We start from the raw sequence: 52,543 nt of genomic DNA on the forward strand, positions 1-52,543 counted from the left end.
GGATCGGGCACCTTGACCGACAGCACCGCCGTCAGGCCCTCGCGCATGTCCTCGCCCGCCAGCGCGTGGGAATCCTTCTTCGACGCATTCGCCTCGGCATAGCGGCCGACGATGCGCGTCAGGGCCTGGCGGAACCCGGCAAGGTGGGAGCCGCCGTCACGCTGGGGGATGTTGTTGGTGAAGCACAGCATCGTTTCATGGAAACTGTCGTTCCATGTCAGGGCGAATTCGACCTTGATGCCGTTTTCCTCGTTCTGCAGGCTGCCGGTGATCGGCGGCTCCACGATCGGGGTCTTGCCATGGTCGAGCCATTCGACAAAGGCGGACAGGCCCCCTTCGTAATGGAACGATTCCTCCCGCGCGGGGGTATGGCGCTCGTCACGCAGGATGATGGCCAGGCCGGAATTGAGGAACGCCAGTTCGCGCAGCCGCCGCTCCAGCACGGAAAACTGGAATTCGACGATGGCGAAGGTCTCGGCGCTCGGCTTGAAGGTGACCTGCGTGCCGCGTGGCTCGTCGCTGTCGCCCACGACACTCAACGGTGCCTCGCGCTCGCCGGCGCGGAAGCGGATCATGTGCTCCTTGCCGTTGCGCCAGATCCGCACCTCCATCCATTCGGACAGGGCGTTGACGACCGCAGCGCCCACGCCATGCAGGCCGCCGGAGACCTTGTAGGAATTCTGGTTGAACTTGCCGCCCGCATGCAGCTTCGTCAGCACGACCTCGGCGGCGCTGATCCCTTCCTCATGATGCATGTCGGTCGGGATGCCGCGTCCGTTGTCGCGCACGGTGACGCTGCCGTCACCATTGAGCGTCACGATGCAGGTGGTCGCATAACCGGCCTGTGCCTCGTCCACCGCGTTGTCGATGATCTCGAACGCCATGTGGTGCAGGCCGGAACCATCGTCGGTGTCGCCGATATACATGCCCGGGCGCTTGCGCACCGCGTCCAGCCCCTTGAGAACCGAGATGGAGGCCGCATCATAATCCGCAGCCGTGACGGGAATATCCCCCGCTTCGGCATCGTGTTTCTGATCGGGATTGGATGGGTCAGACATGCCGGACAGATGCTCCACAACAGGGTCACGCGTTGAAGGAGTGTTATACATCGAACCCGCCCCCGTGACCAAGCTTTCCCCTTCATAAATCGGGGGAATCAGGGAATTGGGAGCAGAGCGCCATCACGGGGCATGACAAAGGCCGCCTGATCGCGCAAGGGCCCGAACTGTGCCGCGTCCGTGCCGCTGAGCATCACAGTCGTCTCCAGCCGCCCGATGGCGCGGAACAGCGCATTGCGCCGCGCCTCGTCCAGATGCACCAATGGTTCGTCCAGCAGGATCAGTGGCGCCTGCCCCCGCGCCTGCGCGATCAGGCGCGCATGCGACAGCACCACGCCGACCAGCATCGCCTTCTGCTGTCCCGTGCTCGACTGCGCGGCGCTGCGCCCCGTGGCGCGGTCATGCATGTGCAGGTCGGTGCGGTGCGCGCCGACGGACGCGCTGCCCCGCGCACGATCCCGCCCCCGTGACGCCGCAAGCTGCGCGCGCAGCCAGTCCTCCACCGCAAGGGCGGGTGTCTGGCGCAGGCGCTGCGCGATGTCGCTTTCCAGTGCCATTACCGTTGCGGGAAACCCGTCGCACAGCGCCACGTCATCCCCATTGAGCAGCGTAACAAGCCCCGCCCGCGCCGCCGTGGCCGCAACGCCATGCCGCGCCATCGCATCCTCCAGCGCGGACAGCCATGCGGGATCGGCCCCGCCCGCGGCCAGCAGCCGGTTGCGCTGCATCATCGCATGGTCATGGGCGGCAAGTTCACGCGCATGGCCCGGCTCCATCGCAAGGACAAGCCGGTCCAGGAAACGACGCCGCCCCGCCGCCCCTTCCTGGAACAGGCGATCCATCTGCGGTTTCAGCCATACGGCCGAAAGGAAATCGGAAACCCGTCCCCGGTTGCGCAGTGCCTCCCCATCAAGGCGGACGACACGGCGTTCGGGACGGGCGGGGTCGGACCCCACCGCGAGTTCGCGCACTCCCGCCTCGACCCCGTCGGGCACGTCGATGCGCGCCGCAACACCCCAGCGCGTGCCGCCATGACGCGGCAGGTCCGCCACGCGCGCCCCGCGCAGGCCACGGCCGGGCAGCAGGAGGGAGACGGATTCAAGGAGATTGGTCTTGCCACTGCCATTTTCGCCCACAACCACCGTGACCGGCGTTTCAGGCGTCCATGACAGATGGCGGTAATTGCGGAAATCCGTCAGGACCAGCCGCGAAAGATGGGCCATACGTGCCCGAAAACCCGACGCGCGATCAGACGCGCATCGGCATCAGCACATACAATGCCGAAGGACGGTCCACATCACGCACGATGGTGGGGGCGGAACTGTCGGAAAACGCGAATTCGACGTTCTTGTCGATCTGGTCGGTGATGTCGTTGAGGTAGCGCGCCTGGAACCCGATCTCGATCGGGCTTGCGTCATAGACGACGTGGCTGTCGTCAAGCTCCTCCGTCGCGGTGCCCTGGTCCTGGCTGGCGGCGGACAGGGTCAGCAGGTTCTGCGTCACCGTCAGCTTGACCGGGCGGGAGCGTTCCTGGCTGATCGCGGCCACGCGGGAGACCGCGTCGGAAAAGATCTTCTTGCCCACATGCAGGATCTTGTCGTTGCCGGTGGGGATCACACGCTCATATTCCGGGAAGGTGCCGTCAATCAGCTTCGACGTCAGGATCACGTTGCCCACGGTAAACTGGATGCGCGTATCCGACAGGGCGACACCGATATGTTCCGGCCCTTCCTCCAGCAACTTGCGCAGTTCATTGACCGTCTTGCGCGGGATGATGACGCCCGGCATGCCCGCGGCACCTTCCGGCAGGTCGGTTTCCACGCGCGCAAGGCGGTGCCCGTCGGTTGCGACCGCGCGCAGCATCGGCCCCTGCGGCGTTTCGGCCACGTGGAAATAGATGCCGTTGAGGTAGTAGCGCGTCTCCTCCGTGGAGATGGCGAAGCGACTGCGGTCGATCAGGCCACGCAGCGCCTGCGACGCGATGGTGAATTCATGCGGCAGCGCCCCCGCCATCATGGAGGGGAAGTCGTCCACGTCCAGCACGTTGAGGCTGGTGGTGAAACGCCCCGCCCGCAGGGCAAGCGGCGCATCGCCCCCGGCCTGGTCAAGTTCGACCACGGCACCATCGGGCAGGCGGCGCACGATGTCGCACAGCACGGCGGCCGGCGCGGTCACCGCCCCGTCACGCAGGGTTTCCGCCGAAATACCCTCCACCACCGCGATTTCCATGTCGGTCGCCGTCATGGTCATCAGGCCGTCCGTGACATTGATCAGGACATTGGCAAGGATGGGGATGGTGTTACGCTTCTCTGCCACGCCCTGAATATGCAGCAGCGCCTTGAGCAGGGTCGCGCGATCAGCCTTCAGCTTCATGTGTAACAAATCCTCCTTGCCCGGTGGCACGGCCCGTTACAGGACGGCGCAATGGGGGCAATAGGTCTAGCAGCCTGATGAAGATGCGAAAAGAGGGCGCAGCCGGAAAAAGTCAGCTTTCGAGCATCCGCCGCAGGAGTTCGACATCCTCCGCAAAAGCGGGATCCTGCTCCATGAGTTCCATGACCCGCCGCACGGCATAGATCACGGTCGTATGGTCGCGGTTGCCGAACTTGCGCCCGATTTCGGGAAGCGAGCGCGAGGTCAACTGTTTCGACAAGTACATCGCCACCTGCCGGGGACGCGCCACCACGGTCGAACGCCGCGCCGAGGACATGTCCGTCAGGCGGATGTTCCAGTGTTCGGCGACCTTGCGCTGTATTTCCTCGATCGTGACGCGGCGGTTGTTGGCCTTGAGGATGTCGTGCAGCACATCCTGCGTCGCCTCCAGCGTCACGGGACGGCCGAACAGGTTGGCGTGCGCGATCAGGCGATTGAGCGCGCCCTCAAGCTCACGCACGTTGGACGTGATCTTGTGCGCAAGGAATTCCAGCACCTTGGCCGGCACATCGACACCCGACGCCGTGGCCTTCGCCTCAAGGATGGAGATGCGCAGTTCGAACGTGGTCGCATGGATGTCGGCCACCATGCCGCAGCCAAGGCGCGTGCGAAGCCGGTCCTCCAGCCCCGACAGGTCGGAAGGCGACTTGTCCGCCGAAACCACGATCTGCCGCCCGGCATCGACCAGCGCGTTGAAGGTGTGGAAGAATTCTTCCTGCGTGTTGTCCTTGCCGATCAGGAACTGCAGGTCGTCGATCATCAGCACATCGACCGAACGCAACTGCTCCTTGAATTCCATGGTCGATTGCGAACGGATGGCGGCGATGAAGCGGTACATGAACTTCTCGGCCGACATGTAGGCGACCGAGACCCGCCCCTCGCGCACCAGTTCGGAACCGATCGCATGCATCAGGTGCGTCTTGCCAAGGCCGACGCCACCATACAGGAACAGGGGGTTGAAGCCCGGGCTTGACGGGCGTTCGGCCACGCGCCGCGCGCAGGCATAGGCGAATTCGTTGGGCTTGCCGACCACGAAGGTCTCGAACGTGAAGCGCGGGTCAAGCGGGGCGGCAAGGTCGCTGCGCACCTCCGCCGTGCGGGGTTCCTCGACCACGGCGGCTTCCACGACGGGGGCGGCGACCGGCGCGGCGGGATGGGACTCGGCCGTCGCGGCCTCCCCTTCCGCTGAAGAGGACGGGCCACGCGCCACCTGGAGTTCGACGCGACGGATGGCCGGGATTTCCGCATGCCACAGCGCGCCAAGGCGATCCCCGTACTGCCACCGCACCCAGTCGCGCAGGAAGCGCGTGGGCAGGTACAGGGTGATCTCGTCCTCCTCGACGGGGCCGACGCCCATCTGCCTCAGCCAGGTGTTGTATTCCACCTCCCCGACCTCGGCCTTGAGGCGGGCGCAGATACGCGACCAATGGATGTCGAGAATGCTTTTCTGCGCATTCGCCTCGGCAACCTCGTCATATCCTTCCAGTCCGCCCGTCATCTTCACTCCCGGCCATTCAGGGACATGACAGTCCGCGTCCGCGAAATGCCTGTTCAACGTTAAACACACCATCCCCAACGCATGCGGACACGTTCGCGTTTTCCGCGCCATGAAGGCACGAAAACCCATGCGCCGACACATCGACGCCCCAGCAGCATACCGATGAGGATGCCCAGAAGTTAGTGCAGGGAATCGGAGGAAGCAACGGGAATCTGGCCGGGCGGCGATCAAAACCGACTCCGCGACAGAAAAACATACGAAAAAGAAACAGCCCGAAAATAAAAAGGACCACACCATGCCGAAATGACACGATGCAGTCCCAATCATTACACGGAAAATACTTTATCCGTATAAGCAGCCATCAACCCAATTCAATGGATCAGGCAGCCGCCAGCGCCTTGATACGTGCGGACAGGCGCGAAATGCGGCGGGCCACGGTGTTGGCGTGCATGACGCCCTTGCCGACCGCGCGCTGCAGTTCAGGCTGCGCCGCGCGCAGGGCGACGGAGGCGTCTTCCTTCTTGCCGGCCTCGATCGCGGTCTCGACCTTCTTGACGAAGGTGCGCACGCGGGAGATGCGGGCGGTGTTGCGCGCGTTGCGGCGCTCGGTCTGACGGATGCGCTTACGCGCTGATGCAGTATTGGCCATCGTTCTCAGTTCAGCAAAAAATCAGGTTACGGCGGTCCGCCACCCGATAGTTGCGGACATCCAGATATCAGGATCGCGGTCTAGTCCACCCTTTCCCCATCCGTCAAGACAAGTCTTGCGCCACCGTCGCGGTTTCCTGCCGCCGGGGACAGAAAAATGACGACCGCCCGCCCTGCACGATCCGCTCCACGCCACCGCAGGCGGGTGGGCCGGGACAGTCGGGACAGCCCTGCCCCGCACGGCCATAGACACGCCACGCATGCTGGAAATACCCAAGCTCCCCGTCGGGTTTCACGTAATCACGCAGACTCGACCCGCCAGCGGCGATCGCCTCGGTCAGGACATCGCGGATGCTGGCCACGAGGGCGGTGCATTCCGCGTCATTCAGGCTGCCTGCCATGCGTTCGGGATGCACGCCCGCGCGGAACAGGGCTTCGGACACGTAGATGTTGCCAAGGCCCGCCACCACGCGCTGGTCCAGCAGCAGCGCCTTGACCGAGGTCCTGCGCGCCCGTGCCGCGCGGGCCAGTCCTTCGGCATCGAACCCGTTGCCCAGCGGTTCCGGCCCCATGCGCGCCAGCAGGGGATGTGACGTGGCCGTATCGGCCGCCAGCAGGTCCACGATGCCAAAGCGCCGTGGGTCCACAAGGCCGCAGCGCGCGCCCTGTTCCGTCACGATCAGCAGGTGCTCATGCCGCGCGGCGGGCACACTGACGTCATGGCCCAGCACGACACGTCCCGACATGCCCAGATGCATCAGCAGCGCCTGCCCGTCATCAAGGTGGATGAGGATGTATTTGCCCCGCCGCTCGAACCGCGTGATCACGCGCCCGCGCAGCGAGTCGGCCAGTCCCGGCGGGAAGGGCCAGCGCAGCCCCTCACGCAGGGGGGGTGGCAGTTGCAATCTTGTGACCTTCGAGATGCAATCGCATCCCGCGCATCACAGTTTCTACTTCAGGGAGTTCCGGCATGACTGATTATAAGGTTATATCTCCGGATCATGAGCGACAATAGCCACCATCCCCACTCCGCCCCTTCCCCGTCCGCTGGCGCAGCGCCAGGCGGCGGCCCCTCCGGCACGACCGATTTCGGTTTCCGCGACGTCCCGGTCACGGAAAAGAAATCCATGGTCCGCCAGGTCTTCGACAGTGTCGCGGGCAAATACGACGTCATGAACGACGTCATGTCCCTGGGTATCCACCGGGCATGGAAAAAGATCTTCGTCACCGAACTCGGCCCGCACCCGGACCTGCGCCTGCTCGACCTTGCCGGGGGGACGGGCGACATCTCGTTCGGCTGGCTGCGTGGCGGCGGCGGCCCCGCGATCCTGTCGGACATCAATGTCAGCATGCTGGCGGTCGGACGTGACCGTGCGCTGTCGCGCGGCCTTGTCTCCGGCCTGAACTTCGTCGCCGTCGATGCGGAGGCCATTCCCATCGCCGACTGTTCCGTCGATCGCGTTTCCATCGCGTTCGGCCTGCGCAACTGCACGGACAAGCTGCAGGTCCTGCGCGAGGCGCGGCGCGTGCTGCGTCCGGGCGGGCGGTTCCTGTGCCTTGAGTTCTCCCGCGTGCAGGTCGCGGCCCTTGCCCCCGTTTATGACGCATGGTCGTTCCAGGTCCTGCCGCGCATGGGTGCGGCCATCGCAGGCGACCGCGAAAGCTACCAGTACCTTGCCGAAAGCATCCGCATGTTCCCCGATCAGGAGACGCTGGCGGAGATGATGCGCGAAGCCGGCCTGGAACGCGTGACCTACCAGAACCTGTCGGGCTGGATCGCGGCGATCCATTCGGGCTGGCGCATCTGACGGGGCCAGGGTGATGAATGACGCGCGCCCGTCCGTCCTGCTGGTTGTATGTGGCGGGATCGCCGCGTTCAAGGCGCTGGAACTCGTCCGCCGCCTGACGGCGCGTGGCGTGCGGGTGCGTGCGGTCCTGACCCGCGCGGGCGCGCAATTCATCACCCCGCTCAGCCTGCAGGCGCTGACGGGGGAGCGTGTTTACGAAGACCTGTTTTCCCTGACGGACGAACAGGAAATGGGCCATATCGCCCTGTCGCGCGGCAGCGACCTGATCGTCGTCTGCCCCGCCACGGCGGACATGCTGGCGCGCATGGCGGCGGGACTGGCCGATGACCTGGCAAGCACGGTGCTGCTGGCGACCGACACGCCGGTCATGGCCGTGCCTGCGATGAACGTGCGCATGTGGCTGCATCCCGCAACCCGCGCCAATGTGGCGACACTGGCGGCGCGCGGCGTCACCTTCGTCGGGCCGGAAGACGGCCTGATGGCCTGCAATGAAACCGGGCCGGGCCGGATGAGCGAACCCGGCACCATCGCCGATGCCATCATGGAGGCCCTGCGCCCTGCCCCGCAACCACTGCGTGGCCTGCGCGCGCTGGTCACGGCGGGGCCGACGCATGAACCGATCGACCCGGTGCGCTACATCGCCAACCGCTCCTCGGGGCGGCAGGGATATGCGATCGCCGATGCGCTGGCGCGCGCGGGGGCCGAAGTGACGCTGGTCAGTGGACCGACCACCCTGCCGCCACCTGCGGGCGTTACGCTGCGGCGGGTGGAGACGGCGGTGCAGATGCTCGCTGCGTGCGAGGCCGCGCTGCCGTGCGACATCGCCATCTGCACCGCCGCCGTGGCCGACTGGCGCGTGGCGCAGGCAGGCACGCGCAAGATCAAGAAGACACCCGGCGCGCCCCCGCCGACGCTGGCGCTGGTGCCCAATCCCGATATCCTTGCCCACCTGTCACGCCCCGGCCCGCTGCGTCCGCGCCTTGTGATCGGTTTTGCCGCCGAAACCGACGATGTGCGCGACAATGCGACGGCCAAGCGCCAGCGCAAGGGCTGTGACTGGATCATCGCCAATGATGTGCGCGCGGAAACCGGCATCATGGGCGGGGATGAAAACGAGATCACACTGATCACCGCCACAGGTTCCGAACACTGGCCCCGCATGTCCAAGGACGCGGTGGCGGCAGGACTTGTGCGCAGGATCGCGGCGACATTCGCCACCACACCTGACATCGTCCCAGATGACATTCCCCCAGACGGAGTCCCTGCATGAGCATTCCCCCCCTGCCCGTTCGCATCCGCCGCCTTGCCCATGCCGAGGGACTGCCGCTTCCTGCCTATGCCACCGCCGGGGCGGCGGGCATGGACCTTGTGGCGGCGGTGCGTGAACCCATGACGATCTGGGCCGGCGGGCGCGCACTGGTGCCCACGGGCCTGTGCGTTGCGCTGCCGGCGGGATACGAACTGCAGATCCGGCCGCGTTCGGGCCTTGCGCTGAAACATGGCATCACGCTGCCCAACGCCCCCGGCACGATTGACGAGGATTATCGCGGGGAGATTGGCATCATCATGCTCAATACCGGGGAGGAGGCCTTCGTGATCGAACGCGGCATGCGCATCGCGCAGGCGGTGCTGGCCCCCGTCGTGCGCGGCGTGTGGGAGGAATGCGAAACCCTTGACGATACCGCGCGCGGCACCGGCGGCTTCGGCAGCACCGGGACACAGGCGGCACCGGGGACGACAGGGTGAACGAACCACCGCTTCCCGCGCACAGCCACAGGGTCCGCCCGAACCTGTTCGACCTTGTGGGACTTGTCATCCTGATGGGACTTGCCGTGGCGCTGGCCACGGTGGGACGGCGCATGCTGGTGCCGCTGCCGCCCGCCACGGCGCAGGTCATCCACCTCGATCCGATATGGCTGCCGGGCTATGCCCTACGCACGACGTTCCGCATGTTCGCCGCCCTGCTGGCGTCGGTGGCCTTCACCTTCACCTATGCCGTGTGGGCCGCGAAAAGCCGCCGCGCCGGGCAGATCCTGATCCCGGTGCTCGATATCCTGCAATCGGTGCCGATCCTTGGGTTCCTGACCTTTACGGTGGTCTTCTTCCTCGGGCTTTTCCCCGGGCAGATGATGGGCGCGGAACTTGCGGCGATCTTCACCATCTTCACCAGCCAGGCGTGGAACATGGCCTTCAGCATGTACCAGTCGCTGCGCACCGTGCCTGCCGACCTGGAGGAAGCGGCCCGCTGCTTCGGGCTGACGGCGTGGCAGCGGTTCTGGAGGCTGGAGGTGCCGTTCGCCATCCCGTCGCTGGTGTGGAACGCCATGATCTCCATGTCCGGGGGATGGTTCATGGTCGTCTATTCCGAGACGATCACCGTGGGTAACACGGACATCGCCCTGCCGGGTATCGGGTCGTATGTCGGCACCGCCATCGCGCATCGCGACCTGCCGGCGATCTTCTATGCCATCGTGACGATGCTGGTGGTCATCCTTGCCTATGACCAGTTGCTGTTCCGCCCGCTGGTCGCATGGTCGGCGCGTTTCAGTGTCGAGGACACGCAGGGCGAGGCCGCACCCGACCCGTGGGTGCTCGCACTCCTGCGCCGGACGTCGCTGCTGCGCCGCACCAGCGATGCGCTGGGCCGGGCGCTGACCTTCATCGGCTGGCTGCGGATCGGGCGCGCCCCCTCCGACGTCACGCCATCACATGTCTCGGGCCGCGTGCTCGACCTTGTCTGGTGGGCGTGCCTTGGCGTGTGCACGCTTGTGGTGGGGGAACGGGTGGTGGCCTATGCCGCCGGGCATTTCACCGCGTCGCAGGTGCTGCATGTCATGGGGCTGGGCGGACTGACGCTGCTGCGCGTGCTGGCGACGCTGCTGGTGGCGTCGCTGATATGGGTGCCGGTGGGCATCTGGCTGGGGCTTGATGCCCGCCGCGCACGCCGGGCGCAGTTCGTGGCACAGTTCATGGCCGCCTTTCCCGCCAACCTGTTCTTCCCGCTGTTCGTGCTGTTCATCGTGCGCTTCAACCTCAACAGCAACATCTGGCTGACGCCGCTGATGCTGCTGGGCACGCAGTGGTATATCCTGTTCAACATCGTCGCAGGCGCCGCGTCCTATCCCACCGACCTGCTCGAAGCGGCGCGCAATTTCCAGGTGCGTGGCCGGTTGTGGTGGATGCGCGTGATGCTGCCGGGTATCGTGCCGTTCTTCATCACCGGGGCGATCACCGCATCGGGCGGGGCGTGGAACGCCGCCATCGCCACGGAAATGGCAAGCTGGGGCTCCACCACGCTGCGCGCGCAGGGGCTTGGCGCCTATATCGCGCAGGCCACGATCGACGGCGCGACCGACCGCGTGGGGCTGGGGATGGTGGTGATGTCCATGTTCGTCCTGCTGTTCAACCGTGCGGTATGGCGTCCGCTGGCCAATTACGCCGCGCGCCACTTCACCTTCAACTGAAAGCCCGAGATGCCTTCCGCACCGCCCTCACCGCATACGCCCCCCGAAAGCGAGACCCTGGTCCGGATCATCGACTGCAAGCAGGCGTACCACAAGGAAAGCGCGACCGACCTTGTCGTGCTGGACAATGTGAACCTGACCCTGCATTCGGGGGAGATCGTGGGACTGCTGGGCCGTTCCGGGTCGGGCAAGTCCACGCTGCTGCGCATCATCGCCGGACTGCTGACGCCCACATCGGGCGAGGTGATCTGGAAGGGGAAGAAACTGACCGGCCCGGCCGCGGGCATCGCCATGGTGTTCCAGTCCTTTGCGCTGTTCCCGTGGCTGACGGTGCAGAAGAATGTCGAACTGGGGCTGGAGGCCAAGGGCGTTCCCGCGGCCGAGCGCGAGGACCTTGCCGAACGCGCGATCGACCTGATCGGGCTGGGCGGATATGAAAATGCCTATCCCAAGGAACTGTCAGGCGGCATGCGCCAGCGCGTGGGCCTGGCGCGCGCGCTGGTGGTGCATCCCGACCTGCTGCTGATGGATGAACCATTTTCGGCGCTTGATGTGCTGACGGCGGAAAACCTGCGCACCGACCTTGTGGAACTGTGGTCGGAGCGCAAGCTGCCGATCAAGTCGATCCTGCTGGTGACGCACAATATCGAGGAAGCGGTCCTGATGTGCGACCGCATCCTGATCTTTTCCTCCAACCCCGGGCGGGTGGCGCATGAACTCAGCGTGCCGTTCGACCATCCCCGCAACCGCGAGGACGCGGCCTTCCGGCAGTTCGTGGACCGTATCTATGCCCTGATGACCCGTCGCGCGCCGGTCATTTCCGAAGCCGACCTGACCGAGGCCGGGATGGCCACGGCCACCCCGCCGGTGGAAGCCATCGCGCTGCCCCGCCTGGCGATCAACACCATGGTCGGCATGATGGAGACACTGGCCGCCGACCCGCTGGACGGACGCGCCGACCTGCCGTTGCTCGCCAGTCGCCTGCAGCTTGAACTCGACGACCTGTTCCAGCTTGGCGAATCGTTGCAGTTGCTCGGCTTTGCGGAGCTTGAGGACGGGGACATCCTGCTGACGCCCGAGGGCATGCGCTTCGTCCAGAGCGAACATGACGAGCGCAAGCAGATCCTGTCGCACAGCCTGCTGCGCAACATCCCGATGGTCCGTTCCATCCGTTCGGTCCTGGACGAACGCCCCAACCACCGCGCCAGCGCCGAGCGGTTCCGCGACGAACTCGAAGACAGCATGTCACCCGATTATGCGAAACAGACGCTGCAGACCCTGATCGGGTGGGCGCGTTATGCCGAACTGTTCGACTTTGACGAGGAAGCGGACCAGCTTTTCCTTGATGATCGTGACCGGAGCAACGGTGCGGTCTGATTCGCGGCGATATGCCTTCTGTAAATCAGGATGTCGAAAATCTTAATTTTGACATTCCGGGCAGGCATGCCAGTCATCACGGAAAAATACCAATGAACGCATAAAATAACTGCATGCAGGGCGGATATGGACATCAGAAACACCATCCAGAAACTTGTTGATGCCTGCAAAGACCATGAAAAGAACAGCCGGATCACAAAAGGGGTCAGCCGGTACCTGAGCCGCGCCTGTGAACATAAGATACAGGCGATGCTGCGGCTGGTGGACCCGCAGTCCCGGCCGAACATGACGGTACTGAATGAAAGACTGCGGGATATCGACCTGATATCCCTCAATATAAAGGCGAACGGATACAGGCTGGCCCGCCTTCTGGCCGAAACGCTGCCCCCCGCCACCCATGACGGGCCGCAGGACATCCAGCCCGGATCGAAGCTGTGCACGCAGGAAGATATCGCCAGCGACTGGTCCAGATACTGGTCCAGCGAACTGAAGCTGCCGGTCGTGTTCCATCGGAAACTCTGGGAATATACCTATCTCCTGCAGGCGCTGCATGCTTCCGGCAACATCGCCCCCGGCCGGGTCGGGCTGGGTTTTGGCTGCGGGCTGGAACCCATCGCAAGCTACCTTGCCTCAAGGGAGGTGAAGGCGACCATCACGGACCTGCCCCCCGAACACCAGCGTGTCGCAGGCTGGGCCAGCAGCAACGAATATGTCGAGACGCTGGAAAAGGCGCATGTCGCGGACCTGGTGGACCGCGAACAGTTCATCCGCATGGTCAGCCACCGGCATGTGGACATGAATGCAATACCCGATGACCTGTCAGGGTTTGATTTCTGCTGGTCCGTCTGCGCGCTGGAGCATCTTGGCTCCATCCAGCAGGGGCTGGATTTCATCGAGGCCTCGCTGCGCACATTGCTGCCGGGCGGCACGGCGGTGCATACGACGGAGTTCAACATCAATCCCGAAGGCCCGACGATCGACAACTGGATGACGGTACTGTTCCAGAGGAAACATATCGAAGGGCTGGTGCAGAAACTCGAAAGCCAGGGCCACACGGTCGCCCCCCTCGATTTCAGTGCAGGCAGCCAGCCAATGGACCAGTTCATCGACATCCCGCCATGGAATGACGACCTGCTTGGCCCGGTGATGGGGCAACTGGACATGCGCCGCAACGCCAACCACCTGAAACTGTCGGTCGATGGCTTTGTCGTGACATGTTTCGCAATCACCATCACCAAGGGCGGTGGCTGACGTCGCAACATCATGTGGCGGCATGGATGACTGCATATGCCGTCACACGTTATTCAGCGCGATGAAGAATAGAGAAGTTTTCAGGCGCTGAATTCTTGGTTCTTTTGCCACCAGAATCGATGCGCGACCTGCCCCGGTCGTCAACCATCGGGCATGGGCGAAAGGTGCAAACCGCCCGAATCCGGTATTTTGTGCAGGTTTTATCGGAGCCTGGCATGCAGGATGGCGGCATCCGTCAGCATCATTCCCAAGCAGTCTTGCCATGGGACGTTTCCACGCGCCTTCACATGCCAGAAGCCATGCGCCGGAAACGATAGATTTCTTGGATTTCTGTCAGTCACCGTTCTTCCCTGTCATGGAAGGATTGGAGGCGGGCGTCTATCAATCTTTTAATATAAAAGACTGTTTTTAAAAGTTTTTTATAAAGTTTTTAAAAACGATACCCCCGGAGATACCCCCAGATATTTTTGATTGTCAGGCTGCTATATTCAACTCACGGCGTAGGTCGATCCACTGCTGCACTTCGGTTTCATTCCATCTGACACAGTTAGGACCCAAGCGGATCGGCAAGGGGAACCCCGAGTCCTCGATCCGGCGGTAAAGGGTCCGGATCGTGACCCGCAAGCGCGATGCGACCTCTTTTGCTGTCAGCAGCTGATCCAAGTTTGGTCCTCCTATCGATTCTTCAGCCATTTGCCTCACTCCCCCTGCCCTTCCTGTTTCACCCAAGCGACTGATCCGCGCGCCAGCCCGACCCTGCGCCCGTCACGCACCACAGCGCTGCCCCGGAATGCGATCCGGCATGGACCGCCGTCCTCTTTCACGAGGCCGATGAACTGGCCATTTCCGGTGCCGTGGATCTCGACGTCGTAGACCTCACGACCGAACTGCAGGTCGCGAAATAGAGTCGATTCAGCCATTGCCGTTCTCCGCGTTCATGGCAGCATCAATAGCGGCGCGCGCTGTAGGATGACCGCTTGATCGACACACCTGATCCGTGGCCACAAGAAATCCGTCGTCGAACTTACGCAACTCAGGGAAACGCCGACTTTCCAGCCAATCCAACCGTGCGGTATCATGCGCCGCGCAGTAGCCATCGTGGGCATCAATCGCAGAACGTACGATGCCGGTCAGTTCCTTGGTCGTAACCTGCATCATTTCCGGATCCCCATCCGGTGATGTGCGGTCAGGTAATTCGGCAACAGCCCTCACGACATCGAATGGCACGGTATAAAGAGCCACGCGTTCCAATTTGCGCCCGCACTGGATGGGAGTGCCCGCTACGCGCACCAGCGTCTTAGCGAACCGACGCACATCCGGGTCGTGCAGGTTCCATTCCGCGCGGAACCGCTCCACCTGTTCGTCGGTCAGATGCGTAGGGATGATGTAATGATTAGGTTTCTCCGTCATTTTCACGCCGCTTTCGTCAATATGCCGGCAGGACGATTACCTTGGACCGCTTCCCGCAACTGCTGCCGCATCATCCCTATCGGGCCGTTTATTTCCGTGATCTCTGCGCCAGCCGCGATGTATCCGGCGCTCTGAAACTCCCGCACGTACCACCGCATCACCGTCAGGTAGGTCCGGCCGCCGCATAGGATCACGCGTCCGAACTGGCGGTCCTGTGCCAGCGTCGCCATCTCGCAGATTGCGCGGTTACCGAAGGAAGTCGGGCATGCCCCGGCCGGTGCCTTGGGCCAGAGTGCATGCACGCCCTGCGCCACCAGTTCGTCCGCAATGCGGGGTGTCAGGATCTTGTTGTAGGGCAACATCATTGTGGTCGCGGCGATAAAGCCGTGATGGGCGGACACAACAGCCACAGACACGTCAGGCCCGCAGTCGCAGGTTTTCAGCGTCTGCCACAGCGGCCCTGTGTAGCGGTCACGCGCCGGCATCCACCTTTCGCCGGGGTCCTTGGTGGCCGAGCAGCCCATGACCAGCAGGGTCAGGCTCATGCCGCGCACTCCCCGGCATCCACTAGGCCGGCCTCGATGATCTTGCGGCAGGCGAACTGGACGGCCCCGATCTGTCGGCGCTGCGAATAGGTGTAGTCGTAGGTTGCCTCCACGCTACCCTCGTACAGGCAGGTCAGATCGGCGCTGCCGAGGTCAGTGAGACGTCGCTCCAGTTCATCCTTGATTTCCCAACGGCCCATATGCGTGGTGACCATGGACGGCGGGTCATATTGCGGCAGCCCGCTCCAGTCGCGACCGAACGTATTCCGCCACAGACTCAGCCAGCGCTCCCAGCACGGCTCGTAACTGTAGAACCGGCCGACATCAGGTTTGTCGAACCACATGGACATGACCGCGTCTTCGGGAACCTGCAGGACAAACCTGCGCGGATCCGTCTCCTCCAGACCGATGCGGCAATCGTCCCGCGTGCCTGCCACGACCGCGCGGCGGTAGTCCTGACAGGCGTGGCGATAGCCGTCACGCAGTTTCGTGCAGATGACCTCGTACTGTTTGCGGCCGTCTTCTTTTTCGACCAGGACGTGGCGCCGTCTCTCGGTGCCGTTCAGTTCCTCGATGACGGGCGCGTTCGCCCAGGCGATGATGTCCTCCAGCGTGCGCGCCTCGTCATAGGACCGGCGTTCCCCTGTTTTTTCCATCAGGTATTCGAACTCGGCGTCGACCGCCCATGTGATGGCACCCGCGAACGTCGCGCATGCGGGAAAACAGGTCAGCGTGATATCGCCGAAATCACCGGACAGGATCAGTTTCCCGCGTATCCACGTCAGGTTGAACCAGTAGGACGATCCGCCGCTCGGTTTCCGGAAATGGAATGTCCGGGCCTCGGCTTCCGTCATCAGGTGATCGGCGATTTCAGGTGGTGTCTGCAGGCGGGTCATACCGGCTCCCCCATCATGTCTTGTAACAGCATGCGCGTATCAGTCCGATCGATCTGATCGGTGGTGGCGAATGTCAGCAGCGGCCAGCGTTCGTTCATGGCAATGGCATCAGGCAGCGACATCAACACCAGGCGGTAACGACGCCCGTATCCGCCCTGATACCGGGTTACGGTCCCGTCACGGCACAGCATGTCGGAACCGGTCGGGTGCCGGATCACGTCAACCACCACGCCGGTCCAGATAGGCGTGGCATACGCATAGGTTTCGTCCATCGGGATATCACTGACCAGCCGACGCCAGTGCGCGGGGCGCGGCGGCAGCAGCTGACGCACGTGGTCCGGCACCACTGCGGGCGGGACCGGGCGCAGCGACGCGATATATTCGACCAGGTCGAGTTGCTGTGCCGTGATCATGGCAGGCACCCCACGAACAGCAGCACCAGCCCGCCCCAGATCAGGGAAAACAACAGGGCGTAGGCTGCGACCTCTTCAGCCGTTGGCAGGCGGTCGCGCAGGCGTTCGACCTGCCGGTCGGACAGCGGAGTCATTGCGTGGCCTCCTGCTTCGGATGCCTGATGGCGATGATATACGGGGACAGGTGCGGACTGATGTCCGCAGTCATGTCGATCCCAAGATCGGTCAGTTCGACCACGATTTCTGCAGCCTGCCTGCCCAGAATGGGCAGGACATCAGACCCGCGCAATGCAGCGATGACGCCACCGGAACTGAAGTGCGTCCAAAGAGGAAAACGGCAATGAGGAAACTCGGCCGCCTCTTCGAACGCCTTCATGGCGCATTTTAACATGTCACGCAGGGACTGAACCTTTTCCAGATCATCAAGCTTCATGACCGCACCTTCCCCTCATTGCGGCGCGCCCAGTTCTGGGCCTCGATCTCCGGGCCTTCCGCATGGAATGCGCCCATGATCAGGTCCTCCAGATCCCGCAGGCGGGCGTCGGCCTGGCGGGCGTGGGAGCGCGCGGTACTGCGTGCCCCTGCCGCGCGGTAGTCCTTGACCGTCAGGAAATACATGCGGAACTGGGAGTGCAGGTTGATCGTGGCGGCTTGGCCAGCCTGTGGCAGTCGGGCGATCAGGTCGCCGGCGGGCACGGGCGTGAAATCGTGGGTCATGCCGCACCTCCCATACGCACGCCCTGTGCGGAACGGCGCAGCCGCGCCTGTTCCGGCGTTTCGCCGGGGCGAGGGCGGCCCCCGAGCGTTTTAATCGGGGAACGGGAATCGCCCTCCCTCGCAACTTCAGCGGCAAGTACCAAGGCCTGAAGATTGGTCCATTTCTGGTGGGCATCGATCATGGCCGATGGCGTTACGTTATCGGCCATCAGGCCCCTCGACAGCAGGCGCATCATCTGGAGCGCGGCCGTTTGCCGCATGTTGACCAGATGTGGCACCGGACATGACGGTGCGACCTTTCCTGCCTCGGCAATGAATACGAGAGCCCGGGCCTCGATATCTTCGGAAAAATCTACTCCCTCTTCGAAAGCCGCGCGCCAGCGCATGGTCCAGGTGATGAGTGACTGGCGCGGCGGATCGAGGCGCGAAAGCGCGGGGGTATCGGTTGGTGACGGAGTCACATTGGAATCGGCAGACACGAAAAAACCTCCATCGCGGGTGGCGATGAAGGAACGTTAGCGCTGCTAATGAAACCGTGGCAAGAAAAAAGTTAGCGCCGCTAACTATGGGCCTATTTTTTCTGTAACGACGCCGCCATCCCTTTTAGGGCAGCAAGCAAAATAGCGTGCTGGTCCATAGGCACTTCGCGTAGCAAGGTAAGGAGTTCAAGTTCATTTTTTGTTTGTGCACGGGCGAGTTCATCGGGCTCATTTCCTGTCAGCAACCACGTAGTGGTCGTACCTAAAGCCATTGCAAGAGCCTCAAATCTCTTGGGTTTTGCTGTTGCCCGCCCAGTCTCGTATTGGGTTACGGCATTGCCTGTTACACCAATCATGCCCCCAAGTTCTTCAGCCGTGAACCCCAAAAGTTCCCTTTTCGTTCGTATTCGTGTCCCAATAGCTAGAGCGCGAGGGTCCGGCTGCCTAGGTTTGGATTTGGGTTTTTCATTCATGCTCAACGCTTAACCAGCCATCTTAGCGCTGCATCCTTAATTTGCTTGCGCCGTATCGTTAGCATTGCTAACCATTCACTCATGCGAGACCGTATCCTCGAAGAAATTTTTCAGCGTAGGGGCGCTGTCACCAAAATTGCTGCCGCATGCGGCATCAGTACCGCTGCTGTCTCAAAGTGGCGGCGCGTGCCCAAGCGTCGTGTGCAAATTGTTTCGAGTTTGGTCGGTAGGCCGCCCGCTGATCTACGTCCGGATATGTTCGGATCAACGCCAGAGACCGAACGGCAGGGGGCGGCATGAACGTCACAGTCATTCAAGGCCAGACCGGCCATATCGGCTGGTCCGGCCCTGCCAAAATCAGAGAGTGCGTTTCAGCACATCGATCAGCCACTGACTCATCTCGTTTGGCGAAAGGTCAGGGAATGCCTTATTGGGGGAATTTACCTGCACCTGCACGTTCACGAACCCCAGCGACTCCCCCTCCTTATCGCCATCGGGCGTCACGAGAAGGTTCATTTCCAAACGCTGCGGGGAAATCTGCTGGGAAGAATACTGCGGCTCGCTCCTGGTCAATGTTACTGCGTGCTGCACATTCAAATTTACAAGAATTGAAGCCATTTGGCCTGTTCTCCATGGTGGTTGTGATGGTCGTCATGGGGTTCCACGCGGGCCGGTCGGTTGCACGACCGGCCCGTAACGGGATTATGGCAGCATCGGCTCCCCAGCGCGAACAGCGGGGGGCGGCCTGAAGATGCCCACATCAATCCCAAATCCGCTGCTGCCACAGGTATCTGCCGATATTGGGAATGTCCTCTCCCGTCTCGGCATCGGCTGCACCCTGAATACGGCTGTATTTGAACTGGCGCGGTGCCCTGCGCAGCTCGCAGTACGCATGGATGTCGGTGATGATCACCACGTTGTCCTTGTTGACGTAAAAATCGAGCTTCTGCGGCACGATCGTGCGCTGCGTGGCCTCCCCTGCCCCATCCTCGTAGTCGATGATGATCCGCGTCCTGTGGATCTCGACCGTGGTGATTTCCTGCTTGGCGCGAGGCTGGCGCGGATTGGGCGGCGCGACCTCGATCGTGTTCCAGTCGTGGACGATCTTCTGCGTACCCGTTCTGGCAAACAGGACGTGGATCATGGCTACTGGGAACAGAAGCCAGCCGTAGATCAGCCACAGGAAAAACGAGCGTCCCTTCACGGCAGCGATAATGCCAGGCAGAGACAGCATCAGAAGGATGAGAATCAGGCCCATCGGCCACGCCGTCCTTCATCCGCATGCCGCCCTTTAGCGGCCTCCCATATCGCCAATGTCGAATCCTCCATGGGTGGTGTTGCAACAACCATGGTGGGCCAAGCGGACCGGTCGGGCAATCGACCGGTCCGTAAGGGCGCTCGTGCGCCCGCACGACAGACATATGCACCGCGTGCTCCCGCCTGTGCGGTCGAGCCGGTGCGCTCCCCAGTTTCCCCACTGCTACAGGAACAGAGACATCATGGATTATGATTTCATGGATGCCGGACAAAAGACCAGGCTGTGGTGCCTGCAGGCGGCAATCGAGGCGCCATACGGGAAACTCGGCGCCTATCGCGATCTGACCGGCGCCATCATCAACCGTGCGGACAGGTTTCATGATTACGTCCTGCGCGGCAAGCCGCCAGTGACAGAGGCAACCCCTGCACATGTTCATGGTGACGATGGCAAACGGGGCGGTCGCCCCTGGCCTGACACTGATGCTGCTGCCCCTGCCCCGGATGCGTCGGCCGGTGATGCGCAGGTGACAGATCGCCGCCCCCCTTTGACCGAGAAAACGCGGAGCTTGATTTCGGAAGGCGTGGACAAGCTCACCCCCCTGATCGAGTGCCTGTACGTGATGGGCGGGAGGATAGAGCAGACTGATATCGGTGATGGTGTGACGATGTTTACCATCATTACTCCGCATGACGGACTCATGCCGCCCTCGGCTGACTTTGCACGTATGGCCGCCCAGGTTGAGATGGTGCTTACGGTCCTGCATGAGGTGGGCTGCCGTCTGAATGTGCATTCTCTCGTGCCCGGTCTCCCCCCGACCGTCCACTGGACGATGCCTGCGGGCTTCTGATGTCCATCCCCTCACCCACCGCCATGATTGCGGGCGCAACCTGCCAGTGGATCGACGGGGACGTGCGGCGTGACGCGCGTCCTGCGTTCTGCGGCAGGCCTGCGTGCGTGCGTCGTGTGTGGTGTGGTGAACATGCGGTGCGTGTTTTCCGCCAGCCGCGTGCGGATGAGCGTACCGAAACCGAGAAAGATGGAGACGCATCATGATGATGTTCCAATCTGTTGGTTTGCGGCGCATGCCCCGTCTGTCACCCACGATGGATGGGGCATGCGCCGCTTCATTGTGCCGTCTCCTTTCCCGAAAAACCCTTATCTCGACTCCGAATAATCGAGATCATGGAGGATTTTCGTGGAAAAGGCTCGTGCGCAAAGTACCCAAAAGAGTCGTTTTATGATTGCCGCAGCCTATCGCGACACCCTCTGCGCTGTCCTGCAGCGCAAATATGGGCGCGTCAGGAACGGCGCAAAGATCCTTGCGCGCAGTATCGAGGCCAGCCCGCGCACCGTCCAGAAATGGATTGCCGGGACCGCCGCGCCGCGCGGGGAGGAGCTGCTGAAACTGATGTCCGAATGTGACGAACTGCGGGACGAGATTTTCCGCCTGGTAGAGGAAGGCAAGCGATGCCCGGACGAATAATCCCGCGCGGTATTGCCATCGAGTACGGCCGCAATTTCGGCCTGCGCTATGACCGGGGCGACATGCCATCGATCAGCCTGTTTGTCGTGCGCGTCTATGCGCTGCGTGACGGGATGGCAGGCATTGTGCTGCGTTTCGTCGGCGACCGCCAGCAGCTGCGCGAGGCCCGCGACGAGATCACGCGCCTGAAAGACAAGTGCGCGGACCAGTGCCGGGACTGCCCGCTCCTACCGGGGAGGCAGGATCCGTCATGACGTTACTCCCGACGATTGCCGAGTTTGACCTGGCGGGCGTTCCCGCGTGGAACCTGATCCGGTCTCTGCCCGCCGAGGCACGCGGCGTGGACCATTCCCTGGTCGATACATTGCGGTCCCACCGCATGATCGTGCTGCGCAGTGGCGGGCACATGTTGTCGGATCAGGAGGTGGCCGCGTTCATCTGTGAACAGCCCGACGTGCTGGCGCGCACCCTGCCGGTGATCGAGCAGTGGGGGTTCGCCGCCCGTGACGATGACGGGGCGCTGTATAGCCCTCACCTGCTGGCGCGTGAACTGCGGCGGCAGGACCGTGCGCGGCGGCGGGCAGAACGGGACAAGGCGCTGCGCCGGTTCGAGGCCGCCCAGGCGGCGGGGGAGATCGCGCCGGATGCGACGCTGCGGAGCGTGACGGCCAAGGCCAATGGCAGTTCGGGCGGCCGACCGCGCAAGGGCGAGACGCCTGAACAGGCCCGGATCCGGCGTGCGCAGGAGGCCGAGGAGGCACGGCGCCAGCGGCGCATGCCCCTGATGCGGTCGCTGCCGGGTGCGGAAACCGAAACCCGAAACCCAAACCAAAAACCGAAATCGGTTTCGGTTTCCGGGGTTTCGGTTTCCGGATCGGGTTTTTCGGTTCCGTTAGATATAGGTATAGATTCAGATATTAATCTAAAACCTACATCTACACCTGACGAACCGGAAAACCCGGCGGACCAAACCGAACAGCCGGTGCAGGCCGTGACGGTTTCGCCCGAGGTCCTCGCCACCACGGTCGAGCGTGTGATCGAGGTCGCGGGATTCACGCTCGGGAAACGCAACCAGTATCCGGCGGTGCACAAATGGCTGTCGCAGGGCTGTCCGCCTGACCTGCTGATCGAGGCGGTCAAGGCGCACCGGGCCACGATGGACAGCGCACCGGAGCATATGGGCGCGTTCCAGGCGGCGATCCGGGCGGCATGGGAACAATCCCTCATCAACGCACCGGAGCCTGCGCCCCAGCGGGAAATCCCGGCATGGGAGGTGCAGGCCCGCGCCGATCTGGCGGCAGACCAGCTGGCATTTTCCGTGATGTTCGAGGAAAACCGCGATTACGGGCAGGCCCGGCGGCGCTGGGCCGAGGAAGCGGCGCGGCTGGGACGTCCGACGGCGGACCTGAAACTGGACGCGTATCTGGCGGCCTATCGCCCGGTGGAGCAGGAAGCATGAAACAGCGGTTTCGCAAAGGGGCGCGGGAGGTCATCCTGTATGCCGAGGCACTGGGCTACACCTACTCGATCACCGGGCACAACACCCTGCGGTTCTGCCATCCATCAGCGCAGAAACCGGTTTTCGGATCAGCCCAGACAGGCGATCCGCGCGGCCTGAAAAACCTGCGCGCGGAACTGCGTCGGGCGCTGGCGTCGTGAACGCCCATTCGGGCTACGACCGGGTTGCCGATGACTGGTATGTCGAGCCGCCGTGGGCCGTGGATGCCCTGATCACGGCCGAGGCAACGGTACGCCCCCTGCGCGGCCGGGTGCTGGACCCGTGCTGTGGCGCGGGGAACGTGCCGACGCAGCTGGCGGGCGTCGAGGACGTCATCCCCATCGGGACCGACCTGCGACCGCGCAGGCCGGATATCGCGACGATGGATTTCCGCGACAGCCTGCGCCAGTTCCGCCCCGACAGCGTCGTGTCCAATCCCCCCTACAACCAGGCGCAGGAGTTTATCGAGGTCGCCCTGCTGCACACGTGGGATCGCGTGTGCGTCGTGCTGCGGCTGGGGTTTCTGGCGGGGCAGAAGCGCCGCGCGTGGTGGCCCCAGACCTGTTTTGCGCGGCTGTGGGTGTCGAGCGTGCGCATGAACATGCCACCGGGCGACCGCGCCGTGGCGGGGAAAGGTGGCACGGTCGATTACGCCTGGTTCGTGTTCGAGCGTGGATATCGCGGATCCCCGATTGTCGGCTGGCTGCCGGATGTCGGCCGACCGCCTCGACAGCGGCGCAGGCATGCTCCCGATTGTGAGACAATTTCCGTTCCCGGTGCAGAGGAGGTGCTGTGATGTTCGATTGGTTGTTCAGGCGGTTTCGACCGGATCGCGATGAGGTTGCGAAGCTCCGGCGGGAAAACCGGGATCTGGGGCGCGAACTGGCGGGCACTCAGCTGGCGCTTGCCATGATGCGGGTGCAGCGCGACGACGCGTTGAAAATGTCGGAGCGTCGTGACCGGCACGGCAGGTTTGTTGCGCAGGGCGCTCGGATGACCGAGCATCGCATCAGGCTGTGACACTGGAAGTCTTTGTCGGAAAACCGCGATTTTCAGTGTGTTGCAGGCTGTTTTGACGTCAAAACGGGTCTATACTCATCCCCAATTCCTGGCCGCTGTTCGCCCACCTTCCACCGACCGGGTGGCATTTCAAAGGCGCGGACATGCCGGGATCTATCAAACTGAAAGGCCAAGCGTGTCAGTCGCAGCGCTTTCCGGCCGTCGGACCCGTCAGTCCGCACATTCTCGTCCAGCGCCGCGCGATCGCGGTGACATCCCCTCACCCGAACGTCTCGCCCATGGCGATCTGGCGGATGTCTCTGTCAAACTCAAACCGGACGGCCCATCGACCGAGGTGCTGCGCACGTGCGCGGGCCTGTATGGCCTGCGCCGCTCCGGGAAAATCACCGAGGGCCAGGTCAGATTTGCCCAGATGTGGGCCGTGGATTACGAGATCGGTGTCCTGGGCGGCAGCGACCCGGAAATGGAGCGCGGTGCAAAACGGGGCGATATTCATGACGCCATGATCGGGCGCATGGGGTCTGCCGCGCGCCGGGACTATATCCGCCAGCGCATCGGTGCGCGCGGCGAGCAGCTGCTTGTGCTGCTGATGATTGATGGGCTGTCGTTGATGGATATGGCGGCCAGACTGAAACAGGACCGGCGCAGCGCCGCTGGCGTGCTGTGTTTCCTGCTGGAGCAACTGGAGGAACATTACGACGAGATGCCGGGACCATTATGGAAGGGTTGACGTGCCCACCAATTTAAGACAAATATGGCAAACTATCGTTATGCGTGGGTCCAGAGAATGGACGCCACGCTTTTTTTATGCCCGGACGGGCGTTCCCAAAATCGAGTCATCTGATGAAACCATCGCCGATGCTGACGCGCGGCGACGTTGTCGCGCGTGGGAATGCGCGCGGCATCGTCGTGACCGTGACGGAAACGCGCGTCCTGGTCGTGCCAATCGTCTGGGGTTCGGCATGCCTTCATAGGGCAGATGTCGCGCCGATTGCGTGGGAGGCGACGTTCTCCTTGCGCGGCGCGATCATCCATTGCGGCCAGTGGGCGTGGGCTGATGCTGGTCGGCAGAAACGCGTTGGCCAAGTGTGCGTGCAGACAATGCAGGCGGTCATGGCCGCGATGCGGCGCGAGGTCGAGGCACGCCAGACCGAACGCCTGCCCGCCGGGCTGGTCCGTTCGACGCTGGCGTTCGGCCCGATGATGGGCAGTCGCGGGCGTCGCGTCGGCGCGCCGTCGCTGGGATGATTGAAGCGGCGAAAGCCGGGATCATAACCCGGTCTTATGTGACAGCCCTGCGGCAGCAGGGCGGGACATAACTCCTACAGACCCCGGAAATCAGGGACATAACTGTAGTTATGCCCCGTTTTTCGACGGTCGTTTTCGGGTCAATAATCTAGGCGTTTCAAATGGTTAGTGGAGATCGTGCCCGATCGCCCGCCACGATGGCCCCATCTGCCCGCAATATCTCGGCGGATGAAATGCTCATCCGGTCGTGGCTCCACAACCGGAGTGACAACACCCGCGATGCCTATGGGCGGGACGCCCGAGCCTTCCTCGCCTTCACGGGCAAGACGCTGGGCGAGGTCGTGCTGGCGGACCTGCAACTATGGTTCGACAGCCTGGAATGCGCGGACGCCACGCGTCGGCGGAAGCTGGCCGCCGTCAAATCTCTGCTGTCGTTTGGCGCACGGCTGGGGATGCTGCCCTCTGACGTGGGCGCGGCGTTCCGCATGGAACGCGGACGCGACACGCTGCATGAGCGCATCCTGACGCAGGAGGACGTCGCCCGCATGATCGACGGGGAAGATGATCCCCGCAAGCGGGCGTTCCTGCGTGTTCTCTACGTCATGGGTCTTCGTCTTCGTGAGGCATGCGGCCTCACGTGGCGGAGCATGACCCGCCGCCAGCAGGGCGGCATTGCCACTGTCCACGGCAAGGGGGGCAAGACCCGTTCGGTCCTGGTGCCCGCCAAGCTGTGGAAGGAGCTCGTGGCGCTGCGCGTTGATAACCGGCCTGACGGGCCGGTGGTCCCCGGCCACGATGGCGGCTCTCTTCACGCAAAGGCGGGGGACCGCATCGTGAAGAGGGCCGCGAAGCGAGCGGGGCTGTCCCCTGCCGTATCGGCACACTGGCTACGACATGCCTGCGCATCGCACGCGCAGGACCGGGGCGCACCGCCCCATGTTGTCCAGGCCACGCTGGGACATGCCTCGCTCGCCACCACGACACGATACAGCCACGTCCGCGAAGGTGACGGCGCTGGCAAATATCTGGACCCGTAGCGCGCGGCGCGCAGGCCCCCTCACCCGTGAAACAAGGAAGACCCATGAAGCCGAGCCACAGGCCCCGCAAACCCGCCACGGACGTCACCGTGTGGGAACGTGCCGCCGCGCATTACCGTCGCATCACCCAGCGTGACCGTCGCCCCGGCGTGAAAATCTGGGCAGCGGGTCGCGCGCAGGAATGCGCGGCGAACATGCGCGCGGCACAGCGGGAGGCCGCGTGATGGTGCCCGACGGCTATATGCAGGATTCCGCCGGCCGCCTGGTGCCGCGCGACAAGGTCAAGCCGCAGGACCTGATGATCGACGACCTGGTGCAGGATCGTTTTGCCGAGGCTGCCGTCCTGCGTGAGCAGCTCAAATCGTTCCGGCAGGTCTCGATGGAAAACATCCATACGGCACTGGCGCTTATTACCGAGCAGTATGGCGCGACCTATGGTGGGCAGAAGGGCAACATCACCCTGATGAGTTTCGACGGCCGCCGTCGGATCACCATTGCGATAGGCGATTCCATTTCGTTCGGGCCGGAACTGCAGGCCGCCAAGGCGCTGATCGACAATTGCCTGGAGCGCTGGTCCGAAGGCGCTGATGCGAACCTCAAGGTCATCGTGACGGACGCGTTCGAGGTCGGCAAGGAAGGCAAGATCCGCACCGACAAAATTTTGGGGCTGCGCCGCCTCAATATCGAGGACGAGGAATGGCAGCGTGCGATGCAGGCCATCAGCGACAGCATCCGCATTGATACGACCAAGGCGTACCTGCGGTTTCATGAGCGCAACGGGCCGGACGACGATTTCAGGCAGGTGCCGCTCGATATCGCGCGCGCTTGACCGATTGCCAATGCGCAATCGGTCAAGCTTCATTATGATGTTAAAACTCTTTTAAGGTGTTGGTGGACGATGACGACGTTCCAGTTCTTCAGCAATTTCATGAATTGCTTCAAGAATAGGTGCTACCGCTTGTGATGCTTGCGGAGTTGGATTGTCACCATTCGTCGCGCAGCAGTTTTTATACACTTGTTCAAGAATTTCCTGTTGAGTTTTGAGAACTGCATCAGTTCTTTTGCCAATCGGAAGTAAAGCCATTAAAAAACTCCTATGAATATTACAATAAATCTATTAAATTATAGATTTACAATAAATTAGACCTCTCAATTCTTCTAGGTCAATTCCTTCCTGCTTTAGAAAATAGGATACTCTTATGCACCATGTGCACATCAGCACGGAATTTATGTTCGTGTGCCTGCTGTTCATCCTCTGTGTCGTCGCACTGTTCGCATGGCTGTCCTGGTCGAAGCGGCAGGACAGCATCCGCCGAAAGATGATTGACCAGGAACACGAGGAACGGATGGAGCGGATCCGGCGCCTTCAAGATGAGCAGGTGGCACGCCGGGTCACGGCGAACGTGGCGTCGCGTCCGTCGGTGCCAGTTTCTGGCACGGATGGTGCGGTTTCCCCGCGTCCGACCATGTCTCCGCGTCCGGCGTCTGATGCGTATGACAGCACGGCGGTTCCGGCAGTTGCCCCTGCCCCGGTCATCGTCAATGCCGGAGCATCGCGCGGCGGCGACAATGGCTTTCTGGAAGGTGCGCTGCTGGGCGGCATCGCCGGATCGGTGATGGGTTCCGACCGCGGACATGACACGGTGATCGAGCGCACGTTCAGCGAGCCTGCACCCGCACCTGCGCCGGATCCGTTCGCCGGAAGCGGAAACGATGCGGGTTCCGGCGGGTTCAGTTACAGCGGCAGCGGTGGCGATACCGGCGGTGGCTTTGACTGCGGCAGCAGTGGGTTCGATAGCGGTGGCTGCGATTTCTGATTATGGGTGACCTGTCCATCACGCTGGATACATCACGGATCCAGCGTGATCTGTCAGACATGCAGAAGCAGATTCCGTATGCCACGTCCGTTGCCGTAAACAGCCTCGCCTTCGATGCCATGCGCTTGGAGAACAGCGCGATGTCGGAAATATTCGACCATCCGCGCCCCTTCACTACGCGTGCAACGCAGGTGAACAAGGCAACGAAAAGCAACCCGACGGCAGTCGTATCGCTCCGTGACCAGCAGGCGAAATATCTGACCCCATACGAAACGGGCGGCGATCACTGGGTCGGTGCACGGGTGACCTGCTCGTGCCGGTCGATGGCAGGACAGATGCATATGGCCAGATCCCACGTGGGCTGATCAAACGGCTGTTGGCGCGTCCTGATGTGTTTGCGGGAACGGTGCGTGGCATTCGTGGCATATGGCAGCGTCCAACCCGCGGCACGCGTCGCGACGGCACGAGTGGTACCAAAGGAGCTGTCGGTCTGAAGCTGCTCTACATGTTCAGGCCTAACAAGGCAGTGGATAAGCATCTCGACTTCGAGCAGCGCGCCGTGGAGATGGTCCAGCGTGAAGGCCCGAAGGCCATCGAGGCGGCGATCCTGAAAACCATCCGGACGGCCCGCTGATCCACGGGCGGCCCTGATGCACGGGAGGGTCGCCCTCCCCGCGTAGGGAATGCCTTGGGTCCTTCCTGCGACTTTTCGCATCGCGGGGTTGCGCGAGCCCGTACGGTCTCTAGCTGAGATAAAATTTTCAGGTTGCAGTTGCAGTTGCACATTCCGTGAAAAAATCCTCAATCAGCCAGAGTGAGGCCGCGCGCCGCGCAGGCGTAAGTCGAGCGGCAATTCAAAAACATCTGGCTTCTGGCAGGATTGTTTCCGATGGCTCACGCGTGGATATCGCGTCTTTCGAGGAATGGCTTGCCGAGCGCACAGACCTGCAACCTGCCCCGCAACCAGAGGTGCGACCACGGTTGCAGGTTGCAGATGGGGTTGCACCCATCAATGACTTGCGGCCGGACCTGATACCCGACGAGGCATGTCAGCAAATTGATGCCGGAATGGCTCCGTATTAGACACCAGAAGCCATCCGCATTGAGAAAAATTACGCAGCTCTGACGCGCAAGTTCGAATACGACCTCAGAGCCGGAAAGGTCGTTGAAAGCGCAAGGGTGGTCGAGACAGTTGGCGAGGAATACGCCCGAGTGCGCACCAAGCTGCTCGCCATGGCCGCCGAGAAAGCCCCATCCCTGCACCGCTGCAAGACCGTGGCTGAAGTGCAGGACCGCCTGACCACGCTTGTTACACGCGTCCTGGAAGAACTGACTGCGGATGGAGATCCTGCCACCGGGTAGCGGCATGTATGCGCGCGGACTGCTACTGTTCCGGGCTGAACTGGCGCGCGTCCGCCGGGAAACACTCAAGCCGCCGCCGCGTCTGACCCTGAGCCAGTGGGCGGCCAGATATGCGGTCCTCTCACGGGAATCCAGTGCCGAGACGGGACGATTCGAGGCTTTCGCCTACCAGAACGGCATCATGGATGCGTTCACTGATCCAGTCATCGAGCGGATCTACGTCAAGAAATCCGCCCGCGTCGGCTATACGAAGATCCTTGACCACGCTGTCGGCTATTACCTGCAGCAGGACCCCTGTCCGATCCTGCTGGTACAGCCGCGTGAAACGGATGCCGAGGACTACAGCAAGAGCGAAATCGCTCCCATGCTGCGTGATACGCCAGTCCTGGCAGCCCTGACAGGCGATCCCAAATCGCGTTCGTCGTCCCAGACGCTGCTCAAGAAGACCCTGCTGAACGGGTCATCACTGACGCTGGTAGGGGCGAACAGCCCAGGCGGCTTCCGTCGTATCACGGCCCGCATCGTGCTGTTCGACGAGGTGGACGGCTATCCGGTCAACGGCGCGGGTAGCGAAGGCGACCAGATCGCGCTGGGTGCCAAGCGGTCGGAGACATTCTGGAACCGCAAGATCGCGGCCGGATCCACCCCGACCATCGCGGGCCTGAGCCGGATCGAGAGCCTGTATGAGCTGGGCGACCGGCGACGCTATTACGTGCCCTGTCCCCATTGCGGGGAAAAGCAGCCTCTGGAATGGGGCGGACCGGACACGGCCCATGACATCAAGTGGGACAAGGACCAGGACGGCAACCATCTTCCGGAAACCGCCCATTACGTGTGCCGGCACAATGGCTGCATCATCGAGGAAGCCGACAAGCCCGGCATGATCGATGCCGGGGAATGGGTGGCGCATGCCCCGTTCAAGGGCATCGCCTCCTTCCATATCTGGGCCGGTTATTCCCTGTTCCCGAATGCCAGTTGGTCCAAGCTGGTAGCTGAATGGCTGGACGTCAAAAACGACGCGCTCAAGCGCCAGACCTTCATCAACCTCACGCTGGGCGAGGCTTACGAAGATCGCGGCGACGGTGCGCTGAATGAAATCAGCCTGGCTGCCCGCGTGGAAGTCTGGCCCGGGGAAGTTCCGGACGGCGTAGCCATGCTGACAGCCGGCGGCGACACCCAGGACGACCGTGTCGAACTGGAGATCGTCGGCTGGGGCCGGAATGAGGAACGCTGGTCCATCGCCCATATCGTCATCGAGGGCGATCCGGATGGCCCTGAACTGTGGGAACGGGTGGACGCGGTTCTCAAGCGGCAGTGGTATCGCGCCGATGGCCGTCCGTTCAGCGTGTCCGCCGCCTGCATCGATTCAGGTGGCCATCATACCCAGAAGGTCTACGAGTTCTGTCGCGCACGACTAGGCCGCAGGATATGGGCCGTGAAGGGCGAGTCAGCACGTGGTGTGGCCAGATCCCCGGTCTGGCCGACAAAGCGCCCCAGCGCGCGTAACAAAGCGGCTTTCCGTCCTGTGATTATCGGGGTCAACGCGGCGAAGGACGTAATCCGCAGCCGCCTGCACCTGCCCCAGCCGGAACCCGGTAAGCCAGCACCCGGATATATGCATTTCCCGGCTGACCGCGACATCAACTACTTCGCCCAGTTGGTGGCGGAACGGTCCGTCCGGAAGACCAAGGGAGGCCAGACATACCGCGTCTGGGAGAAGATTCCCGGCCGCGCAAACGAAGCGCTCGACCTCGCAGTCTACAGTTACGCCGCCCTGTGCGGCCTCCTGTATCTGGGTCTGAGGCTGAATAAGAAGGCCGATGACATCGCGGCGGAAAAGGTCGAGCACCCGCCGCTGCCGCCATCCGAACCGGTACAGGAGGACGGCAGCCCGCTGCATGACGGCATGGGGGTACAGTCGCTCACCGTCACGCGCCGGGATCCGCAGTCAACTGACGGATCCAAACGCAAACGATCATGGGCGGAACGCCTGCCCTGATCCGGTAAAAAAGGAGATGCCCCTTTATGATGGGCAGTCCCTATCCCTTCCTGCCGCAGGCCACCTACGATCCTGCCACCAGCATTCTGGCAGGCATGTCGCAGGACCAGTTGCGGACGGCACTGAGCACCGCGCAGCAGACCCTCATTGCACTCCAGTCCGGTCAGAAGGTGGTATCGGTCAGCTACGCACAGGGCGATGGCAGCCGGTCTGTCACCTACAATCAGGCCTCCATTTCCAACCTGACCATGCTGATCCAGCAACTGCAGCGCCAGTTGGGTATCCCCGGCGTGCGCCGTAGGGCACTGAGGCCTGTATTCTGATGGGCGTCGGTGATTTCATCCGTAGGATGGCATCGCCTCTGGTTCCAAAATCCGGCCCCGGTCGGCGCATCATCAACGCGCTGACCTCGCCTTTCGGAACACCGTATGACGCGGCCGACATGTATGGCCAGCGCATGCAGGGATGGCAGCCCTACCTAGGCTCCGCCGATACGGAACTGAACCCGTATCGTGACCGGATCGTCAGCCGCGTGCGTGACATGGTCCGCAATGACGGCTGGGCATCGGGGGCGGTTACACGGACACTGGACAATGCCATCGGCGTCAAGCTTCGCCCCATATCGAAGCCTGATTACCGCGCCCTTGCCCGCCTGAGCGGAAACACCGCTTTCGACGCGGTATGGGCCAAAGAGTATGCGCAGGCCGTCGACGCCCACTGGCGCACATGGGCGGACGATCCGCTGCGCTACAATGACACCGAGCGCATGCTGACCTTTGGCCAGCAGATGCATCTGGCCTTCCGCCACCTCATCGTGGACGGAGATGCCCTGGCACTGCTGCCGTGGATGGAGGACCGGGTCGGCCTTGGTGCTGCGCAATATGCCACGACCGTCCAGATCATCGATCCGGACCGCCTGAGCAATCCGCAGCAGACCTTCGACCTCAAGAACATGCGTAACGGCGTCGAGATCGATCCCGCCAGTGGCGCGCCCATCGCTTACTGGATCCGCAGGGCCCATCAGGCCGACTGGTACAGCGCGGCCGACACGGTCGTATGGGACCGCTACGAGCGGGAGACGAAATGGGGCCGCCCCAACGTGGTGCACATGTTCGAGCACCATCGCGGCTCCCAGCATCGCGGCGGTGCGGGCATCCTCACACCCGTCCTGCAGCGCCTGAAAATGCTGATCAAATATGACGGGACCGAACTGGATGCCGCGATCATCAACGCGACGTTCGCGGCCTACATCGAAAGCCCATTCGATCCCGCCATGACGGCCGAGGGTATGGAGGGTGGCGACGAACAGCTCGCCTATTACCAGGACCAGCGCATCGCCTTCCACCAGCATCGGAACATCTCGCTTGCGGGATCCCGCATGCCGATCCTGTTCCCGGGCGAGAAGATCAACACCGTCTCGGCAACCCGACCGGCCAGCAACTTCCGCGACTTCGAGCGCGCTGTGCTGAACAACGTCGCCAGTGGCGCGGGCCTTTCGCCCATGCAGGTCAGCAATGACTGGTCGGACGTGAACTATTCATCCGCCCGTGGATCCCTGTTGGAAGCATGGAAGACCATGAAGCGCCGGCGGGATGATTTCAGCATCGGCTTTCCAACCCTGATCCGCCTGGCATGGCTGGAAGAGTCCATGGAAGAGGATGCCCTGCCGCTGCCGCGCAGTGCGCCCCCGTTCATCCAGGCGCGCGCGGCCTATGCCCGTGCCATCTGGCTTGGTCCTGGTCGTGGATGGATCGACCCGGTGGCTGAAAAACAGGGCGCCGTGCTCGGCATGGATGCAGGCCTTTCCACCCTTGAGACCGAATGTGCGGAGAACGAAGGCGCAGATTGGGAAGAAACTCTCGATCAGCGCGCCATCGAAGTGCAGGCGTTCAAGGACCGCAACCTGCCGACCCCGGAATGGGCCGGGCAGAACCTTGCATCGAAAACCGACAGGAAACCGGAAGCAGAATGAAGAGCCTCGCGCTTGCCCAGCGAATACTGGGTCGTCCGCTTGCCCTCACGCCTGACCGCATGGAGGTCGTGCGGCACCTGCTGGCCCATGGTTCGGATGACATGGCCATGTTCGGCCCCATTCAGGAAAAGGCGGATCGCGACCCCGTGCTGGGCACCGTGATTTCCGATGTGGCCGTCATCCCCGTTTCCGGTGTCCTGCTGCCCGGTGAAAGTCCCGGCTGGTGGTGGAGCGGAGCGACGTTCTACGAGGACATCAATGTCGCCTTCCAGCAGGCTATCGATGATCCGTCCATCAAGGCCGTTGTCCTCCTGGTCGACAGTCCCGGCGGAACGGTCGCCGGATGCTTCGACCTGGCCGACCGCATTTACGAAGGACGCGGGGCAAAGCCCATCGTCGCGATCGTAAACGAAAGCGCCTATTCCGCCGCCTATGCCCTCGCCAGTTCGGCCGACACGATTGTCGTGCCGCGTACGGGCGGCGTCGGTTCGATCGGTGTCGTCGGCATGCATGTCGACATTACCGGGGCGCTGGAACAGGCAGGCATCAAGGTCACGACCTTCCAGTTCGGCGACCAGAAAACAGATTCCTATCCCACGACGACCATGTCGGAAGAGGCCGCCAAGCGGTTTCAGGCCGACATCAATGCGATGGGTGAACTGTTTGTCGCCACGGTTGCACGCAACCGCGACATTCCGGCCGACCGTGTGCGCGCTACACAGGCCGGAACCTTCCTCGGCCAGACTGGCGTCGATGCCGGTCTGGCCGATGCCGTGATGGGGGCAGAGGCGGCATTCCGCGAACTGCTCGACACGATCGGCTGATTTCTCCCTTCTGGAGCCATTACATGTCCGCACCGCGCAAACCCGGCGCCAGCGCATTTGCACACCTCAAGCCCCGTGCCGAGGGTGACGACAAAGACGACAACAAGACGAACACCAACGGCAAGAAGGCCGAAGGCGGCGACCCCGACGAAGACCCCGAGGACGACGAGGGCACCGACGGCAAGAAGGCAGGCAAGAAAGCCAGCAAGAAGGCCGACAACACCGACAGCGAAGACACGTCCGCCGAGGAAGGCGACGACGACAGCGACAAGGACGATGAGAAGGACGACGCCAAGGCATCCGCCCGCGCGCGTGAGCGTGGCCGCTGCGCCGCGATCTTCATGTCCCCCTCTGCTGCCATGAACCCGGCGGCCGCTGCTGAACTGGCGTTCGGCACGAGCCTGCCGCGCAGCAAAGCCATCGGCATCCTCGACGCCACCGTCGCATCAATGCCCGCACCTGCGCCGCAGGCAACCGAACAGCGTGAGCCGTCGCTGCGCAACCGCATGCGCGGCAATGCCGTGGCACCCGCCACGCAGGATGCATCGGAAAACCAGAACCGCCCTGGCGCACGCCTCGGCGCATCCCTGCGCCATGTGCGCGGCGATCGATAAGGAGAGCGGCTGATGTCCGGTTCCCTCAACAGCTACGGCTTCTATCCGCAGGCCAGCTCGACCCTGTTCGTCCCCGACCAGCTGGTCGCGGGCAACATGAAGCTGGTCACGCGCACCGTCACCTTCGGTGCCAGCCAGACCCTGCCCCGTGGCGCGGTGGTCGGCCGCGTGACAGCCACCGGTGAATACATCCTGTCCGTAGCCACTGCCACCGACGGCAGCGAGACGCCCTGCGGTATCGTGGTCGATGCCGTGGAAACGGCGGCAGGCGCGACCCAGACCGGGGCCATCTACGAGATGGGCGAGTTCAACTCGAACTACATGACGTTCGATGCGACCTGGACGCTCGATACCCTGACGCAGGCGCTGCGCCAGTGGGCCATCTTCATCAAGACGGGCCTCTCGAACGACATCGTCTGATCGTTCGCTCTTCCATAGAAATCAAGGATTACACCGTGGCAGGTTCTGTTACCGGTAGTGCTGGCGTTCAGGGTTCCCTGAACGCCATGCTTGGCGCGTATGATATCGCCGAGCTGGTTTACTTCGTGCGCAACCTCAAGACAGCGCAGAGCTTCTTGCTCGACCACATGTTCCCCAACATGGTTGAATCGGACGCTCCGGAAGTTGCGATCGACGTCGATGTCGGTAAGCGGCGTCTGGCCCCCTTCTGTTCCCCACTGGTCGAAGGCAAGCTGGTGGAAAGCCGCCAGTGGCAGACCAACCTGTTCAAGCCCGCCTACATCAAGGACTGGCGCAATCCCGATCTGCTCAAGCCCGTGCGGCGTGCGATCGGCGAGCGCCTGATGGGCGGCATGTCGCCGGCCGAACGGCTGGAAGCCAATCTCGCATGGGAAATGGCCGACCAGGTGGACATGATCCTGCGCCGCCAGGAATGGATGGCGGCCAATGCGCTGGTCAGCGGCAAGATCACCGTTGTCGGCGAAGGCTATCCCGATCCGATCGTGGTGGATTTCCAGCGTGACCCGGCCCTGACCGTGGCCCTGACCGGCACCGCGCAGTGGGGTCAGACCGGCGTTTACCCGTCGGACTACATCACCGCATTGGCCGCGCTGGTCCTGCAGAAATCCGGTGCTGCGCCCACCGAGGTCATCTTCACGAATTCCACCTGGAACGCGTTCAAGAACGACCAGAAGGTGCTGAACGCCATCGTGTGGCCCGGCCGCACCGGTGATTCCAGCGCGGATCTGGGTGGCCGCGTCGTGAAGGGGGCCATGTATATGGGCCGCTGGGGTCAGTTCGACCTCTACCTCTACAACGACTGGTATGTCGATCCGGTGACGGATATCGAGGAACCGATGATCGCGGATGGCACCGTCATCCTTGGCGGTCCCGGTGTGGAAGGCACGCGCGCCTACGGCCTGATCATGGATCCGGCCTTCAATTATGGCCCGCTCGCCTACGCCCCCAAGCTTTGGTACAAGGAAAACCCGGCGACCATCAACCTGCTGATGCAGTCGGCCCCCCTTGTCATCCCGTCGCGAGTCAACGCCTGCATGGCGGCCACCGTCATGGCTGCTGGCGCTGACGTTCCCTCCCCGACCCTGTGAGGCTGACAGATGGCTGATGCAAAGAAGACCGACGGGATCGAGGTTGTCACCCTGATCCCGGTTTATCCCGAAGCGGGCAAGGCTCCCTACCCGATCGGAACCCGCCTCAAGGTCGCCCTTGAAACGGCGGCGTTCTGGAAAGGGCGCGGCATCGCCCGTTTTGCCAACGACCCGCGTGAAAACGCCGCAACCGTTTCCGCTGGCATTACCGACCGGGTCAAGAATGCGCCGCTGCCGCCCGCACCCGTCATGACGCCGCCGCCTGCATCCATGCAGCAGGGCTTCACGCCCCCGGCTGCGTGAGCATCGATTTCGGGCAGCTTGTCCTCGGGCCGTGCCTGGATGCCTTTGCCAATCCCTACCAGTGGCAGTCCCAGTCGCTATCCGATCCGGTAACCATCAACGGCATATTCGATGATGGCTTCAAGGGTATGGATCCGCTGGGAGAGTTCCCGGGCGCGACCCCAGTGGACATCACGACCAGCCTGCCCCGCCTCGGGGTCAGGCTGTCGGACTTCCCGGTGCCCCCTGACCAGGGCGATGAGTTCGTCATCAATGGCCAGACATACAGCATCCGCGAGGTCCAGCCGGATAGTCACGGCGGTGCGTGTCTGGAACTGAACCTTGTGGACATCAATACGACATGACGCTTTACCGCGTGCAACTGCGCGATGCTGCCGTGCAGGCGCTGATCGCAGCCAAGACACTGGTCGGCGCGAATGTGCTGGTCAACCGCAGCCTGCCACTACCGATCGCAAAACTGCCTGCCATCCTCGTCACGGCCCCGCGTGATCAGGGAACCACGACCGGACGCAACCAGCCTGGCTTTACCCGGGTCACCACGCTGGCCATTCGTGGTCAGCTGTGCGGTGAGTCCCCCGAACAGGTTGCCACGTATCTGGACCAACTGACGGAACAGGTCGAACTAGCCATCATGCTCGACGTGGATCTGCAGGCGATGATCACCCAGGTCACGTCGCTGAATACCGAGTTGATCGTGAACAGCGAGACCCGCGAACATACCGGCGAAGTCCGGATGCTGTTCGGTCTGGAATACATCGAATACTACCCCCCGGCTGGTACGCCGCTGACCGAGATCACCGGCCAGATGCAGGCGAACGGCAACACTGACCTTGCCGACATGCAGGTGCCGATCACCCTCAACTGAGGTCCCCAACATGTTTGTAAAACCCGCCCCGGGCCGCTCTGTGCGGTGGCCCGGCACCATGCGGCTGCTCAAGGCGCAGGGTGAAACCGTGCCCGAAACGGGCTTCTGGCTGCTGTGCCTGCACAACGGCGACGTGGTGAAGGCCACGCCGCCGGCCGCATCCGCCGCACCGGCCACGCCCGCCCCCTCGCCCGCGCACCTGTCCGGTGGCGCGGCGGCCATCCCTGAACCTGCCGAGGCCCACGCATGAGCGGCTCCATCACGGTGCCGGGTTACCCGACCAACAACCGGGTGCCCGGCTTTTATTTTGCCCTGGACAATTCCCGGGCGAACACCGCGTCCTATGGCCGCCGCGTCCTGATCATCGCGCAGACCACGACCGGCGCGGCCCTTGCAGGCACCGCACGCCTGTCCGCTGGCGTCACCGATGCGCAGGGGCTGTATGGCGTGGGCTCGCAGGCCGCGACCATGGTGGCGCAGTATTTCGCCCTCGACCCCATGGGCGAGGTCTGGGTGCTGCCGCTGGCCGATGACGCAGCGTCCGTCGCGGCCAAGGGCAGTTTCACGATCACCGGCCCCGCCACCGCGTCCGGCACGCTGTGCCTGTATGTGGGTGACCTGCTGGTTCCCACACTGGTGACGGCGGGCGATACGGCCGCGACCATCGCCGAAAACATCGTCACGGCGGCGGCGTCCGTCACCGGGCTGTATGCCACGCTGGCGGTGGATGCGACCACGGCGGGTCAGGTCAATGTCACGGCCCTGAACAAGGGGCTGTGCGGGAACGACATCCCGCTAGGCATCAACCTGCTGGGCACGGCAGGCGGGCAGTCCACGCCGTCGGGTGTTGCCGTCGCCATCGCCGCGATGTCGGGCGGCACGCAGAACCCCACGACACTGGCCACAGCGCTCGCGACGCTGGGTGATCGTGTCTATGACCTGCTCATCCATCCCTATACCGACGCGGCCAGCCTGACGTCGTTCAAGACGCTGTTCAACAACACGGACGGCCGCTGGGCACCGATGAACCAGCTTTACGGCCACGGCATCACGGCGTTTCGCGGCACGTATGGGGACGCCACCACGTTCGGCCTGACCCAGAACGACCCGCACACCACGGTCATGCCGACGTCCGACAGCCCCTCGCCCCCCATGGTCTGGGCAGCGCAGGTCGGTGCGCAGGTCGCGGCCAGCATCCGCACCAACCCCGCGATCCCGATCACGGGTGTGGCGCTGACGGTCATGCCGCCGACGGACGCGGGCCGGTTCACCCTGGATCAGCGCAACAGCCTGCTGCATGACGGCATGTCCACCTTCACCGTGGATGACAGCGGCACGGTCAACATCGAACGCCTGGTCACGACCTACCAGGAAAATGCCGAGGGCGTGCCCGACGACAGCTACCTCGATATCGAGACGCTGATGACGGCCATGATCTGCCTGCAGGACATGCGCATCTATCTGGCGTCACAGTTCGGCGGCTGCATCCTCGTGGCCGATGGGACCAAGATCCCGGCGGTGGCGAAGGCCACCACGGCTCAACTGATCGGGAAGGCATGTTCGGCCCGCTACAACTGGCAGTGTTCGCAGTTCTGGGCACAGAACGCGGCCACCTTCGCGGCCAACATCCAGGCGCAGAATCAGGGCGGCGGCGTTGTCGCGCTGCTCATGCCCTATGACTTCGCCAACCAGCTTTGGGTCATCGCTGGCAACTGCCAGTTCGTGAAATCGTAAGGAACCGCCAACCATGTCCGGAACCGTATATCGCGGGCCGCTCGGCGGCACCGCGACCCTCACCGTCAACGGCATCGTATTCAACGTCGTAAGCGAAGCGCAGTGGCAGGCCTCTGGCCCCGTCAACGAGACGGCCAAGGGCCAGAGCGCGGTCGAGGGTTTCACCCAGATGCCCGGCCAGGGCTTCATCAGCGCGACCTGCCGTGACCGCCGCGATTATCCGATCAGCAGCCTGCAGGGCGCGTCCGAACTGACCGTCGTGCTGGTCTGCGCCAACGGCAAGGTCATTACGGCCGTGGCCGGGTGGCAGACCGAAACCCTCACCATCAACACGCAGGAAGGCACGTTCGAACTCCACGTGGAGAGCGACACCGTGACCGAGGATACCGTCTCGTGACCCATCACCACACCCAGCCCAGCGACGAGGAAGTCCTCGCCGTCATGGTCACGACAGAGGATGACGCCGAGCCGGAAGATGACGATGGTCGTACCCTCATCATTGATCTTGATCCACCGCTGGAGGTCCCGAAGTCCGGCCGGTTCGAGGAACTGTTCCTGCATGAGCCCAGCGTGTTCCAGGTCCTGTGTGCGGCGAAAGCGATGGGGCGGACGCTGACGCCGGAATCGGTCTACAACTCCCAGATCGGCCTTGTGGCCCGTGTCTCCGGCGTGCCGGAACGCGCGGTCATCGAACTGCGGTCCACGGTCCTCGACCGTGCCGTCGGGTTCGTCACCGGGTTCGAGGAGGAGAACCGTCGCAAGCCGGACGATGAACCTGATACGTCACCCTCCCTGACCCTACTGTTCCCCGATCCGATCGAGGCCACCAACCTCACGTTTGTCGATATGACCTTGCGAGAACCGACAGTGCGCGAACGCCGGATCATGAAGGCGGCAGAGGCCAAGGGCACGCCCGAGGCATTCCTTCAGGCCGAAATCTCTCTCGTCGAGGCCGTCAGCGAATGGCCCAAGGCCGCCATCCTTAAGATGCCGATCAGCAAATTCGCACAGGCGGCGGATTACCTGACCGGTTTTTTTTGTTCTGGCCAAGCAACTGGGAACGCCTAGGCGCTGATCTCTGCGGTTTCTTCACCGGATGGTCACGGCACGACGTTGAAAACCTCCCCGGCACAGTAATGGTCGCCGAGATCGAAAAGGCCAACGTGATCGCGGCGGAAAAGAAACGGGAGGCCGAACGTGCCCAACGCAGGCGTTAAATTTGTCATCAGCGCGGCCGATCGGGCCAGCCAGACAATCGAGCGCATCAATACCCGTATCGCCCGCATGCAGGCCCCTGTCCGTCGCGTGCAGGCAGCCTTCGGTCGCTTCGCCAGCCTGTCTGGCCTGTCACGGCTGAACAGCGGCATTGTCGGTGTTGGCCGGTCGGCCGTGGGCGCATTCCAGTCACTGGGCCAGATCGTCCCGGTTCTGGGCACACTGACCGGCGCCGCCAGCGTGGCAGGCGTGTACCGTCTGGCCAGCGCCTGGGCACAGGTGGGCACCGACCTGCGCACCACGTCGCGCACGATGGGCATGGCGCCGCAGCGGCTGCAGGTCATGCAGAACGCGGCCAAACTGGCGGGCGGGTCCGCCGAAGCCATGACCGGCGCGCTGCAGCAGTTGTCGCAAGAACGATGGGCTGCTGTTCATAATCAGGATCCTGCCGCCGCCGCGCGTTTTCGGGCCTTGCAGATTTCCCCTGAGGATGTGCAGACCAAGCCCATTGACCAGCTATTCCAGATTGTCGCGTCCCGCATACGAGGCCTTCGCAATCCTACAGCGCAGGCCATTGCCGCAACGGAACGCTTCGGTAGTACGGCTCAGGGCCTGATGCCGGTATTCCAGCAGACGAACGAGCAGTGGAGCCAGACCATTCGGTGGGCTGAGCGTTACAGCCATATGACGCAGGCCAGCGTAGATGCCGCCAATAGCCTGCGCGGGTCACTGTCTGCGCTGGATGAGTCGGTGAAAGATTTTAGCGATAGCATCTCGCAGGCAGTTGCACCCGGCATCCGCGAACTGACTGGCTTCATCACCAATCTGATCGAGGCCAACCGCACATGGATTTCGCAAAATATCGGGGACTACGTCCGGCAGTTCGTCACATGGTTGCGTGCCGTGGGATGGAACCGGATCCGGGGCGATATCGAGGGTGTCTACCACGCCATCACGAATGTCGTTGACCGGCTTGGTGGATGGAAAACGGCAGGCCGGGATGCGCTGATTGCGATCGGCGCGCTGTATGCCATGCCGGTTCTGTCCGGTCTCGCATCCATCGCAACGGCGGCCGTGACCATTGGCACATCGCTTGCAGCCATCAGCCTGCCGGTGGCGGCCGCGATCGCCGCCGTCGGCGCGCTTGGGGGCGCCGGATACGAGCTGTGGTCTCATTGGGGCGGCATCAGCAAGCGGTTTTCCGGCATGTGGGACGGCCTCAAGGGGGCATTCCAGAATAATACCGGCTACCTGCGCACGATAACGGAAACCCTCTTTCCGCTCCCCGCCGCGATCATCAATCATTGGGATGGTCTGGGTAAATTCTTCTCGTCCCTCTGGGGCGGCATCAAGACTGCGTTTTCGTCGGCGTGGGGGTATATTTCCCCGATCGTGGACAAGGTGACATCCGCGATCGATTTTGTCGCCAATAGCTGGGTCGGCAAGAAACTGGCCTCCATGGCCAGTGCTGCAGAAAGCGGCGTCTCTGCCGGCGCCAGCGCCGTTGGCAGATATGCCCGGCAGGGACTGGGCTGGTACGCCGATTATGCGGATCGCATGACCGGCTACAGGCGGCCCCAGCTCGACGCGCCCGTGCAGGCGGCCGGCGCCGCCGCAGCCCAGCGTTACGGGCTGGATCAGGCGCATTACCTCGCCCTGCTCCGGGCTGAACACGGCGGATACAACAATGTATCGGGTGCGGGGGCATTCGGGCCTGCCCAGCTTATGCCTGCGACGGCGCGATCGCTGGGTGTCGCCGATTCGGTCAATGCGCCTGGTTACGACTGGCGCAAGAACCTTGACGCCGGCGCGCGCTATTACCGGCAGATGCTGGATCAGGCGCATGGCGATTACGCTGTGGCAGACGCCTCTTACAATGCTGGCCCCAATAGCCCGGCCGTGCGACAGTTCGCGCAGTCGCATGACCTGTCGGTCCTGCCGAAAGAGACGCGTGAGTATGTCGTTTCCATAGCAGGCATGCGTCGCGACATGTCCGCGCCGCCCATGACCGTTCCTCCCGGCACTGCGGCGGGGCCAAATACATCGCCCACCGCAGTGGCCATGCCGCCACAAAGTACCACAATTCACGTCAAGGCAGATCCCGGCACCCGGGCGCGTGTCACGCGCACTACGCCCGGAACGCGCGTCGTCAACAATATCCCCGTCCAGCGGGCAATGCCGCCTGAACTGACACCCGTAGGAAACTGATGACATGACCAACGTGATCGCGACCCTTGCAGAGGAATACCTGCAGGGGTCGTTCCGTGGCGTGCCGTTCGTGGTGGTCGGTAGCGGCGGCAGCAACGGGCGCAATTTCCAGATCCACCGCTACCCGTTCCGTGACCAGGTCTGGGCCGAGGATCTGGGGCGCGCCCCGCGTTCCTACCGGATCCGTGGATTCCTGATCGGCCCGGAATGCCTGGCGCAGCGCGACCTGCTGGTCATGGCTGCGGAAACCCAAGGTCCGGGCACGCTGGTCCATCCCACCGTCGGCGCGATGCAGGCCGCGCTGACGCGGTTCGACTGGTACGAACGTGACGGGGTGATGGGCATTGTCGATATCGAGATGGAACTGGTCGAGACGGTCAACTGGCTCGGCTCGACCATCACGCTTGTCCTTGATGCCGCGATCGGACTGGCGGCTGCGACGTTCGGTGCGGCGTCAGCGTCCGATTACACATCTGACACGCTGACGCCCTACGGGTATGGCGCCTCGGTGCTGGGGGCCGGGCGCGCCATAGCTGCTGATTGGGGCGCTGGCGCGGTTGCTGCCATCCGGTCCCCTTCGGCGGTTGCGGCCGCCATGGGATCATTACCCGGCAACCTTGGCCGCTACGTGGGGGGCAACGGCGCGACCGTTGACCAGGCGGCGACGGAATCCACCCTGCTCGACGCCCTGACCGCGAACCGGCAGGTCGTCAGCGCCAACGTGGCGGCACTGGCGGACGCAACGGATGCGACAGTGCTGGCCACCGCCATCCTCGCCGTGCCGGAATCGGTGCGCACATCCATTGCGGATCCGGCGGGACAGATCGCGGTTCTCACCCCGCTGGCCACATACGACGCAACGGTGGTGGCGTCCGACGCCCCGATCGGCGGGGCGATTGCAACGGTGCAGGCCGCAACCGCAACACTGTGCCGGCAGGCCGCCCTGCTGTCACTCGCCAATGCCTGCGCGGACTGGCAGCCCTCATCGTCCAATGATGCGCAGGCGATGCGTACGCGCATCGGCGGCATGCTCGACGACGCGGCCACGGCGGCGGCCGACGCGGGCAGCGACGCCACGTTCCAGGCGCTGCGCTCCCTGCGTGCGCAGGTGCTGCAGGACCTGGCCAACCGGGGCGCACGCCTGCCGGACGTGATCACGGTCACCCGCAATGCCCCCCTGCCCGCGCTGGTGCTGGGGCAGCAACTCTATGCCAACGGCGCGCGCGCACCTGACCTGATCCGCCGCGCCAATCCCATCCATCCGGCATTCATGCCGACCGAGTTCGAGGCCCTGTCATCATGAGTGGCGCACTGACCGCGATATCCGATTTCCTTGGCTGGGATAATGCGCCGTCCGACCAGGTCTCGATCGTCGTGACCAGTGGCGGCACATCGCGCCAGATCACGAACTGGACGTCCGCCGTGCTGCGGCTGGGGATCGAGGTTATGCCCTGGACGGCAGCACTGGGCATGACGGCGGCCCGCGCATCCGCCGCCGGGGTCGATACCCTCAATCCCGGCGACACCTGTCAGGTCTATATCGGGTCCGATCTGGTGTTCACCGGCTACGTCATCACGGTGGTCGATGACCTCGGGCCGGAAGACCATATGATCGAGGTGCAGATCGCTTCCAAAAGTGTCGATCTGGTGGAGTGTGCGGCGGAGTTCAGCACCTTCCAGATGAACAGTACCAACGTGCTGGCGATCGCCCGGGCCGTGGCCAGCCGTGTGAATATTGACGTGGTTTCTGTCAATGGTGCGGGCGATACCGACATTCTTGCCTTCTCCATCATCCTGACGGAAACCGCCTATGAGGTGATCGAGCGCCTGTCCCGGCTGGCAGCGGTCCTGTTCTATGACCAGCCGGATGGAAATATCTGCATGTCGTCCGTGGGGACGCGCCGCGCCGCGACCGGGTTCACCGTTGGCGGCAACGTGGAGCGCATCCAGACCGTGCGCAGTCTCGGCGGCCGGTATTCCAGCGTCATTGCCATAAACCAGAATACCGTTTCCCTGTTCACCGATCCGAACGTCAACGCCCTGGAAAGCCAGATGTCCGCCCTGACCGTGGGGATCGAGGCCACCGACCCCGGCGTGCCACGCAAGCGCATCATGCTCATCCCGACCGAAAACGGGGACCAGGATAACGCCGTCTGCCAGCAGCGCGCGCAATGGGAGGTCAACCGGCGCATCGGTCGTGCCTATCCGGTCTCGCTGACGGCCGACAGCTGGCGTGACGCGACGGGGCAGCTCTGGCTGCCGAACACGCTGGCCCCCGTTACGGCGATCAACGGCACGCGGCAGGATCTGCTGATCGGGGAACTGACCCTGCGCCAGACGGTGGAGGACGGCATGCACGCCGATGTCGTGCTCATGCCGCCTGAGGCTTATTCGCCCGAGCCCATGCTCAATCCTGTTCTGCGCGACAGGTTCCTCCAGACGCTGAACAGCGCGCAGGCGGACGTGGACCATTCCATCCAGACCGAGGACCTGCCGCCGCTGGACGGAACCGCCCAATGACCGCCCCCCTGATGCGCACGGCGCGGCGCGTGATGATGGCGCTCGGGATCGGGCGGCAGACGGCGGACACAAACGAGGCCCCCAACACGCCCACCGTGCAGGTGGCGCTGGCGGCGGGCGAACTGCGCTCGGACGTGCCGGTCATGCAGGAATACGGACTGGCCAGCCGGCCGGTGCCCGGGTCCGACCTGTTTGTCGCATTCATCGGCGGCGACCGCACGCGCGGCGTCGTCATCGCCACGGGTGACCAGCGCGGCCGGCCGAAAGACCTGCAGCCGGGCGAGGTCTGCCTGTTTCACCCGTCCACCGGCAGCCGGATCTGGCTGAAGACGGATGGATCGATCGCCATTGCACCCTTCAACGGCAAGACCGCGGTCACCGGCGACCTGACCGCCAGCGGCACCATCACCGGAAATGAGGTCGTGGCGCAGGGCGTCAAGTTGTCCTCTCACGAACATTCAAACGGCAACGAGGGTCAGGACACCGGTCCTCCCGTCTGACGGAAGCATCATGGACATCTCAATTGTCTGGAACGTCCGCGAGGCTCGCGGCGACTGGCCCATCGTGTCCAGCGATCTGGGATTGGACAATCCCCTGAAATCGGCGGTCATGGTCTCGCTTTTCACAGACCGCGTGGCACCCGATCAGCCGTCATCCGACGATACGGCAGCAGGAATCCAGTCGCCGTCCGGCCCGATCGGCACGGCATCGGCCGACCGGCGGGGCTGGTGGGGAGATGCGTTCGCGGACCAGCCGATCGGATCGCGCCTGTGGCAGCTCAAGCGTGCGGTCAAGGTCGGCACGCGCGCCATCCCGCGCGAGATCGAGGACATCTGCCGCGAGGCCCTGCAATGGCTGGTCACTGACGGCGTGGCGACATCCGTCACCGTCTCCGCCTGGTGGAACGCCAGCGTGCGCACCATGGCCGAGTTCTCCGTCACCATCACCGAACCGGGCAACAGCAGCCCACGGGTTTTCAAATTCTCATGGGCCTGGGAGGGCCTGACCTGAATGGCGTATCCGCGTCCAACCCTGTCGCAACTGCGTCAGCAGGCCCTGCAGGACGTCATCAGCGGCGGCATCCCCGGGGTTACGGCCGTCCTGCGGTTCTCTGTACTATATGTACTGTCCATGGTGCTCGCCGGGCTGACGTGGTTGCAGTACGGCTATATCGACTGGGTGTCGCTGCAGTCGGTGCCGTGGACCGCGACGGACGAGTTCCTTGAGGGCTGGGGCACGCTCAAGGGCGTGTATCGCAAGGCCGCTACGGCAGCGTCCGGCACGGCCACCTTTCCCGCCACCGGCACGGACATCATCCCGGCCGGGACCGGACTGATCCTGCTTGGCGGTGCGGCTGCGACAGCCTCGGCCGACAGCGTGACATCTGGTGGCGTCACGACCGTAAGCTGGACGGCCGACACGACTGGCACCGGCGGCAACGTCGCGGTGGGCACGACCGTCACCCTGTCCAGCCCGGTTGCGGGTATCCAGACCAGCGGCACGGTCGCGGCCATCACGCAGAGCGGCGCGGACGCCGAGGACGACACCGATTACCGTACCCGGGTGATCGACGCCTACCAGGCGCAGGGTCAGGACGGCAAGGCGCAGGACTACGTGGATTGGGCCGAGGCCGTGGCGGGCGTCACCCGTGCGTGGTGCCTGCCCAATGGCATGGGCGACGGCACGGTCGTCGTGTTCTTCATGATGGACGAGGCCAATGCCGCGACCGGCGGGTTCCCGGTCGGCACGGACGGCTGCGCCACGGGTGACGGCCGATACACCACGGCCACGGGCGACCAGTTGACGGTCGCCAACGCGATCCTGCCCGACCAGCCGGTTACGGCGCTGGTCATTGCCGCAAGCCCGGTCGCGCAGCCCACGGATTTTGTGATCACTGATCTGGGCACCGGCAACACGACGGCGAATCAGGCGACGATCACCACGGCGCTGACGGACATGTTCCGCCGCCTGTCCTCCCCCGGCGGCACGATCAGCCCGAACAACTGGGAGGAAGCGATCTCCGCCCTCGACCTCGACACGTTCGAGGTCGCATCCCCCACCGGCCCCGTCACGGGCGCCACCGCCAGCGCCATGCCGACGCTTGGCACCATCACATTCTCGGCGTGATCCATGGCAGCACCAACCTACAGTGTCGCAGATTTCCGCACCGCGCTGCTCAACCTGCTGCCGCGTGGCCGGATCTGGTCGCGTGACCCGGATGCGATGCCCTACCAGCTCGCAGCGGTCTGGGCACCAACGTTCCAGCGCGCGGCGCAGGCGGCGGGCAACCTGATCGCGGATGCCTTCCCGGCGTCCACGGTCAACCTGCTGCCGGAATGGGAGGCCACGCTGGGCCTGCCCGATCCCTGCGCGGGCGAAAGCCCCACGATCGAACTGCGCCGCAACCAGGTGGTCGCACGACTGACCGATAACGGCGGCGCGTCGGTCCCCTACTTCGTCCAGTTCGCGGCGACGCTGGGCTACGCGATCACGATCACACAGTTCGCACCGGCCCGCTTCGGCATGGCCCGGTTCGGTGACCTCTATTACGGCGCGCCGTGGGCCTATGTCTGGCAGGTCAACGCCCCGGCCGTGACCATCAGTTCCGCCCGGTTCGGCGAGGCGCAGTTCGGCGACCGCTACCGCACGTGGGGCAACCTTGTCCTGGAGTGCGAGATCAAGGCCCGCGCGCCTGCCCATACCACGGTCCTGTTCAACTATTCAGGTGAGCAATAATGTTCAGATTGGCAAACGGCACGCAGGTGTCCGACCTCCCCGCACCGCCTGCCGCCATCGGCACGCCCGGGTTCGCGACGGCGGGCGTCGTGGGCGGGCAGATGCCCTCCATCATCGATCCCGACGCGTTCAATGTGCATCAGGAAGAACTGATGGCGATCCTTGCGGCCGCTGGCCTCAATGAGGATCGCAGTAACAGCGCACAGGTGCTCGCCGCGCTTCGGATGCTGTTTGTCACGCTCGGCGGTGGCAAATACCAGGTCGCGGGCGCGGTGATGCTTGGGCGTGACACCACGTTCCCCGGCCTGCGCTACAGCTATATCGGCACCGATGGCAAGACGGTCATGGACGGCGGTTACCTCGTGTCCTCGTACGGCACCCTCCTGTCCGGTTCGACGCAGGTGGGCGACCTGACGATCGGGCCGGACGGCCGCCTGTCCTTCCAGTCCGTGAAGATGGCGGGTTCCTACGGTGTGACGGCGCTGCTGTCGGATATCGTCGCCGGGACGGGACTGGGGAATTCGCAGGGCACGAACGGCTATCAGATCCTGCCCGGTGGGACGGTCCTGCAATACGGCGCCAGCAGTTCCGGCAGTGGCGGGTATTCGACCCCGAATTTCCCGGTCGCCTTCCCGACCAAATGTGAGGGAATGATCGTGGTTGAATCGGCCGCCACCACGAACTGGGCAGCCGGGAAACCCACGCTGCACGGTGTGCAGGGCTATCCCAGCAAGGTGCAGGCCGACGTCTATTCAATGATTTTTTCCGGTTCTGGCGGTGGATGGGGCGGAATGAACGGCCTCGGATATTTCTGGTGGGCGTGGGGATACTGATAAATGTCGACGAATTATTACTTTTCCGCGTCGAACAACGCGTTTTATCCCGTGGTGCTCCAGGCGCAGTACGAGGCGGCAGGAACCTGGCCGACTGATGCGGTCGCGGTGGCCGACGCCGTGTTCGAGACTTACGGCTCCGGTGCGCCGCCCGCCGGGCAGGTGCGTGGCGTGGCGTCTGACGGAACCCCCACATGGGTGACTGCAACCCCGCGCGCGATTCCCCTGACGACGCAGGCCGCCAGTGCGCTGGCACAGGCGCAGCAGACCGTCTGGGCGGATTACGGTTCGCTCGGGCAGGCTGTCCCCGCCGCGTGGGTCACGTATCAGACCGCCCTGCGGGCGATCGTCAACGGCACCGACACCACCAGCACGACGCTGCCTGCAGCGCCGACCAGCTGATCCAGATCGCAACAATTGCGCCTGCCACACCGCCATCGAGGCGGTTTTTTATTGCCTGGAACACAGATGACCGAAGTCCTGACGCCGGATGTGCACGACATCCTTGATGACCATGGGGAGCGTATCGGCTTCCTTGAACGCTGGCGCGACAGTGCCGACGGAAAGATTGACGATACGCGCCGGGAAGTCGGCGCCATCCGGGCCGAAATGCAGGCCCAGTATGCCACGACATCATCCGCCCTGGAGCGTCAGTCCCGCGACATGCAGGATCTGACCCGGCAACTGGCCGAACAGAACGGCGCGCAGAAGGAACGCAATCGGCTGGAGGCGGCCAAGCTGACCAAGGCGCGGATTGCCGAAAGCCGGTGGAAAAAGCGCGCGGCCGTGCTGGGCATCGTCTTCACGCTGCTGGCCACTGTCGGGGGCACCCTGCTGTCGAGCCAGACATGGGACGACTTCTTTTTCGCCAACGTGCCGTTCCTGCATCACCATCATATCATCGGGGCACTGCAATGACCGGCCTGTGCGTGGCGCAGTTCAAGCGCACGATCGTGTCTCCTGCCCTGGCGCATATCGGGCTGGACGGGGATGCGGCGGTCAACCTGCTGACCGGCACGGCGCTGGTGGAAAGTGGCCTGACCTTTGTCGCGCAGGTCGTGGCGGGAGGTACCGGACCTGCGCGCGGCCTGTGGCAGATGGAACCATTCACCCACGATGACATATGGACGACGTTCCTGTCCGATGCGCGGCTGGCATCCCTGCGGGGCGCGGTGCTCGACCTGCTGTCGCGCTGGCCGTCGCGTGCGGCGCAGTTGCCGGGCAACCTGCCCTACGCCTGCGCGATGGCGCGCCTGAAATACTACCGTGCGCCGGGACCGCTGCCCGCAGCCGATGATGCGGCCGGGCAATGCCGTTACTGGAAATCGAACTACAACACGTCGCTGGGCGCGGGCGCTGCGGACAGCACGCATGTCGCCCTGTTCCAGCAGGCGATCGAGGCCTGACCATGGACCCACCCACACTTCTGCAGGACGTCCTGTCGCTGCTCCCGACGCAATATGCCGGGGATATCGCCGTGATCGTGTCGTTCCTGATCTCCACCTGCGCCCTGATTGCGCGATTCTGGCGCCCGCCGGATCCCGCATCCCGCTGGGTCGTGGTCTGGACAATCGTGACCGCCATAGCCCAAGCGCGCGGCTGGAACCTGCCCGCCTACCAGCCAGGCAAGAAGGCCGCGATGGTCCCGGCCACCGTGCCGCGCCAGACGGTCGAGCAGCTGCTCGACGTGCCGCCGGGTTCAACCCGTCCGGGCAGGCCGCCGACGCGCGCATCCCCGCCCGGCTGACTGGCCGGTCCCAGATCAATCATCATCATTCCCCAACCGCCCGAGAGGCGGTTTTTTCATATGGAGACGCCAGACATGGCCGACACCGATACCACCACCGCCATTCCCGCCCTCGAAAACCTGATCGAAACCGCGCTCGGCAAGGGCGACACGACCGCAACCCAGGCTGATATCGCCCTGGCGGGCAACCTGCTGCAGACGCTGATTCCGGTTATCGTCGAGAAAGCCGCGCCGAACCTGGACCTGTCCGGCATCGATGCCGCCCTGACCAAGATCCTGACCGGCATCACGGACCTGAAGGACGCGATCGCGACGAAGCCTGTTGCGGCCGCACCTGCGGCGAACGCCACGGTCGGCGTGCCGCGCCCGTCCGTGCCGGGCCAGCCCGCGCACTGACCTGTCAACCGGAACCGGCCGGTCTGTAAACCGGCCGCCGGACCACACATGTCCTGACACCTGACAGATAGCCCACCCGTTTCCACGCAAAAATGGCCGTTTCCTGCGGCCCGCCGGGACGGGTGGACTATTTGCGTTTCCAGACTGGAAAACTCGCCCATGAACAACCCTGTCAACCTCGTCACCGGCCGCCGTGGTTTCCTCGGCCTTGGCGCCGGTATCGCCGCCACCGCCGCACTGGGAGCCTGCACCGTCAGCAAGTCCGGCAACGTCACGACCGTCACCCTGAACGTGGCGGAGATCAAGGATTACGGACAGGCGGGCCTGAACGCAGTCACCCTCGTCCTGTCCATCGCGGCCGTGGCCAGCGCGATCGGTACGCCCGCCGTGGGTGTGATCAGCCTGGCCGACACGGCGCTGTCCACCGCCCTGACCAGTTTTGCCACGGCGGCCGGATCCACGCTGACGATCACCTATGACGACACGAACTGGAAAACCCGGGTGGACAGCATCCTGTCCGGCCTGACCACGCTGCAGACGGACCTGACCGCTGCAATCACCGGGGCGTCCACGAAGGTGTCCAGTGCGGACCTGTCCAACGCCAACACCGCCCTGTCCGCGCTGGGCACGGTCGTGTCGGCGTTCAAGGGCGTGCTGGACAGTGTGGCCGTGCGGCGCAATGTCGGCGCCATGGCTGCTGCTACCGTCCCGCCCTCCAAGGCGCAGGTGCAGCAGGCGCTCCAGGTGCTGGGGGTGACGGCGGGATGAACAGCTCCGAAGAAAAGATCGAATGGGAAATTGTCGCAAAAAAGCTGACAGCCCCGCGCCTGACGCCGGAAGCGATTGATGGGGTTATCGCGGATGAACAGTATTGGATCGCACCGGGCAAGACGCTGACCATCTGCGTTCTGACCCTGCGCAACGGTTTCACAGTGACCGGCGAAAGCGCCTGCGCCAGTCCCGACAACTTCGACGAGGAACTGGGACGCAAGATCGCGCGCAGGAATGCCCGTGAGAAGATCTGGCCTCTGGAGGGCTACCTGCTACGGCAGCGCCTTCACGACGCATGAGCCCTTTCGTGCAAGGTGTGATGGCCGGTGCGGGCGGCGTGACCGTTCTCATCGGGCTGCTGGTTACTGTCCCCCTCAAGCTGCATGCGCTCTACATGGCGGCGCAGTTACGGAACCGGGGACTGGAGTAATTCCATTCCCCCCTCGACCAAGGGGGCAGCGGCAAATGCTGCTGCCCGCGATGTCAGGTCCATGGTCACGCGACCTCCCGTACCTCGACTGTCGCCTGCCGCCCAAGCGCATGAAGGGCGGCCTCGACGCGTCCGATCTTGCTTTCATGCAGCAGATCGCGCAGGCGACGCACGGATGATTCCGCCACGCCCAGTCGGCGCGCCAGCTCCACGTTGCTGACCCTGTTCTCCAGCATTGCCGTATGCAGCGCCAACTTGGCCGCTTCCAGCATGGGCACATAGACCAGAAGGCGACCATTGGCCGCGGGCGGCACTGGCACGGTCGCGCCGTCGTCCACATAGATGGACAGGGACGTGACCAGCAGGTCCTGCGCCTCGCGCAGCGCCTCCTCCCGGGTTGCGCCATCGGTCGCCCCTGGCAACCCCTCGAATGAAGCCGTGATGGTGCCGTCCGGATTGGTCTCCAGATCGACCGGGTAAGCGTAAAGCATCCTCATACCTCCAGATCGGTTTCGGTCAGCCCGAGATCCCTGAGGATCTTGCGGAACGTGCCGGTGGCCATGTCACCGCGATGGTTCGATACCACCGTCGGCTTGCCGTTCAGCCGCACCACGA

The 52,543-nt window shown here is 63.6% G+C and carries 75 protein-coding genes and 1 pseudogene (2 of these 76 only partly in view); 52 read left to right on the forward strand and 24 right to left on the reverse strand.

Annotation, left to right across the window (positions count from 1 at the left end; genetic code table 11):
* The 6 genes and pseudogenes from gyrB to mutM all read right to left on the reverse strand — a co-directional run.
* A protein-coding gene (gyrB, locus tag CFR72_RS04405) for a DNA topoisomerase (ATP-hydrolyzing) subunit B (protein WP_216657575.1) crosses the window boundary here: on the reverse strand, window positions 1–1,058 show its 5' portion. 1,411 nt of this gene lie to the left of the window's left edge; 1,058 of the gene's 2,469 nt are visible here — the first part of the coding sequence; its start codon is at window positions 1,056–1,058; its stop codon lies beyond the left edge, outside the window.
* 98 nt (window positions 1,059–1,156) lie between these two features.
* Entirely contained in the window at window positions 1,157–2,281 is a 1,125-nt protein-coding gene (recF, locus tag CFR72_RS04410; protein ID WP_110912829.1) for a DNA replication/repair protein RecF, read from the reverse strand.
* Window positions 2,282–2,306: 25 nt separating this feature from the next.
* Window positions 2,307–3,431 (reverse strand): DNA polymerase III subunit beta, encoded by a 1,125-nt coding sequence (gene dnaN / locus CFR72_RS04415; RefSeq protein WP_110912830.1) that lies wholly within the window; start codon window positions 3,429–3,431, stop codon window positions 2,307–2,309.
* A gap of 112 nt (window positions 3,432–3,543) precedes the next feature.
* Window positions 3,544–4,989: a chromosomal replication initiator protein DnaA gene (dnaA, locus tag CFR72_RS04420; protein WP_110912831.1), complete on the reverse strand. Its 1,446-nt coding sequence runs from the start codon at window positions 4,987–4,989 to the stop codon at window positions 3,544–3,546.
* 379 nt (window positions 4,990–5,368) lie between these two features.
* The gene (gene rpsT, locus CFR72_RS04425) at window positions 5,369–5,638 is read right to left on the reverse strand and encodes a 30S ribosomal protein S20 (RefSeq protein ID WP_003618383.1); all 270 of its coding nucleotides are present in this window, start codon (window positions 5,636–5,638) and stop codon (window positions 5,369–5,371) included.
* Window positions 5,639–5,741: 103 nt separating this feature from the next.
* A pseudogene (mutM, locus tag CFR72_RS04430) lies at window positions 5,742–6,609 on the reverse strand (bifunctional DNA-formamidopyrimidine glycosylase/DNA-(apurinic or apyrimidinic site) lyase).
* A gap of 29 nt (window positions 6,610–6,638) precedes the next feature.
* Here mutM and CFR72_RS04440 point away from each other — a divergent pair.
* From CFR72_RS04440 to CFR72_RS04465, 6 genes are all read left to right on the forward strand, one after another.
* A complete protein-coding gene (locus CFR72_RS04440) occupies window positions 6,639–7,445 on the forward strand; it encodes a class I SAM-dependent methyltransferase (RefSeq protein ID WP_110912834.1) in 807 nt (268 codons plus the stop codon).
* 13 nt (window positions 7,446–7,458) lie between these two features.
* Entirely contained in the window at window positions 7,459–8,715 is a 1,257-nt protein-coding gene (gene coaBC / locus CFR72_RS04445; RefSeq protein ID WP_110912835.1) for a bifunctional phosphopantothenoylcysteine decarboxylase/phosphopantothenate--cysteine ligase CoaBC, read from the forward strand.
* The gene (gene dut / locus CFR72_RS04450) at window positions 8,712–9,191 is read left to right on the forward strand and encodes a dUTP diphosphatase (RefSeq protein WP_110912836.1); all 480 of its coding nucleotides are present in this window, start codon (window positions 8,712–8,714) and stop codon (window positions 9,189–9,191) included. Before coaBC ends, dut begins: the two co-directional genes overlap by 4 nt.
* Before the next feature lie 74 nt (window positions 9,192–9,265).
* Window positions 9,266–10,909, forward strand: coding sequence for an ABC transporter permease (locus tag CFR72_RS04455; RefSeq protein WP_390670400.1), 1,644 nt, complete (start codon window positions 9,266–9,268; stop codon window positions 10,907–10,909).
* Between the two features lie 9 nt (window positions 10,910–10,918).
* Window positions 10,919–12,286, forward strand: coding sequence for an ABC transporter ATP-binding protein (locus tag CFR72_RS04460; protein WP_110912838.1), 1,368 nt, complete (start codon window positions 10,919–10,921; stop codon window positions 12,284–12,286).
* A 126-nt stretch (window positions 12,287–12,412) separates the two neighbouring features.
* Complete coding sequence (locus tag CFR72_RS04465) at window positions 12,413–13,537, forward strand: class I SAM-dependent methyltransferase (protein WP_208629962.1); 1,125 nt, start codon at window positions 12,413–12,415, stop codon at window positions 13,535–13,537.
* 42 nt (window positions 13,538–13,579) lie between these two features.
* On the opposite strand, the gene CFR72_RS17470 is transcribed toward CFR72_RS04465, so the two are convergent.
* The 14 genes from CFR72_RS17470 to CFR72_RS04525 all read right to left on the reverse strand — a co-directional run bounded on the left by CFR72_RS17470 (window position 13,580) and on the right by CFR72_RS04525 (window position 19,728).
* Window positions 13,580–13,801, reverse strand: coding sequence for a hypothetical protein (locus tag CFR72_RS17470; protein WP_167400298.1), 222 nt, complete (start codon window positions 13,799–13,801; stop codon window positions 13,580–13,582).
* Window positions 13,802–14,011: 210 nt separating this feature from the next.
* Window positions 14,012–14,230, reverse strand: a complete 219-nt coding sequence (locus tag CFR72_RS04470; RefSeq protein WP_110912839.1) for a helix-turn-helix transcriptional regulator — start codon at window positions 14,228–14,230, stop codon at window positions 14,012–14,014.
* Between the two features lie 5 nt (window positions 14,231–14,235).
* Entirely contained in the window at window positions 14,236–14,457 is a 222-nt protein-coding gene (locus CFR72_RS04475) for a hypothetical protein (protein ID WP_110912840.1), read from the reverse strand.
* Window positions 14,450–14,953, reverse strand: a complete 504-nt coding sequence (locus CFR72_RS04480) for a hypothetical protein (protein WP_146220647.1) — start codon at window positions 14,951–14,953, stop codon at window positions 14,450–14,452. Before CFR72_RS04480 ends, CFR72_RS04475 begins: the two co-directional genes overlap by 8 nt.
* Entirely contained in the window at window positions 14,950–15,492 is a 543-nt protein-coding gene (locus CFR72_RS04485) for a hypothetical protein (RefSeq protein WP_110912842.1), read from the reverse strand. Before CFR72_RS04485 ends, CFR72_RS04480 begins: the two co-directional genes overlap by 4 nt.
* Complete coding sequence (locus CFR72_RS04490; RefSeq protein ID WP_110912843.1) at window positions 15,489–16,388, reverse strand: hypothetical protein; 900 nt, start codon at window positions 16,386–16,388, stop codon at window positions 15,489–15,491. Before CFR72_RS04490 ends, CFR72_RS04485 begins: the two co-directional genes overlap by 4 nt.
* The gene (locus CFR72_RS04495) at window positions 16,385–16,801 is read right to left on the reverse strand and encodes a hypothetical protein (protein WP_110912844.1); all 417 of its coding nucleotides are present in this window, start codon (window positions 16,799–16,801) and stop codon (window positions 16,385–16,387) included. Before CFR72_RS04495 ends, CFR72_RS04490 begins: the two co-directional genes overlap by 4 nt.
* On the reverse strand, window positions 16,798–16,935 hold the full coding sequence (locus CFR72_RS17475; protein ID WP_167400299.1) for a hypothetical protein: 138 nt from the start codon (window positions 16,933–16,935) through the stop codon (window positions 16,798–16,800). The genes CFR72_RS04495 and CFR72_RS17475 overlap by 4 nt, the downstream gene beginning before the upstream one ends.
* The gene (locus CFR72_RS04500) at window positions 16,932–17,234 is read right to left on the reverse strand and encodes a hypothetical protein (RefSeq protein WP_110912845.1); all 303 of its coding nucleotides are present in this window, start codon (window positions 17,232–17,234) and stop codon (window positions 16,932–16,934) included. The genes CFR72_RS17475 and CFR72_RS04500 overlap by 4 nt, the downstream gene beginning before the upstream one ends.
* On the reverse strand, window positions 17,231–17,518 hold the full coding sequence (locus CFR72_RS04505) for a hypothetical protein (RefSeq protein ID WP_110912846.1): 288 nt from the start codon (window positions 17,516–17,518) through the stop codon (window positions 17,231–17,233). Before CFR72_RS04505 ends, CFR72_RS04500 begins: the two co-directional genes overlap by 4 nt.
* Window positions 17,515–17,997, reverse strand: a complete 483-nt coding sequence (locus CFR72_RS04510; protein ID WP_146220648.1) for a hypothetical protein — start codon at window positions 17,995–17,997, stop codon at window positions 17,515–17,517. Before CFR72_RS04510 ends, CFR72_RS04505 begins: the two co-directional genes overlap by 4 nt.
* A gap of 92 nt (window positions 17,998–18,089) precedes the next feature.
* Entirely contained in the window at window positions 18,090–18,470 is a 381-nt protein-coding gene (locus CFR72_RS04515) for a helix-turn-helix domain-containing protein (protein WP_110912848.1), read from the reverse strand.
* Window positions 18,471–18,827: 357 nt separating this feature from the next.
* Complete coding sequence (locus tag CFR72_RS04520) at window positions 18,828–19,088, reverse strand: hypothetical protein (protein WP_110912849.1); 261 nt, start codon at window positions 19,086–19,088, stop codon at window positions 18,828–18,830.
* Between the two features lie 142 nt (window positions 19,089–19,230).
* Complete coding sequence (locus CFR72_RS04525) at window positions 19,231–19,728, reverse strand: WYL domain-containing protein (protein WP_110912850.1); 498 nt, start codon at window positions 19,726–19,728, stop codon at window positions 19,231–19,233.
* Window positions 19,729–19,969: 241 nt separating this feature from the next.
* Here CFR72_RS04525 and CFR72_RS04530 point away from each other — a divergent pair, with 241 nt between their 5' ends.
* The 13 genes from CFR72_RS04530 (at window position 19,970) to CFR72_RS04590 (ending at window position 26,843) form a co-directional block, all read left to right on the forward strand.
* Complete coding sequence (locus CFR72_RS04530) at window positions 19,970–20,575, forward strand: hypothetical protein (RefSeq protein ID WP_110912851.1); 606 nt, start codon at window positions 19,970–19,972, stop codon at window positions 20,573–20,575.
* Window positions 20,575–20,781, forward strand: a complete 207-nt coding sequence (locus CFR72_RS04535; RefSeq protein ID WP_110912852.1) for a hypothetical protein — start codon at window positions 20,575–20,577, stop codon at window positions 20,779–20,781. Before CFR72_RS04530 ends, CFR72_RS04535 begins: the two co-directional genes overlap by 1 nt.
* Window positions 20,782–20,965: 184 nt before the next feature.
* Window positions 20,966–21,211 (forward strand): hypothetical protein, encoded by a 246-nt coding sequence (locus tag CFR72_RS04540; protein WP_167400300.1) that lies wholly within the window; start codon window positions 20,966–20,968, stop codon window positions 21,209–21,211.
* Window positions 21,196–21,465, forward strand: coding sequence for a hypothetical protein (locus CFR72_RS04545; protein WP_110912854.1), 270 nt, complete (start codon window positions 21,196–21,198; stop codon window positions 21,463–21,465). The genes CFR72_RS04540 and CFR72_RS04545 overlap by 16 nt, the downstream gene beginning before the upstream one ends.
* Window positions 21,462–22,670, forward strand: a complete 1,209-nt coding sequence (locus tag CFR72_RS04550) for a hypothetical protein (RefSeq protein ID WP_110912855.1) — start codon at window positions 21,462–21,464, stop codon at window positions 22,668–22,670. The genes CFR72_RS04545 and CFR72_RS04550 overlap by 4 nt, the downstream gene beginning before the upstream one ends.
* The gene (locus CFR72_RS04555) at window positions 22,667–22,870 is read left to right on the forward strand and encodes a hypothetical protein (protein ID WP_110912856.1); all 204 of its coding nucleotides are present in this window, start codon (window positions 22,667–22,669) and stop codon (window positions 22,868–22,870) included. Before CFR72_RS04550 ends, CFR72_RS04555 begins: the two co-directional genes overlap by 4 nt.
* Window positions 22,867–23,505 (forward strand): TRM11 family methyltransferase, encoded by a 639-nt coding sequence (locus CFR72_RS04560; RefSeq protein ID WP_208629963.1) that lies wholly within the window; start codon window positions 22,867–22,869, stop codon window positions 23,503–23,505. Before CFR72_RS04555 ends, CFR72_RS04560 begins: the two co-directional genes overlap by 4 nt.
* Window positions 23,505–23,729, forward strand: a complete 225-nt coding sequence (locus tag CFR72_RS04565) for a hypothetical protein (RefSeq protein WP_110912857.1) — start codon at window positions 23,505–23,507, stop codon at window positions 23,727–23,729. The genes CFR72_RS04560 and CFR72_RS04565 overlap by 1 nt, the downstream gene beginning before the upstream one ends.
* A gap of 175 nt (window positions 23,730–23,904) precedes the next feature.
* Window positions 23,905–24,459 carry a hypothetical protein gene (locus CFR72_RS04570; protein ID WP_244182172.1) on the forward strand — a complete coding sequence of 185 codons (555 nt, stop codon included), beginning with the start codon at window positions 23,905–23,907 and terminating at the stop codon, window positions 24,457–24,459.
* 113 nt (window positions 24,460–24,572) lie between these two features.
* Window positions 24,573–24,977 carry a hypothetical protein gene (locus CFR72_RS04575; protein ID WP_167400301.1) on the forward strand — a complete coding sequence of 135 codons (405 nt, stop codon included), beginning with the start codon at window positions 24,573–24,575 and terminating at the stop codon, window positions 24,975–24,977.
* A 161-nt stretch (window positions 24,978–25,138) separates the two neighbouring features.
* Entirely contained in the window at window positions 25,139–26,014 is an 876-nt protein-coding gene (locus CFR72_RS04580) for a tyrosine-type recombinase/integrase (protein ID WP_110912860.1), read from the forward strand.
* A gap of 44 nt (window positions 26,015–26,058) precedes the next feature.
* The gene (locus tag CFR72_RS04585; protein WP_110095746.1) at window positions 26,059–26,238 is read left to right on the forward strand and encodes a hypothetical protein; all 180 of its coding nucleotides are present in this window, start codon (window positions 26,059–26,061) and stop codon (window positions 26,236–26,238) included.
* Window positions 26,238–26,843: a DUF3164 family protein gene (locus CFR72_RS04590; protein WP_244182177.1), complete on the forward strand. Its 606-nt coding sequence runs from the start codon at window positions 26,238–26,240 to the stop codon at window positions 26,841–26,843. Before CFR72_RS04585 ends, CFR72_RS04590 begins: the two co-directional genes overlap by 1 nt.
* A gap of 51 nt (window positions 26,844–26,894) precedes the next feature.
* Here the strand turns inward: CFR72_RS04590 and CFR72_RS17100 are convergent, their stop codons facing one another.
* The gene (locus tag CFR72_RS17100) at window positions 26,895–27,098 is read right to left on the reverse strand and encodes a hypothetical protein (protein ID WP_146220649.1); all 204 of its coding nucleotides are present in this window, start codon (window positions 27,096–27,098) and stop codon (window positions 26,895–26,897) included.
* A gap of 115 nt (window positions 27,099–27,213) precedes the next feature.
* Here CFR72_RS17100 and CFR72_RS04595 point away from each other — a divergent pair, with 115 nt between their 5' ends.
* The 3 genes from CFR72_RS04595 to CFR72_RS17975 are packed head-to-tail and all read left to right on the forward strand — an operon-like array spanning window position 27,214 to window position 28,465.
* Entirely contained in the window at window positions 27,214–27,831 is a 618-nt protein-coding gene (locus CFR72_RS04595; protein ID WP_110912862.1) for a hypothetical protein, read from the forward strand.
* Between the two features lie 2 nt (window positions 27,832–27,833).
* Entirely contained in the window at window positions 27,834–28,196 is a 363-nt protein-coding gene (locus CFR72_RS17970; RefSeq protein WP_244182173.1) for a hypothetical protein, read from the forward strand.
* A gap of 11 nt (window positions 28,197–28,207) precedes the next feature.
* Window positions 28,208–28,465: a hypothetical protein gene (locus tag CFR72_RS17975; RefSeq protein WP_244182174.1), complete on the forward strand. Its 258-nt coding sequence runs from the start codon at window positions 28,208–28,210 to the stop codon at window positions 28,463–28,465.
* A 260-nt stretch (window positions 28,466–28,725) separates the two neighbouring features.
* On the opposite strand, the gene CFR72_RS17480 is transcribed toward CFR72_RS17975, so the two are convergent.
* The gene (locus CFR72_RS17480) at window positions 28,726–29,199 is read right to left on the reverse strand and encodes a hypothetical protein (RefSeq protein WP_167400302.1); all 474 of its coding nucleotides are present in this window, start codon (window positions 29,197–29,199) and stop codon (window positions 28,726–28,728) included.
* Between CFR72_RS17480 and CFR72_RS04610 the strand changes: the two genes are divergently transcribed.
* From CFR72_RS04610 to CFR72_RS18260, 30 genes are all read left to right on the forward strand, one after another.
* The gene (locus CFR72_RS04610; protein WP_110912863.1) at window positions 29,171–31,192 is read left to right on the forward strand and encodes a phage terminase large subunit family protein; all 2,022 of its coding nucleotides are present in this window, start codon (window positions 29,171–29,173) and stop codon (window positions 31,190–31,192) included. The genes CFR72_RS17480 and CFR72_RS04610 overlap by 29 nt on opposite strands.
* Window positions 31,193–31,218: 26 nt before the next feature.
* Window positions 31,219–31,515: a gpW family head-tail joining protein gene (gene gpW, locus CFR72_RS04615; protein ID WP_110912864.1), complete on the forward strand. Its 297-nt coding sequence runs from the start codon at window positions 31,219–31,221 to the stop codon at window positions 31,513–31,515.
* A 26-nt stretch (window positions 31,516–31,541) separates the two neighbouring features.
* A complete protein-coding gene (locus CFR72_RS04620) occupies window positions 31,542–33,164 on the forward strand; it encodes a phage portal protein (RefSeq protein ID WP_244182175.1) in 1,623 nt (540 codons plus the stop codon).
* Complete coding sequence (locus tag CFR72_RS04625; protein ID WP_110912866.1) at window positions 33,161–33,988, forward strand: S49 family peptidase; 828 nt, start codon at window positions 33,161–33,163, stop codon at window positions 33,986–33,988. Before CFR72_RS04620 ends, CFR72_RS04625 begins: the two co-directional genes overlap by 4 nt.
* Window positions 33,989–34,011: 23 nt before the next feature.
* Window positions 34,012–34,602 carry a hypothetical protein gene (locus CFR72_RS04630; RefSeq protein WP_110912867.1) on the forward strand — a complete coding sequence of 197 codons (591 nt, stop codon included), beginning with the start codon at window positions 34,012–34,014 and terminating at the stop codon, window positions 34,600–34,602.
* 12 nt (window positions 34,603–34,614) lie between these two features.
* Entirely contained in the window at window positions 34,615–35,022 is a 408-nt protein-coding gene (locus CFR72_RS04635) for a head decoration protein (RefSeq protein WP_110912868.1), read from the forward strand.
* Between the two features lie 35 nt (window positions 35,023–35,057).
* A complete protein-coding gene (locus CFR72_RS04640) occupies window positions 35,058–36,170 on the forward strand; it encodes a major capsid protein (protein ID WP_341865258.1) in 1,113 nt (370 codons plus the stop codon).
* 9 nt (window positions 36,171–36,179) lie between these two features.
* Window positions 36,180–36,473: a hypothetical protein gene (locus CFR72_RS04645; RefSeq protein ID WP_110912870.1), complete on the forward strand. Its 294-nt coding sequence runs from the start codon at window positions 36,180–36,182 to the stop codon at window positions 36,471–36,473.
* Window positions 36,470–36,817 (forward strand): head-tail joining protein, encoded by a 348-nt coding sequence (locus tag CFR72_RS04650; RefSeq protein WP_110912871.1) that lies wholly within the window; start codon window positions 36,470–36,472, stop codon window positions 36,815–36,817. Before CFR72_RS04645 ends, CFR72_RS04650 begins: the two co-directional genes overlap by 4 nt.
* Window positions 36,814–37,338, forward strand: a complete 525-nt coding sequence (locus CFR72_RS04655) for a hypothetical protein (protein ID WP_110912872.1) — start codon at window positions 36,814–36,816, stop codon at window positions 37,336–37,338. The genes CFR72_RS04650 and CFR72_RS04655 overlap by 4 nt, the downstream gene beginning before the upstream one ends.
* A 10-nt stretch (window positions 37,339–37,348) precedes the next feature.
* On the forward strand, window positions 37,349–37,588 hold the full coding sequence (locus tag CFR72_RS04660) for a DUF2635 domain-containing protein (RefSeq protein ID WP_110912873.1): 240 nt from the start codon (window positions 37,349–37,351) through the stop codon (window positions 37,586–37,588).
* Window positions 37,585–39,072: a phage tail sheath subtilisin-like domain-containing protein gene (locus CFR72_RS04665; RefSeq protein ID WP_110912874.1), complete on the forward strand. Its 1,488-nt coding sequence runs from the start codon at window positions 37,585–37,587 to the stop codon at window positions 39,070–39,072. Before CFR72_RS04660 ends, CFR72_RS04665 begins: the two co-directional genes overlap by 4 nt.
* Window positions 39,073–39,085: 13 nt before the next feature.
* Window positions 39,086–39,469, forward strand: a complete 384-nt coding sequence (locus CFR72_RS04670; RefSeq protein WP_110912875.1) for a phage tail tube protein — start codon at window positions 39,086–39,088, stop codon at window positions 39,467–39,469.
* Window positions 39,466–40,140, forward strand: a complete 675-nt coding sequence (locus CFR72_RS04675; protein WP_110912876.1) for a phage tail assembly protein — start codon at window positions 39,466–39,468, stop codon at window positions 40,138–40,140. Before CFR72_RS04670 ends, CFR72_RS04675 begins: the two co-directional genes overlap by 4 nt.
* 129 nt (window positions 40,141–40,269) lie before the next feature.
* A complete protein-coding gene (locus CFR72_RS04680) occupies window positions 40,270–42,495 on the forward strand; it encodes a phage tail tape measure protein (protein WP_110912877.1) in 2,226 nt (741 codons plus the stop codon).
* 4 nt (window positions 42,496–42,499) lie between these two features.
* Window positions 42,500–43,798 carry a DNA circularization protein gene (locus CFR72_RS04685; RefSeq protein WP_110912878.1) on the forward strand — a complete coding sequence of 433 codons (1,299 nt, stop codon included), beginning with the start codon at window positions 42,500–42,502 and terminating at the stop codon, window positions 43,796–43,798.
* A complete protein-coding gene (locus CFR72_RS04690) occupies window positions 43,795–45,015 on the forward strand; it encodes a phage baseplate assembly protein (RefSeq protein WP_110912879.1) in 1,221 nt (406 codons plus the stop codon). The genes CFR72_RS04685 and CFR72_RS04690 overlap by 4 nt, the downstream gene beginning before the upstream one ends.
* On the forward strand, window positions 45,012–45,515 hold the full coding sequence (locus CFR72_RS04695) for a phage baseplate assembly protein domain-containing protein (RefSeq protein WP_110912880.1): 504 nt from the start codon (window positions 45,012–45,014) through the stop codon (window positions 45,513–45,515). Before CFR72_RS04690 ends, CFR72_RS04695 begins: the two co-directional genes overlap by 4 nt.
* A 10-nt stretch (window positions 45,516–45,525) precedes the next feature.
* Window positions 45,526–46,026, forward strand: a complete 501-nt coding sequence (locus CFR72_RS04700) for a phage GP46 family protein (RefSeq protein ID WP_110912881.1) — start codon at window positions 45,526–45,528, stop codon at window positions 46,024–46,026.
* Window positions 46,027–47,142 (forward strand): baseplate J/gp47 family protein, encoded by a 1,116-nt coding sequence (locus CFR72_RS04705; RefSeq protein WP_110912882.1) that lies wholly within the window; start codon window positions 46,027–46,029, stop codon window positions 47,140–47,142.
* Between the two features lie 3 nt (window positions 47,143–47,145).
* The gene (locus CFR72_RS04710) at window positions 47,146–47,751 is read left to right on the forward strand and encodes a YmfQ family protein (protein ID WP_110912883.1); all 606 of its coding nucleotides are present in this window, start codon (window positions 47,146–47,148) and stop codon (window positions 47,749–47,751) included.
* Window positions 47,751–48,584: a gp53-like domain-containing protein gene (locus CFR72_RS04715; RefSeq protein WP_110912884.1), complete on the forward strand. Its 834-nt coding sequence runs from the start codon at window positions 47,751–47,753 to the stop codon at window positions 48,582–48,584. The genes CFR72_RS04710 and CFR72_RS04715 overlap by 1 nt, the downstream gene beginning before the upstream one ends.
* Before the next feature lie 3 nt (window positions 48,585–48,587).
* Window positions 48,588–48,986, forward strand: coding sequence for a tail fiber assembly protein (locus CFR72_RS17775; protein ID WP_208629965.1), 399 nt, complete (start codon window positions 48,588–48,590; stop codon window positions 48,984–48,986).
* Window positions 48,987–49,052: 66 nt separating this feature from the next.
* Window positions 49,053–49,502: a hypothetical protein gene (locus CFR72_RS04725; protein WP_110912885.1), complete on the forward strand. Its 450-nt coding sequence runs from the start codon at window positions 49,053–49,055 to the stop codon at window positions 49,500–49,502.
* Window positions 49,499–49,990: a hypothetical protein gene (locus tag CFR72_RS04730; RefSeq protein ID WP_110912886.1), complete on the forward strand. Its 492-nt coding sequence runs from the start codon at window positions 49,499–49,501 to the stop codon at window positions 49,988–49,990. The genes CFR72_RS04725 and CFR72_RS04730 overlap by 4 nt, the downstream gene beginning before the upstream one ends.
* A 2-nt stretch (window positions 49,991–49,992) precedes the next feature.
* Entirely contained in the window at window positions 49,993–50,331 is a 339-nt protein-coding gene (locus tag CFR72_RS04735; protein ID WP_110912887.1) for a hypothetical protein, read from the forward strand.
* 75 nt (window positions 50,332–50,406) lie between these two features.
* Window positions 50,407–50,727: a hypothetical protein gene (locus tag CFR72_RS04740; protein WP_233045132.1), complete on the forward strand. Its 321-nt coding sequence runs from the start codon at window positions 50,407–50,409 to the stop codon at window positions 50,725–50,727.
* A gap of 159 nt (window positions 50,728–50,886) precedes the next feature.
* Complete coding sequence (locus CFR72_RS04745; protein ID WP_110912889.1) at window positions 50,887–51,495, forward strand: hypothetical protein; 609 nt, start codon at window positions 50,887–50,889, stop codon at window positions 51,493–51,495.
* Window positions 51,492–51,797, forward strand: coding sequence for a Gp49 family protein (locus tag CFR72_RS04750; protein WP_110912890.1), 306 nt, complete (start codon window positions 51,492–51,494; stop codon window positions 51,795–51,797). Before CFR72_RS04745 ends, CFR72_RS04750 begins: the two co-directional genes overlap by 4 nt.
* Before the next feature lie 8 nt (window positions 51,798–51,805).
* The gene (locus tag CFR72_RS18260; protein ID WP_279629152.1) at window positions 51,806–51,928 is read left to right on the forward strand and encodes a hypothetical protein; all 123 of its coding nucleotides are present in this window, start codon (window positions 51,806–51,808) and stop codon (window positions 51,926–51,928) included.
* 65 nt (window positions 51,929–51,993) lie between these two features.
* Here the strand turns inward: CFR72_RS18260 and CFR72_RS04755 are convergent, their stop codons facing one another.
* Window positions 51,994–52,419, reverse strand: a complete 426-nt coding sequence (locus CFR72_RS04755; RefSeq protein WP_110912891.1) for a type II toxin-antitoxin system HicB family antitoxin — start codon at window positions 52,417–52,419, stop codon at window positions 51,994–51,996.
* A 2-nt stretch (window positions 52,420–52,421) separates the two neighbouring features.
* Window positions 52,422–52,543, reverse strand: the 3' portion of a protein-coding gene (locus CFR72_RS04760) for a type II toxin-antitoxin system HicA family toxin (RefSeq protein ID WP_110912907.1). Its footprint extends 91 nt past the window's final position; 122 of the gene's 213 nt are visible here — the last part of the coding sequence; the start codon falls outside the window, past its right edge — the gene reads right to left on this strand; the stop codon is at window positions 52,422–52,424.

This window comes from Gluconacetobacter entanii (assembly GCF_003206495.1).
In the GTDB taxonomy this organism is placed as follows: domain Bacteria; phylum Pseudomonadota; class Alphaproteobacteria; order Acetobacterales; family Acetobacteraceae; genus Novacetimonas; species Novacetimonas entanii.

Bases quoted from the DNA above. Each gene is read 5' to 3' on its own strand.
- recF (WP_110912829.1), bottom strand. From the start codon at position 2,281: ATGGCCCATCTTTCGCGGCTGGTCCTGACGGATTTCCGCAATTACCGC.
- dnaN (WP_110912830.1), bottom strand. From the start codon at position 3,431: ATGAAGCTGAAGGCTGATCGCGCGACCCTGCTCAAGGCGCTGCTGCAT.
- dnaA (WP_110912831.1), bottom strand. From the start codon at position 4,989: ATGACGGGCGGACTGGAAGGATATGACGAGGTTGCCGAGGCGAATGCG.
- rpsT (WP_003618383.1), bottom strand. From the start codon at position 5,638: ATGGCCAATACTGCATCAGCGCGTAAGCGCATCCGTCAGACCGAGCGC.
- CFR72_RS04440 (WP_110912834.1), top strand. From the start codon at position 6,639: ATGAGCGACAATAGCCACCATCCCCACTCCGCCCCTTCCCCGTCCGCT.
- coaBC (WP_110912835.1), top strand. From the start codon at position 7,459: ATGAATGACGCGCGCCCGTCCGTCCTGCTGGTTGTATGTGGCGGGATC.
- dut (WP_110912836.1), top strand. From the start codon at position 8,712: ATGAGCATTCCCCCCCTGCCCGTTCGCATCCGCCGCCTTGCCCATGCC.
- CFR72_RS04455 (WP_390670400.1), top strand. From the start codon at position 9,266: ATGGGACTTGCCGTGGCGCTGGCCACGGTGGGACGGCGCATGCTGGTG.
- CFR72_RS04460 (WP_110912838.1), top strand. From the start codon at position 10,919: ATGCCTTCCGCACCGCCCTCACCGCATACGCCCCCCGAAAGCGAGACC.
- CFR72_RS04465 (WP_208629962.1), top strand. From the start codon at position 12,413: ATGGACATCAGAAACACCATCCAGAAACTTGTTGATGCCTGCAAAGAC.
- CFR72_RS17470 (WP_167400298.1), bottom strand. From the start codon at position 13,801: ATGGCAAGACTGCTTGGGAATGATGCTGACGGATGCCGCCATCCTGCA.
- CFR72_RS04470 (WP_110912839.1), bottom strand. From the start codon at position 14,230: ATGGCTGAAGAATCGATAGGAGGACCAAACTTGGATCAGCTGCTGACA.
- CFR72_RS04475 (WP_110912840.1), bottom strand. From the start codon at position 14,457: ATGGCTGAATCGACTCTATTTCGCGACCTGCAGTTCGGTCGTGAGGTC.
- CFR72_RS04485 (WP_110912842.1), bottom strand. From the start codon at position 15,492: ATGAGCCTGACCCTGCTGGTCATGGGCTGCTCGGCCACCAAGGACCCC.
- CFR72_RS04490 (WP_110912843.1), bottom strand. From the start codon at position 16,388: ATGACCCGCCTGCAGACACCACCTGAAATCGCCGATCACCTGATGACG.
- CFR72_RS04495 (WP_110912844.1), bottom strand. From the start codon at position 16,801: ATGATCACGGCACAGCAACTCGACCTGGTCGAATATATCGCGTCGCTG.
- CFR72_RS17475 (WP_167400299.1), bottom strand. From the start codon at position 16,935: ATGACTCCGCTGTCCGACCGGCAGGTCGAACGCCTGCGCGACCGCCTG.
- CFR72_RS04500 (WP_110912845.1), bottom strand. From the start codon at position 17,234: ATGAAGCTTGATGATCTGGAAAAGGTTCAGTCCCTGCGTGACATGTTA.
- CFR72_RS04505 (WP_110912846.1), bottom strand. From the start codon at position 17,518: ATGACCCACGATTTCACGCCCGTGCCCGCCGGCGACCTGATCGCCCGA.
- CFR72_RS04515 (WP_110912848.1), bottom strand. From the start codon at position 18,470: ATGAATGAAAAACCCAAATCCAAACCTAGGCAGCCGGACCCTCGCGCT.
- CFR72_RS04520 (WP_110912849.1), bottom strand. From the start codon at position 19,088: ATGGCTTCAATTCTTGTAAATTTGAATGTGCAGCACGCAGTAACATTG.
- CFR72_RS04525 (WP_110912850.1), bottom strand. From the start codon at position 19,728: ATGGGCCTGATTCTCATCCTTCTGATGCTGTCTCTGCCTGGCATTATC.
- CFR72_RS04530 (WP_110912851.1), top strand. From the start codon at position 19,970: ATGGATTATGATTTCATGGATGCCGGACAAAAGACCAGGCTGTGGTGC.
- CFR72_RS04535 (WP_110912852.1), top strand. From the start codon at position 20,575: ATGTCCATCCCCTCACCCACCGCCATGATTGCGGGCGCAACCTGCCAG.
- CFR72_RS04540 (WP_167400300.1), top strand. From the start codon at position 20,966: ATGATTGCCGCAGCCTATCGCGACACCCTCTGCGCTGTCCTGCAGCGC.
- CFR72_RS04545 (WP_110912854.1), top strand. From the start codon at position 21,196: ATGCCCGGACGAATAATCCCGCGCGGTATTGCCATCGAGTACGGCCGC.
- CFR72_RS04550 (WP_110912855.1), top strand. From the start codon at position 21,462: ATGACGTTACTCCCGACGATTGCCGAGTTTGACCTGGCGGGCGTTCCC.
- CFR72_RS04555 (WP_110912856.1), top strand. From the start codon at position 22,667: ATGAAACAGCGGTTTCGCAAAGGGGCGCGGGAGGTCATCCTGTATGCC.
- CFR72_RS04565 (WP_110912857.1), top strand. From the start codon at position 23,505: ATGTTCGATTGGTTGTTCAGGCGGTTTCGACCGGATCGCGATGAGGTT.
- CFR72_RS04575 (WP_167400301.1), top strand. From the start codon at position 24,573: ATGAAACCATCGCCGATGCTGACGCGCGGCGACGTTGTCGCGCGTGGG.
- CFR72_RS04580 (WP_110912860.1), top strand. From the start codon at position 25,139: ATGGTTAGTGGAGATCGTGCCCGATCGCCCGCCACGATGGCCCCATCT.
- CFR72_RS04585 (WP_110095746.1), top strand. From the start codon at position 26,059: ATGAAGCCGAGCCACAGGCCCCGCAAACCCGCCACGGACGTCACCGTG.
- CFR72_RS04590 (WP_244182177.1), top strand. From the start codon at position 26,238: ATGGTGCCCGACGGCTATATGCAGGATTCCGCCGGCCGCCTGGTGCCG.
- CFR72_RS17100 (WP_146220649.1), bottom strand. From the start codon at position 27,098: ATGGCTTTACTTCCGATTGGCAAAAGAACTGATGCAGTTCTCAAAACT.
- CFR72_RS04595 (WP_110912862.1), top strand. From the start codon at position 27,214: ATGCACCATGTGCACATCAGCACGGAATTTATGTTCGTGTGCCTGCTG.
- CFR72_RS17970 (WP_244182173.1), top strand. From the start codon at position 27,834: ATGGGTGACCTGTCCATCACGCTGGATACATCACGGATCCAGCGTGAT.
- CFR72_RS04610 (WP_110912863.1), top strand. From the start codon at position 29,171: ATGGAGATCCTGCCACCGGGTAGCGGCATGTATGCGCGCGGACTGCTA.
- CFR72_RS17480 (WP_167400302.1), bottom strand. From the start codon at position 29,199: ATGCCGCTACCCGGTGGCAGGATCTCCATCCGCAGTCAGTTCTTCCAG.
- gpW (WP_110912864.1), top strand. From the start codon at position 31,219: ATGATGGGCAGTCCCTATCCCTTCCTGCCGCAGGCCACCTACGATCCT.
- CFR72_RS04620 (WP_244182175.1), top strand. From the start codon at position 31,542: ATGGCATCGCCTCTGGTTCCAAAATCCGGCCCCGGTCGGCGCATCATC.
- CFR72_RS04625 (WP_110912866.1), top strand. From the start codon at position 33,161: ATGAAGAGCCTCGCGCTTGCCCAGCGAATACTGGGTCGTCCGCTTGCC.
- CFR72_RS04630 (WP_110912867.1), top strand. From the start codon at position 34,012: ATGTCCGCACCGCGCAAACCCGGCGCCAGCGCATTTGCACACCTCAAG.
- CFR72_RS04635 (WP_110912868.1), top strand. From the start codon at position 34,615: ATGTCCGGTTCCCTCAACAGCTACGGCTTCTATCCGCAGGCCAGCTCG.
- CFR72_RS04645 (WP_110912870.1), top strand. From the start codon at position 36,180: ATGGCTGATGCAAAGAAGACCGACGGGATCGAGGTTGTCACCCTGATC.
- CFR72_RS04655 (WP_110912872.1), top strand. From the start codon at position 36,814: ATGACGCTTTACCGCGTGCAACTGCGCGATGCTGCCGTGCAGGCGCTG.
- CFR72_RS04660 (WP_110912873.1), top strand. From the start codon at position 37,349: ATGTTTGTAAAACCCGCCCCGGGCCGCTCTGTGCGGTGGCCCGGCACC.
- CFR72_RS04665 (WP_110912874.1), top strand. From the start codon at position 37,585: ATGAGCGGCTCCATCACGGTGCCGGGTTACCCGACCAACAACCGGGTG.
- CFR72_RS04670 (WP_110912875.1), top strand. From the start codon at position 39,086: ATGTCCGGAACCGTATATCGCGGGCCGCTCGGCGGCACCGCGACCCTC.
- CFR72_RS04685 (WP_110912878.1), top strand. From the start codon at position 42,500: ATGACCAACGTGATCGCGACCCTTGCAGAGGAATACCTGCAGGGGTCG.
- CFR72_RS04690 (WP_110912879.1), top strand. From the start codon at position 43,795: ATGAGTGGCGCACTGACCGCGATATCCGATTTCCTTGGCTGGGATAAT.
- CFR72_RS04695 (WP_110912880.1), top strand. From the start codon at position 45,012: ATGACCGCCCCCCTGATGCGCACGGCGCGGCGCGTGATGATGGCGCTC.
- CFR72_RS04700 (WP_110912881.1), top strand. From the start codon at position 45,526: ATGGACATCTCAATTGTCTGGAACGTCCGCGAGGCTCGCGGCGACTGG.
- CFR72_RS04705 (WP_110912882.1), top strand. From the start codon at position 46,027: ATGGCGTATCCGCGTCCAACCCTGTCGCAACTGCGTCAGCAGGCCCTG.
- CFR72_RS04710 (WP_110912883.1), top strand. From the start codon at position 47,146: ATGGCAGCACCAACCTACAGTGTCGCAGATTTCCGCACCGCGCTGCTC.
- CFR72_RS04715 (WP_110912884.1), top strand. From the start codon at position 47,751: ATGTTCAGATTGGCAAACGGCACGCAGGTGTCCGACCTCCCCGCACCG.
- CFR72_RS17775 (WP_208629965.1), top strand. From the start codon at position 48,588: ATGTCGACGAATTATTACTTTTCCGCGTCGAACAACGCGTTTTATCCC.
- CFR72_RS04725 (WP_110912885.1), top strand. From the start codon at position 49,053: ATGACCGAAGTCCTGACGCCGGATGTGCACGACATCCTTGATGACCAT.
- CFR72_RS04730 (WP_110912886.1), top strand. From the start codon at position 49,499: ATGACCGGCCTGTGCGTGGCGCAGTTCAAGCGCACGATCGTGTCTCCT.
- CFR72_RS04735 (WP_110912887.1), top strand. From the start codon at position 49,993: ATGGACCCACCCACACTTCTGCAGGACGTCCTGTCGCTGCTCCCGACG.
- CFR72_RS04740 (WP_233045132.1), top strand. From the start codon at position 50,407: ATGGCCGACACCGATACCACCACCGCCATTCCCGCCCTCGAAAACCTG.
- CFR72_RS04745 (WP_110912889.1), top strand. From the start codon at position 50,887: ATGAACAACCCTGTCAACCTCGTCACCGGCCGCCGTGGTTTCCTCGGC.
- CFR72_RS04750 (WP_110912890.1), top strand. From the start codon at position 51,492: ATGAACAGCTCCGAAGAAAAGATCGAATGGGAAATTGTCGCAAAAAAG.
- CFR72_RS04755 (WP_110912891.1), bottom strand. From the start codon at position 52,419: ATGCTTTACGCTTACCCGGTCGATCTGGAGACCAATCCGGACGGCACC.